The following is a 55,617-nucleotide window of genomic DNA, read 5'->3' on the forward strand; positions in this document are numbered from 1 at the left end:
GGGAATGAACCGCTACGCGGTGCCTCACACCGAGAAAAGCGCTCGGTGTTTGTGTTGTTCCCACCATTCTTTTTAACTCGTCGCTGCGCTACAAGGGCGTGACTCCGGTCGCTGCGCTCCCTCCGGCCCTACGGGCTCGAAAACAATGTCCACGCGGTCGCTGCGCTCCCTTATTTCGCGGACATTCTTTCCGCTCATCCCTTTCCGCTCCACTCCTCGCTAAAACGATGGCCGGTAACAACACAAAGCCGCCACATCAACAGTTTGGAAGGTATCGCCATGAATCAGCCCACCGACACCGCAACGAAAAGTCGGCGGCGTCCTCGCGCGCCGCCGCCAGCGCCACCACACCGACCACCGTCAGACAGAGCGGCACACAGGACCTGTGCCGACCAACGATGAAAGGCCAACCATCATGGCTATCAAGATCAGCACCGACACCGACATCGTCACCTCCGCAGCCGGAGTCATCGGCTTCGCACCGCGCGAATCCATCGTCACCATAATGCTCACGAACGACCAGCAGATGGCCTTCACCGCCCGCCATGACATTGCGGACAACAAGCTGCACAATGTCGGCGCAGTCGGCGAGAGTCTCGATGCCCAGTCCGCGATCGTCGTCATCGTCTCCGAAGAACTCGACGCGGCCGACGTTGAGCAGCTCGCCGCCCAGGCCACCACCGTCTACGCGGCCCACGGCATCGCAGTCGTCCGCCGACTGCACGCGCCCGTCATCCAGTACGGAGCCCGCTGGACCAACCTCGACACCAAGGACACCGGACTCGTCGACGATCCCGACGCGTCGACCGCCGGACTCTACAGCCGACTGACCGGAGGAGCGCCCACCGACAGCCGCGAGACGCTCGTCGCCGACATCGAGCGCACCGTCGCCGAATACACCGGCGACGACTACGCCCGCATCACCGCCAGCCGAGCACTCGACGAACTCAGCACCGTGATCACACATGGCACGCCGACCGAGGTCGCACCGGACGAACTCGCTAAGAGCCTTGCGACCTACTCGCGCATGGGAGGGTTCCGCGACGCAATCCTTCGTCTGGCCCTCAGCGAACGTGGCGCCGCCGCCGAGGCCCTCATCGAGCTGGCCCGGCACCTCCGAGGACAGGACCGCGCACACCTGCTCACCGCAGCAGCCGCTGCGATCTACCTCACCGGCAACGGAGGTAAAGCCCGAATGCTCCTTGACGCAGCCAGAACCGCCGCAGACGGTGACTTGCTCGGCATCGGCATGATCCTCACCCGCGTCCTTGAGAGCGGGATCCCGCCGGAGATCCTCGCCGAGGCCATCGCCGCCACCGACTAGGCAGCAGTGAGCCGGTGGTCAGACCAAAACGGCCTGACCACCGGCATCGCCGTCCACACCGCGCGACGCCCACGACACATCGACGCCCACCACACCCGACGCCGCCGAACCGAAGGCGCCAGCGAACACCGCTGGAACAGACGCGACCGCGACCTCTACCTCAGACATCATGAATCCACCCTACGTCCGCACCCCACAGCGACGCCGCCCCATCGAGGGGCAGGCGCCCGCACCGGACGCGCCGCACGCCAGCGGCAGCCGGTAATCCCTGCCGGACCCGCGCCACGTCTGCCCGTTCCTGACGCCTCCGGCGTCCGAGACGGCCCGTCCGATGCCGGCGACTAGCGTCACCTCACCCATCGGAACGAACCGGCTTCGCCGGTGCGGCCCCTTGCCAACCCCACGCGAGCGACGGGGTTTGTTGTGAGGCCAATTCTTTTCACTTCGCTCACTCCACGCAAGGGCCTGACTCCTCGCTACGCTCGTCGGCCCTACAGGCTCGAAACAATATCCACGCGCTCACATACGTTCGCTTATTTCGCGGACATTCTTTCGCTCACACCCTTGCGTTCCGATCACTCAGTAAACGATGGCCGGCAACAACAAATCCCCACCCACCAACAGTCAGGAATAACCCTCATGACCCAGCGAACCACCACCGCGCAAGAAACGATCGAAATCGACAACAATATGCCGCGCGGCCTGCGCCGATCGCTAACCGAAAAGGACACCACCATGTATGCCCCGGCCGTCATCCCCAACGACCTCGCCAGCACCTACACCGGAATCTTCTGGACCGCCGCCAACAACCTCACCGGCCACGACGACGACGTCATCACCGCCGCCACCCGCGCAGCCGCCGTCAACGAACACCATGCACGCATCATCGAACAGCTCGCCGTCAACCGCGCCCAGAAACTCCACCCCACCAGCATCGACCCCCACAACCCGCCGACCCGCTGGACCTGGTGGCAACACCACCTCTCCCGACTGCAATCCTGGACCGTCCTCGCCACCCTCGCCGACGAATACGCCAGCCACGACGACCACCTACAGGGCCTCCGCAGCGGCACCTGGCAACCCGCACCCACCACCAACGAATAGCCCCAAACACCCCAAGAAGAAGGCGAAGTACGACGTCGAAGAAAACAAAGTAACCGCCCGACGAATCGACATATAATCGTTGCCTAAAATACTCGAATAAGCCTAGCAATATCGCGCGTACTCGATTATGATGAAAGAAACGAACACGGCTCGACTCGCACTAGATCAGGATACGAAACAATGAGCACAGAGACCCCTACCATCACCGTCTACACAAAGCCCGCATGCGTGCAATGCAACGCCACCTACAAAGCTCTCGACAAGGCCGGAATAACCTACGTTGCCGTCGACATCTCCACCAACGACGACGCCCGCGACTACGTCCTTTCACTCGGCTACCTCCAAGCCCCCGTCGTCGTCGCCGGAGACGACCACTGGTCAGGGTTCCGCCCCGACCGCATCAAGCAGCTCGCCGCCGCATAACCCACCGCAAGGCCAGAAGGGACCACACCATGACCGGCACCGACCACGACGCGCACCAGCCCGCCGACACCGTGCCGGCCACCACCAACGAGGAAGACGACGACATGACCGCGACCCTGGAGCATCCCGCACTCGAGACCGTCCACGACGCCACCGACACCCTCGTCGGCCTCCCCACTGACCTCGACGACATCGACGCCCAGATCCACGCCGAACTCGACTTCCTTACCTCCCTCATCTGGTCGCCGGCCACCGCGGCCGCCATCCACGCCCTCGTCGGCGACCACCAGCACCGCGACAGCACCGGCGGCTACCCGGCCGACCGAATCCCGATGAATCATCCGTTGTTTCTCAGCCCGATCCACGGCCGGATCTTCCGGACTGTCGTCGAGCTCGTCGACGAAGGCGCGCCCGTCACCCCGCAGATCCTCATGACCCGCATCGGCACCACGGACCGCGCCGCCCGCCAAACCCTCATCACCATCGCTGCACCCACCGGCCACGGCCCACTCCCCGGCGGCAGCGACGTCCCGTACCTCAGCCGCGGCATCGTCGACGCCTACTACCGCCGCGGCTACACCGCACTCCTCGCCCGAATGCAGATCGCGCTCGAGGACGCCGACACCGACGACCTCGCCGGCCACTGGACCACCCTCACCAACCACCAGCAAGCAGCCGAACGCCGCCGGTTCGCCGTCACCGACGCCCTCGCCAAGCTCTGATCCAGCAGAAGGAGAAGACCGATGAACGCCCGCCACCTCGACCACATCACCGAACACCATCCACGGCAGCAGCTGCATGTCCCCTACCTCCTGCTGCACGGACCGATCACCGACCGCAGCCCCGCCGCCGACCTCCACACCGAGCCGTCCGGCCGGGTCACAGTCCGCCGGCACCCGGTCAACCGCGCCGACTTCATGGTCCGCATCACGTGCGCCGGCCACCCCGACCCCGTGTGGACCAACGCCGGCAACCTCGCACACCGCCGCTGCGACGACTGCCTCGACATCTGGACCGACCGGGCCGCCGAAGCACACGAGATCAGCGGAACCGCCGACGCCAGCCTCTACGCGCTCACCGACCTCACCACCACTGTCGCCGGCCGCCGAGAAGCCTTCCTCCTGCACGCCAACGAACTCCCCGACTCCTGGTACGAGGACGAAGGAGACCAGTAATGGCCACCCCAACGACCTCACAACAGATCCAGGACGAGGACGACGCCGCGCGCCTGCGCCACGAGGGACGGTCCTGGTCCCTCGTGGCGCAGGCCCTCGGCGTCACCACCGCGACCGCCAAACTCATGGCCGCAGCCAGCGACCAGCGCGCGACTGACCGAGCCCAAGAACATCAGATCGCACTGTTCTGACAAGACCGACGAGAAGAGGACCCGGCTATGGTTTCAAGCCCGACATATACTGGACACCCAAACGAAGGGGGAGCCATGACCACGAAGAAGCGTGTACTCAGCGTGCAGGAGTGCCGTGCTCGGGCAGCAGCACTGCCGGAGGAGTGGTACAGCGCCAGTGCTTCCGCAGCCTCAACGATGGCCGGCATGCCGCTGACCACTGAGGACTTCGACGCCCTGCGCAGGATGCGCAGCGGGGAAACGACCTTCGCAGAAGAGCGCGACCGCATCTTGTCGGAGACCCGACAGCGCACCGCTCAGACACGTCAGGCCAAAGCCGAGTGAGCACAGAAGACCCCAACGACATCGAGGTCCCGGCCAATAAGGTCGGGGCCTCGACTGTTGAAGAACTCGAGGCAGTCGAACGCCTCGCAGCAGCGAAGCGGATCATCGAACTCGACTCCTACGACTACCTCGACCGCGATGACTACGATCCCGGGCTGCGTCCAGAGGTTCTGACTGCACTCGAAGCCCGACGCTTCGACGTCAGCTACCTCCAGGCCATTCACGCCTACATCCTCCAGGATGTCTACGACTGGAGTGGACAACTGCGTGTGGCCGGGCAGCACACATTCGCAATGGGGATCAAGCATGCACCACCTGAAGTTATGCGTCAGCACCTTCCCCTGTTGGAATCCGATATTGCCTTGGATCGCCCGGACCTCGACACCCCAGCCCAGCAGGCGCTCGAAACAGCAGCACATCACTGGTCGCAGATGACCTACCTGCATCCTTTCGTCGACGGAAACTCCCGCTCCCAGCGCGTGTTCTTCAATGAGTACCTACGCGACGCCGGCTGGGACATCGACTGGAACAAGGTCGACGCCGGAGCGGTCCACGCTGCTCGCCACGTCAGTCTCGTGTTCAACGACCCGACCTACCTCGCGGCCCAACTTGATCGCGGTCTCGTCGGGTTCGGCGACCCCGCAGCGGTTGGATCACTCGGCGAACTAATGCAAGTCGAGTACGCGCGCGACAAGAAGTCAGTCGAAGACATCTACTTAGCGATGTTCGGGTACGCCGAGGAGGCAACGGCAGACAACGGTCGAAACGGATACACCTTCATCAAGGACTACGCAGCCGCTCAGCGGCCGCAAAGTGCTGCTGAACGCGCCGCCCGACTTGCGTCGCGTGGCACCAGCCGTACGTCTCCTACGACCCAATCATCGCGGAGCAACCCGATACCGAGCTCCCGGCCGACAGGAAGTTCCGAACGATCTGGCTGGCGGCACTCATCATCCCCTGAGCGCTAGTCCCCGCTCTCTAAGCCGCTCCTCTCTTCGCCATGATCGTTCAACAGCGCATGCACACGCTGGCGGCTTACCCCGAGCGTGGCCCCAATCTCCGGCAGCGATATTCCCTGGTTCCGCATGAACTGCGCCAGCGCCAATCTGGACCGCACCGACTCCCTATTCGCGGCCTTGAGTGCGGTGTCGGCGGCTTCGACGTCGCCGACCAGCCGAGCAAGGTCCGCAGGCCACCGAATCGACCTCCCCGATTCCTCAGCGAGCATCCGCACCTGACGTAGTGAAACACGCCCCACTCCGACGACGAACCAGCCGTCGCCGGCCCGCTCCACGATGATCTCGCCCATGACGTTCATCGAAGACCTCCCGCCCACATCTGTCAATAGCCTATTGACGGGCGAATTGGTGTCCGACTACGGTACGTGGTACCCAGCTCTGCCTCCGGGAGGTGAGAAGGTGGTTCCCGCAACGATTTGGACGGTCGAAGTAGAAGGGGACCACCCCGATGGATGAAACACGCCCGGACCTGGCAGCCAGGGACGAACTAGGAGGTAGGCACGATGTTGAACGCACTCGAGACACTGCGGGGACAGCTGATCGAGCAGGAGATGCCGACGGACAAGATCGAGCAGGAGCTCGAGGCCGCCGAAGTGCAGATCGCGACTCTGATCACCGAGCACACGCACCTGCTGAACGCACAGTGGAGGCGGGACCACCCCGGCAGGCAGCCGACGTTCCCGGAGTTGCAGAAGCTGCACAAGCGGGCTCGGATGATGGGCGAGGAAGTGTTTCTGGCCCAGTTGACCGAGATGCCAACGGATCGGGAGGAGCCGGAGCCGGAGCTGCAACAGTCGCGCACGACGAATTGGTGGCTCGACGAGACCCTCGAACCGAGCGAGCAGATGCAGGAGTTGGCCGATCTACTGTGGCCGGACCGGACGGTTCGGTTCCGGGTGTGGGCGGCGGATCTGCTCGAAGCGCGGAGGCTCGACCACCTGCCGGTGCCCAGCAGTCCGCAGGACGCTCTCGCGGGCGACGTCGCGGACGAGGTCGATCGCGTACTGATGACAATCAGCTCTCAATCTTCGACCTAGACGACTACCGCGCCCCGAGTAATCCGGCGCTGGCCGACCCTGGCGGCACCGTTTTGCCACCGGCCGACGGGAGGACACTGCCTACAGTCGATCAGGACGAGCCTGGCGTGCCGATGTCCCAGTGGTCGACGCGGAAGGTCGAGATGGCCCGGCGGCCCGACGGAAGCATGGTCGCTGTTGACGCCGACACGACTGTGGCCGGGTTAGAACCGGATCCTGCTCCACTCGACGAGGCCCGCGCCGATCACGACCAGGACACTCGCTCATCGACAGCCTCACCGGTCACGACGGAGCACTCGTCTCGACCCGCTGCGGCAAGGTTCGTGCATCCAGGTCACCAACTCGTACCCACCGGAGCGAAAGCTCGCGCGCGTGCCAACATCGCCGCGGTGCAGATCGTCCGCACCTGCCGTGAGGAACAGCGACCAGCGACGCCTGCTGAGCAGGACGTCCTCGCTCAATGGTCAGGATGGGGCGCGATTCCGGAGATCTTCGACGAATCAAGAGGCGAATGGGCCGCGGACCGAGCCCGGCTACGCGAGCTGCTTGGACCCGACGAGTGGGCAGATGCCCGTGCTTCCACGCTCAACGCTCACTACACCGACCCTGCAATCGCCCAAGTCATGTGGGATGCGCTGCAGAGGGCTGGATTCGAGTCTGGCCGAGTCCTCGAACCCGGCGCCGGATCGGGTACGTTCATCGCGCTCGCACCCGAAGACGCGGTCATGGTCGGCGTCGAGAAAGACCCAGTGACCGCTGAGGTAGCGCACTTGCTCAATCCCCATGCGCAGATCCGTCTTGAAGGTTTCGAGGTCACCAACGTCCCTGAGCGGAGCTTCGATGCGGTGATCGGCAACGTGCCGTTCGGGAAGTTCTCGGTCCCCGACCCAGTGTGGAACCCGCACAACCACTCGATCCATAACGCATTCCTGATCAAGAGCTTGCACCTGACAGAGCCTGGCGGGTGGGTCATGGCCATCACTACTGCCGGAACGCTTGACGCGCAGAATCGGCGTTCCCGTGAGGCGCTCGCTGAGCTGGCCGACCTCGTAGGCGCGGTCAGGCTGCCGACTGACGCCTTCAAAGACGTCGCCGGCACCTCGGTAGTCACTGACATCCTGATGTTCCGCCGGCTGGACAGTCCTCGACCGAAGTGGGACAAGCCTGCATGGATCGACACCACCGAGGTGGACGTTCCTGCGGCCGACGGAGGCCTGGAATCGGTGCGGATCAACGCCTACTTCACTGAGCCCGAGCATCGCGAGCACGTGCTTGGCACGCTCTCGGTCGGCCGCGGCCTCTACCGTGACGGGTCGCTGACTGTCAGCGGCCGCGACGCCGACCGACCGCTGGCCGATCAGGTCCGAGAGGCGCTCACAGACGTCGTCGATCGCGCGCTACGGCAGGGCGCCGGACACAGCCCGCGGCCACGAACGGAAGATCAGATTCACAAGTTCGCTACTGGTCTCGGGACGCCGGCGACTCTGTATGCCGATCAGGTCACTCCCGGTCATATCCGCTATGACGTCGAGCGCAACGTATTCGAGTCGGCGGATTTCAGTGGCCAGTGGCAAGAACTCACCATGCCCAAGTCCCGGATGAAGGAAGCGCGGCACCTGCTACGTCTCCGGGATCTTGGAACCGAACTGATCGCTGAACAGACTTCGGAGGCGAGCAACCCGGATCGTAAGGCGCAGCTTCGCAACGAACTAAATGCAGTCTACGACGCGTACCACTCCGCGTACGGTCCGATCAACCGCTTCGCAGTTCACGGCGGCCGAGCGCGGACACCAGAGGAAGCCGCCGAACGGCTCGCAACGCGAGTGCAGAAGTGGCGGGTGGCCAACCCTGAGACTAACGGCCGGCCGTGGCAGGGCGAGCTGCCCGAGGACACGCTCGCTGCGCTCACAGAAGAAGCATGGGCCCCGACCTCGGTAAGCGTGCGACAACCACATCTGGAAAAGCTGCGACGCGACCCAGGTCTATCGGTAGTGCTGTCTCTGGAAAACTTCAACGAGGATGACCAAAGCGCGCGCAAGGCGGACATCTTCGTACGCGATGTCGTTGTCGCACCCGAACGCGCCGAACATGCCGAGTCCTCCGCAGACGCCGTCGCGATCACGATGGCGGAGAAGGGGCGGGTCGACCTTGAACGGATTGGCGAGCTCCTGGGTCTGCAGGACCACGACGAGATTCGTACCGCCCTCGGCGACACGGTATTCATCTCGCCTGACGGCACAGGGGATCTCATTCCGGCCGAGCATCTGCTCACCGGCAACGTACGCCAGCGTCATACACGATTGACAGAACTAGCCTCGGCGGCCGAAGACACAGTGCTTGCCGGCGAATACACTCGCGCCGCCGCCGCGGTCGCCGAAGTCATCCCGAATGACCTCGCTGCTACCGACATCGGCCAAGTGCAGCCAGGAGTGACGTGGGTATCCCTCGAGGACTACAGGCAGTTCATCGTCGAGGCTCTCGGAGGCCCGAGCGACACCACCGTTGAGCGTGCGGCAGGTAGCTGGGTAGTTACCGGGAGCCCGTATCGATCAGACCGCGCCCGCTACGAGAGCGAGTTCGGTGCGGAAAGCCGGGACTCGCGCAAGTCGCTCAACGCAGGCCAGCTGTTCCAGAAGCTCCTGAACCAGGAGCCGATCAAAGTCAGCAACCCGCAATCGGAGATCGAGGCCGGCGCGCCACTGGTGGATCAGGAAGCAACGATCCGAGCACAGGTGCAAGCAGAGAAGATCGCGGCTGAGTTCGGTCGCTGGGTCTGGTCAGACCCAGAGCGCAGCACGAGGCTGTTGCGCGAGTTCAACGACCGCTTCAATTCCTTCGTCCCGCCCGCGTACGACGGTTCGCACCTGACGCTGCCGGGACTGTCCCCCGACTTCGAGCCCCACCCCTACCAACGGGCGGCAGTCGCACGCATGATCGCCGAGCCGACGGTGCTCCTCGATCACGTTGTCGGCGCCGGCAAAACGGGATCGATGCTCATGGGGGCGATGGAGCTCAAACGTCGTGGTCTCGTCTCACAGCCGTGGCTCGTGGTCCCGACCCATCTGATCGAGCAAATGACGCGCGAGTCCAAGCAGTGGTACCCGGCAGCGCAGATACTCGCAGGCCGCCGCGGAATGACTGACGAAGATCGCCGGCAGTTCGTTGCGCAGACCGCGGTCAAGGAATGGGATCTGGTCATCATCCCCGCGAGTGTGTTCGAGAGGATCAATGTTCATCCGGACCGCAGACGTAACCACCTCGAACGCCAACTCGTCGAACTCGGCATCGAACTGGACCAGAAGCTCGGCAGCGGATCGACCGCGACGATCAAACGGATCGAGCAGGCGAAGAAGACTCTCGAGAAGCGCATAGCGAAGTTGCAGACCCTCAAACTCGACGATGGTGTTCGGTTCGAGCAGTCGGGATGCGACTACCTGATCGTTGATGAGGCACACGGGTACAAGAACCGCCAGCGGGTCGCGTCGATTGACTCACTGGCGCACGTAGGATCGGCAAAGGCCGAAGACCTAGCGATGAAGCTCGACCTGCTACGGGAGCGAGCGCGACACAAAGCCCTCGCTGAGGGACGATGGCTCGTCCCCGGTCAAGAGAAGGTGGCGACCTTCGCTACCGGTACACCGATCGCCAACAGCCTCGCTGAGGCGTGGGTGATGCAGTCCTATATGCGACCGGACATTCTCGCATCAGCCGGCGTCGCATCAGTCAACGACTGGTCTGCGATGTTCACCAAGACCACCTCGCAGACTGTCACCAACGCAACTGGAACACAGCTCCGCGTGGTCTCCAGCGTCAACTCGTTCAGCAACGTCCAGTCGATGTATGCACTCTCCGCAGTATTCTCCGATGTCGTCGTGCGCGACCAGGTGCCGGCAAACCTTCCTAAGTTCGGCGCCCGCAAGATGATCCTCACCGAACCCGGCCAGGAAGTCCGCGACTTCATCACCGACCTCGAGTACCGCAGCGATCACATGCCCGATGATCCGCGGCTCGACAACCCGCTCAAGGTGCTCAACGACGGACGCAATGTCGCTCTCGACCCCAGACTGGTCGGACTCACCCCATCCGAAGATGGCCGAACTCGCGCGGAAGCAGTCGCTGAGACTGTTGCGGCGATCCACCATCGAGACAACGAGCGCGTCTACAACGACGGAGCGGGTCAGCCCTCACCGATCCCGGGATCACTGCAAGTCGTCTTCTGCGACCGCGGTACTCCGAAGCCCGGTGGACAGTGGTCGGTGTATGACGCGGTCCGCGGCGAGCTGGAGCAGCGCGGTGTGCCGGCCGAGCAGATCCGCTTCATCCACGACGCCGTCACACCGGCCCAGCGGAACCAGCTTTTCGACGACTGCCTTGCTGGCCGTGTGCGCGTTCTCATCGGGTCCACCGAGCGCATGGGAACCGGAATGAACGTTCAGCGCCGCCTCGTTGCCCTCCACCACATGGACGTGCCGTGGCGCCCAGCGGACCTGGAACAGCGCGAGGGGCGCATCATCCGCCAGGGAAACCAGAACGATGAGGTCGAGATCTACAGCTACGCCACAGCTGGAACCACCGACACAATCATGTGGGGCAAGGTGGAGGCGAAGGCAGCGTTCATCAGCCAGTACAAGCAAGGGCTGATCGACAACACCGCGGACGTCGCCGACATCGAGGAGCAATCCCTGACCGAGGCCGCCGCGGCCACGAAGGCCGCGGCCACCGGTGACGAGCGGTTCATGCGAATGGTCGAGTTGCAGAACGACGTCGACCGCCTCACTGCACTCGAGAACACTTTCCGGGACGCTCAGAACCAAGCGCGCTTCGACCTTCGCACCCTCGAGAAGAAGATCCCCGCGCTGTCGGCGAGCATCAAGGTCGTCACACCCCTAGCGGAGTCGATACCGGACTGGGACGCAGCAGGGCGACCCCTCACCGTCCTTGGGGCTGGCGAACCCGCGGCGCATCCAGAACGCCCTGAACGAGGTGAGGCGTTACTCGAAGCGATCCGCTTCCGCTGGATGGGTCTGAAAGGAATGGGCGCCGGCCACTACAAATCGATCGCTGAGTTCCCCAGCGGTGTGCAGCTACAAATGTCGCGGCCGGCCGATGGCGAAGATATCCACTTGCGGCTGTTCGGCGGTGCACTCGACGAGCCGATCTGGATGCGGAACCTCGACGCCGACAGCACACTCAAGTCGACCTCCCTGTCAGCTACCGCGAGCGGAATCTTGACTCGAGTGGAGAATGCTTACGCCGTCATCGCGACCCGGCCTCAACGACTCCAGCACGACTTGGAGCGGGCGATTAGCGACAAGGATCTGGCCGCGGTACGCGCCGACGGAGTCTTCCCCGATGCGGATCGGCTGACCGGACTTCGTGTCGAGCTGCAACAGATCAAGATGGCGATCGAAGCGGCACAGAACTCGCCAGAGGAACGAGCGCGCCGCGAGGCTGCCCAGCTTCGCCTGGCCAGCAGCGGGCGAGAACCCGGATGGAGTCTGCAATGGAACCCCACCAAGCAGATGCTCGAGGAGTCGCCATGCGACTCGGTCGATAGGTACCGAGCAGCAGTGCAGATTGGCGAAGCTCGCCGATCAGCGGAATGGCACCGCACCCACGCTCCTGACGGCAGAGAACTCACCCCGTCCGAGATCGCCGCGAATGTCGCCCGCCGCGGTCTCAAACCGATCGGCCCGGTGAACTCCAGACCCCAACCACCAACGCAGAGCACACGCGACGCTAGTCCCAACCGTTCAACCCAACCGCGCGAACCGGGACTGGAACTGTAGAGCTACCCACCAGATGGAGGCGGTCACCCTGCACAGGGTGACCGCCTCCATCGTCTTCACTCCCCGACTACGTGCCGGCCGACGATCTTCAACGCTGAATCTGTCGCCGGTACTCGGCGTCGTACGCTGCCTGCCGCCGGCCGTGCCACTCGGCCTGCTGCATGGCCATCACCCACTGTTGATGTTGCTGGGCCTGCGCTCGCCGCCAGACAGCAAGCCGTCGCCGGTTGATGATGAACCGCGCGACGAAAGCAATCGTCACGAGCCACGACAACGTGATGACGACGACGAGCATCTGTGTACCTGACAGCTCGTGCTGGACCATGAGTCCAGCCGTCAGCCCGATGAACAAATAGAACACGATGCCGAGACCGAGTGCCTTCAGCAGCCACACGGCCACACTGGGCCGCCGCCTCGTCGGCTGATGCGGCGGCGGGAACGGTGCGCTCATGATCGACTCCTGTCTCTTCGGCTGTCACCGTATCGGCACGCGATGACATCTGTTCCTCTCGACCTCGACTTCGTCTGGCTGAGCCCGGGCAGTCAGCCCAGGACCCACATCTTCTCCCCAGCCCGTCCCAGGCCTGGAAGCAGCGAATCGTGCGGTCCACGCGCGCCGAACGGGCCTCCCTGCGGTCGGGCTCTGCTTTCCACTCCGCTGCGCTCCGTTCGCAATCTACCACGCGGAGCGCGGAGCAAGCTATTGTTTAGGCATGCCTAAACGTTGCGTACCTTTGCTTTCGCCGGTACGCTGAGACCGAATCGTTGATGTCGGCGGGGTTCCCCGGAGGGGATCGCTGCGCTGGGCTCGGTGGCCGGAGGCCAGGGAGGCGGGGCTCATGAATGAGCAGGACCCGAACGCTTCGCGCGCGTTCCTCCGCCGGCGTCGGCGCAACGTGGTCGGTGGTCGCACCAACAAGATCGAAGTGAAAGTCACTGCCGTAGAGCAGCAGCGACTACGTGCTGCCGCCGACGACGCCGGCGTCAGTGTTCAACGACTGATGGTTGCGCGAACCTTGTCACCTGTTGCGGCCGTGCCAGTAGGACGGGAAGAGAAGGTTGCGGCCTGGCAGCAGGCTGTGGACATGCGCAACTTGATCGCTGGCATCGGCGTCAATCTCAATCAGATCGCTCGACAGGCGAACTCCGAGGCTGAGATTCCGGCAGAGTTCGCCGCGGCGTGTGCAGGTGTCGATCGCGCGCTCTCCCGGATCACCGCCGCATTCAACGAGGTCTTCAACGATCCCTCGACGAGGATCGGCGAGTGATCCCGGCGATCTCATCCGGCGCACGGATGTACGGTCTGGTCTCGTATCTCGCCGGCCCGGGTAAAGCGAACGAACATGAGAACCAGCACGTGCTCGCCGCCAGTTCCTCCGAAGTGTTCTATGCCGGAGGCGCTGGAGCTGTGCTCGATGCCGAGCACGTTCACAATCTCGCGGCGACCCTCGATGAGGCTCGAGTGGTGTTCGGCGCCGAAGTTGTGCGGCGCGACAACAGGAAGCTCGCGGCCGCCCGTGAACGTGGCCTGGGCGGGCGTGCAGCGCTGGCTGAGGCCAGCATCGATGAGAATGTGTGGCACTGTTCGCTGTCGCTACCTCCGGAAGCCGGGGCACTCGACGATGCCCAGTGGTCGAGCATCGTCCACGAGTTCATGGAAGAAATGGGCTTCGACGACCCGGATCACGCACAGGCTCGCTGGGTGGCGATCCGTCACGGGGTAACGAAGAACGGTGGCGATCACGTGCACATCGCAGCATCACGTGTGCGTGATGACGGGTCGGTCGTGCAACTGTTCCGTCCACACCCGGAACGTAGCGACCGCAAGGAAGGCGACTGGCCGCGCGCACAGCGTGTGTGCCGCGCACTCGAAGCCAAGCACGGTCTGGAAGTTCTGTCCGGTGGCCGAGACATGCCTACCCGCGGCACCGCCCATGCGCAGTCCGCGCACGCGGACAAGGCCGGCCGACCGGAGGCTCCCTCGGCCGAACTGGCTCGGCGCGTGCGGGCGGCCGCGGTCGCGTCGGAGAGCGAAGCGGAGTTTGTGCGACTGGTGCGGGCCGACGGATTGATTATCCGGCCTGCACACTATGACAAGACCGACCCGAAGGCCGTCACCGGATTCAGCGTCGGCCTGCCGGCGAGTGAGTACGCCAACCGGCACGGAAAGCCGATCATGCACGGCGGCAAGAAGCTCGGTGAAGATCTGTCATTGCCACGACTTCGTGAACGATGGATCGACGACAAGAACGCACGCGCTGATGCCAGGTCGGCGTGGGAACATGCGTCACGCAATGCTGCACCGTCTCCTCCCCCACCGCCGCGCGGTGAGCAGCCTGTCATCGCTCAGCTCGCGGCTGTCGATGACAGGCTGCGCTCGATCCTCCGACCGCTGGCTCAGTCGTCGGCGACCGAGGCCGATTATGTGCGCGCGGTCCGTGCTCACCGCGACGTGTTGATTCGTCCACGGTTCGCCCGCGGCTCCACCACCGAAGTCACCGGCTACAGTGTCGCGCTCCGGCCCAGTCTGGCCGCAGACAGCGACGGTAAGCCGGCATGGAGGTCGGCCGGATACCTCGCTGACGAACTGAAGCTCTCCTCGCTTCGGCAGAGGTGGCCCGGCGGCACCGACCATCAGAAGCTGGCCGCGGCGGCGTGGCGTCGCGCGGACGTGACGCCCGTACACGCCGCCGACTCGCGGCCGGCCGGTCCTCGCGCGGCGGCCGCGGCCGAGGCGGCCAACCGTTGGGAGAGACGCGTTAACTCGGTCTCAGATAGGACGTCGAAGTCGTGGCACACTGCCGCCGGTGACACTGCCGCCGCGGTCGGTGCGGCGGCCCGCCACATGGGCGGTGCGGACGCGCGTGATCTGAACCGGTTGGCCGATGCACTCTCCGGCGCCGCCAGCGAACGTCGCAGCACCGGAGCGGCCGGAAGCCGCGCGCAAACGCGTAGTGCTGTCGCTCGTGTCGCGGCGACGATGATCGCCGGTGCGAGCAACGGAGACGACACCACATTGCTATGGATGGCCGTGACTCGGCAGATGATCGCCGCCAGTCGCGCGATCGCAGAAGCGATGGCAGCGCAAGGACATCTGCGGCAAGCGCGGCGGATCCGTGCAGCCAGTGCGGCCGTCGATCGCCGGTTCGCTGACCGCGCGCCGTCCCCGGCGGCGAACCGGACGAGGCCGGCCGCTCGGCGGCAGGTGTCGGCAGGCCCGCCGATCGAGCGGCCTCGTCCGACACCACGGTCGAACGAGGGACGTCGAGGGTTCGAGCGATAGAGACGACCGCAACATACGAACACGACCCTGTGATCACGTGGCGATCACAGGGTCGTGTTCGGGTGATAAGGCCGGCAGTTACACCGCTACCGGGCGAGATGGCGTCTCGCCGACCGGTGGTGCCGCAGACTGCGCGCCACTCTCGAGTTTGGGCTCGGTGCGCTTGGTTCTGCGCGGGGCGCGCTTACGGCCGGCCAATGGTTCCACCATGAGTTCGTCGAGTCGCGCCTTGGGCGCTCCGCTCTTACGTGCGGCCTTGACCAATGCTGTCAACTGGTCGACCCGCTCCCTATCCGCGGATAGGAACTCCTCGCGGGCGGCGAGGATCTCGCGCGAGAGAGCCATCGCTGGCACCAGCGCCTCGCGCCGACGACGTTGGCGCTCCGCTAGCTCGGCGGCTTCCTTCGCGTCCTCGGCTTCCAGCTCGGCCACGACGTCTGCTGCTATGTCTGTCATGTTGTCCTACCTTCTATGAGATTGCTCGGGTGGCTGACCGTCCAAGGAACCACCGCATGTATCAATCTACGGATTCGTGGGTGTCAACGGCCGGAATGTCCGCGTTCGCGATCGGCACCGCGCCCGGCGGGAGGCTTGGCCTTCGGCGCCTGCTTGGCCGCGGTGACCGCGGCCCGGCGAGGGTTGGTCGGATGGTCCTTGGCGGCCAACGTCGCCGCAGTGGCCGCGCCTGTGCCAGTCGTACCCGCGGCGACCTGACCGCTGCGGGACACGTTGTCGGCCGCTGCATAGCCGTCATCGGCGTGTGCGCTCAGAGTCTCGGCTTCACGATCGGCGGCCTGGGCGCGCCCCATCAGAGAGGTCACCTCGGCGGCATCGCGGTCGATGGCGGGATCGTTCTCGCCGAGAAAGGACTCTCGGTTCTCGCGCAAAGCTTCACCTGCGGCCTCGGGCGACTCGGACAGCAGCGCGTCTGCGTCGATCCCGTACTCGCGAATGCGTTCCATCAGGTTGTCGCGCAGCCGGGCGGCAGTCGCCGAACCGTCGCCGTCGCGGTCTGCCGCACGCAGCAGATCGAGCACATCGGCCGGTGCCGCCCGATCAGCCCACTGCCGATCATGTTCGCGGTCGCCAATTCTCGAAACATCCAGCCCGTATCGGGCCTTCACCTGTGCGTCGAGTTCGGAATCACTGAGGCCACCGATCGGGCTGGGTGCCGAACCAAGCTCCGGCTCAGTGTGCCGAGCGACGCTGGACAGTGCTGGATCGTCCTGCGCTGCCTCTTGCCGCATCTGCTCTTCGGCGCTTTGGCGCAGGCGCCGCATAAGGGCTTCGATCAGTGAGGCACCGTGGCCGAGTAACTTAGCTGCGGTCCGCTCCAGAACCTGCTCGAGTTCGTCGTGGTCTTGCACTGCATGCTCCTTCTCTAGTGGGTCTAGCCGGTCGCTTACGCTCCGTCGACGCCCATCACGGCTCGGACGAAGTCGTCGTCCATACGGTCACAGGGCATAGCTGCCGTCCGGGGGTTGTGAGCGTCGGGACTGCATCCCTCGAACGGACCTTCCGGATTCGTCAACGCGTTCATGTGGGGATCGAGATGGTCGCGCCACCACACGCTCATCCCGAGGGTCGGATCAAGGCGCAGCGATTCATAGGCCCGCCACACTGCTTCGAGTCGTGACACTGCTTCGGCGTGTTCGAACCACCTCCGACACCACAGGCGACTCTTGCCGGCGAACTCCCATTTGCGGGCGTACAACAGCGACAGGTGGTCTTCCACGAACTCATAGACCGAAGAAAATTCGGGCTCCGGCTCAGCTTCGGCGGCAGCTGCGCCGCTCGGCTCGTCGTCCTCGAGTTCTTCATCGCCAAACAGGTCGTCGTCCATCTCACTGTCCCTTCGGGGCGTATTCGTTGAGCGATTGCCGAATGATCCGCGAGGTCGATTTGCCTTGACGGGGCCCCCAGATGTCGAGGTGCATGTCCTCCCACGACCCCAGCAGTCGTCCCTTGCCAACCAGTTCCTTGCCGATCGGAACACCTTCGACGGTGGTTAACGGTGCAGGTGCAACTGACGAATCGATACCGAGACTCCGCGCCTTCTTCGCTAGGTCGTCGTCCATTTCACTGTCCCTTCGGGGCGTATTCGTTGAGCGATTGCCGAATCAGGTCGGCGTATGGCTTGGCCATCCACGGCACAGTCTCAGCGACCGTGGGACGGTTACCGGCAGACAGAACGAGCGCGCGGCCGCGCGGCCATGCCTGTAGATCAGCAACGGTGAAGATCTTCTTCTCGTCGGTGCTTCGCGACGATGACTTCCCAGTGCGAGCATCAGACACGCTCAATCGCACGCGTGTGAAATCGCCGCACAGTTCGGAGAGGCTGGCCAGGTATTCCTTCTCGCGCACGTTGCCGCCGTAGACGTACACGTTCGATGAGGATTCGAGCAGCTTCATGTTGCGTTCGCCGAACACTCCGACGCCCTGCGACCAGGACTGCAGGATCGTCATGATGATGATTCCGCGGGAACCGAAGTGACTGTAGAGCTTGGGCAGATCCGGCCACCGCACGACGTTGGCGGCTTCATCGAGCGGGCACAGCATCGGGACCGGAAGCCGCCCACCCGGCGATGCGGTCGCGATCTTTTCGGCCGTGCGGGTGGCCGCCACAGTCAACGCCGCGACCAGCGGCCCCGTCGACCCGACGCCTTCCTTCGACAGGCAGTACAGTGTCTCGCCGTTGCGGATGTACGCTTCCAGGTCCAGGTGCGGGCGCTCAGTGTCACCTCGAGTGATCCATTCCTGCACGGACCGGTTGCGCAGGCACTTGGCCATCTTCACGCTGGTTCCGAAAATGCCGGCCTTCTGTTTCTCCGGCAGGCCCAAACGGGCGTTGAGCGCACGCGCGATCATCGGGTAGCCGTGCTCACGGAGAATTTCGACAGCATGATGGCAGGAATTCTCGTCGACGAGGCGTTCGTAGACCGTGGTGATCGGCTCGCCGGCCAACGCCGAAGCGAGGATCAGATTAGCCAGCAGATCTTCTCCCTCGGGGTCGAAGTAGGGATCCTTTTTGGCTTCTAGCCCGTCGTCACCGACTGAGAACAGCTGGGCCAACTCCTCGGCCTGCGTTTCGTCCTCAACGTAGGACAACGGGTTCCACCACCACCACGCTGGCTCATTGGCGACCTGCTGCGGGTCGAAGACCCACACCTGCCGGGTTGGGTTGCCGTCCTCGTCGCGGAACTCGCGGACAAGCCGAGTGTGGTCGAGATTGCCCCGCTTGTTTTCGGTGGTCAGCACAGCTCCGGGCGCCTCACAGATCGCTGGAATGATCCGCGAGGTCGATTTGCCTTGACGGGGCCCCCAGATGTCGAGGTGCATGTCCTCCCACGACCCCAGCAGTCGTCCCTTGCCAACCAGTTCCTTGCCGATCGGAACACCTTCGACGGTGGTGAACGGTGCAGGTGCAACTGACGAATCGATACCGAGACTCCGCGCCTTCTCCGCTACAGCCCGCTCGCGGATGGACGCGATCTCCTTGCCTGAACCGAGGTGCTGCTGCGCCGAGTCCACGCGAGTCCGGTGTGGCTTACGGCCGCTCCATACGTACAGACCGGTCCCTACCACCGCCCCGATGACGGCCACGATCACCACGGCCCACACCGTCGCGGCCGTCGGCCACGCGAGTTTGCCGCTCGCTACCATGATCACCGCGGCGAACGGGTTGCCGGGGATCTGCTGACCGCCGGCGAGCGTCAACGAGCCCCAGACGATCAACGCCGCCGCGACGATCACGCCAAGCCCAACGAGCATGAGCACGGTCTCACTGTTCCGCGACGGATTCTTCGTCTGTCCAGGATTAGCTACGGGCATTGCATTCCCCCATCGTTACGGAGTCCGGACAACTACTGCGCCGCACCGTCGCTGTCCTCGATCAGGTCGCCCAGCGAGACTTCTCGCCAGCCCCGGAAACCGGGAGCGCGGCACAGTTCCAAAGCCGGATTGCCGTTCGGGTCGTCGACGATATCGACAGTCACCCACACCTTGTGTTTGAGCATGTCTCGCATCAGCGCGGTGCGTGTCACGACATGGTTGGTGACCGACAACCGCAGATGCACGATGTCGAGTCCGGCGAACTCACGGGCTTTGCCCGCCAGATACACGGCCTTCCTCGCAGCGGACTCGTCTGCATGATCCTGATCTGCGACCTGATCGTTCTCGTGGAAGGTTCCGTACCAGGGGTCTTCTTCCTCTGCCCGGCACACCGCGTACGAATCGACCTCGACGTCACCGGCGCAGAAGAGGGTGATCGTCGGAGCCGTCTCGCCGGCAGCTTCCAGTTCGACCAACCGGGCTGCGAGGGTGTCCTTCCTGATCTGGTCGTAATCGATGCGCAGCTGCTTGCGGAGTTCGGTCTTGAACTTCGGAAACAGGAGCTTGGTCGCCAGGTTCTTCTCCTTGGCGAAGCTGTACAGCTCGGAGTGGCTGCCCATCGAGGCGAGGGCGTCTGCATGGTCACGTACCACGGCTGCCGCGGTATCCCAGTCCTGCGCTGTCGTGCTTGTCATGATTGTTCCTTCCATCGAGGGTTTGGTGAGGTGAAGCGAGTTCTCAGGGCCGCAGGGTGGGACGTACCGACGGCGCGAGACTGATGATCGCCAGGCCCGGTGCTCCAATGGTCAACGCGCTCACGAGCCACGTCGACCACGAGTGTTCGGAGGCGACAGCCACGACCCACACCGCCGTCAGCAGAAGCGCCGTAAGACGGAAGAACCGCAGTCCGTCGGCAACGAAAACGCTCAGCGCCAGCGCGCATGCGGCGGCGGCCGCGGCCGCCGCACCGGCGAGAACCGCCGCCGTTGCAGGGTCGGGAATGCGCGGTGCCCCTGCCCGTGCCCAGGTTTCTGCGGGCAGGTTCGTGCGCAGCGCCATCAGCAGCCAGCAAACGACCGCTGCAGTCAGCGCTCCGACGATCACAGTCGCCACGCCGCCGAAGATCATCCGACTCACCTGCACCTCCGACTCACCGCCACCATCGGTGCTGATCCTTGCTGGCCCCGGCACCCTGGCCGGTTCGGCGTTGTCGTCCATGAACGGGACCTCAACGCCGTACAGATTGCGGCCGCTGCGGTCGATGCCGTGCCGGTCGAACCCGTCCACGTCGTAGCCGTTACGGTCCCACCCGGCAGCATCGAAGCCGCGGCGGTCATAGCCGTTCGCGTCGTAGCCGTTCCGGTCATACCCGGCGGAATCCAAGCCGTGCCGGTCGTACCCGGCAGCGTCGTAGCCGTTACGGTCATAGCCGTTTCGGTCGTAGCCCCGCGCATCGAAACCCGAGGCGTCGTAGCTGTATGGGTCGTAGCCGTTTCGGTCGTAGCCGGCCGCGCTGAAGCCGCGAGTGTCGTAGTCAGTCACTGGAACACCCCATCTGTCAGTGGTTGGGAGTCGACGATCTGGATTCGCCAGACTCGCCAGCAGTTGTCCTCATCGAGAGCGAGATCGACGTCGTAGGTCATCAGCGAGTACGAGTCGACGGATCCGTCTGCGCGCTGGATCTGTTGCAGAACAGCCGCCTGACGCTTCGTCGTTCGGCTCCCCGGCTCGTCCACTGCCGGGACAACCTTCACCGTGGCGGTCACGATCGCTTTTTCCGCTCGCCACTGTGCCCACTGACGCATCGGCCGCATCTGGTCGGTCCCGGTACTACTGCGAGTAGCGGCCTGAGCCATTTCGCCGCTGAGCCACGGCAGCGCAGTTCTCATCGCGACGCCGGAATCGGCCTGCCTCGCCGGCTCCCAGCTGTAGATCCTCGACAATGCCTCCTGTACTGAATCGTCCGGAGGGGCACCCGCGACGGGGCCTTGCCCGTCCGGATGCTGATGGCCCGCATCCCCCGGTCCGTCAACGGCGTCGTCCCCGCCGCCGCATGCCGCCACCACGATGGCCAGCATCACGGCCAGGAGCAGTGCCGAGGCCCGCCTCGCTGTGGCCGTCATCGGTCCCGTCCTCCCCAGCCAGCTGCCGCGACGGCCCGCATGACCGCAATCGCCAGCACCTCGAAGGCGAGCGTGGTCGCGACAGAGATCCCGATGACCAGGCCGCCCGAGACACCGAGAACCGACAGAAGCAGAGACACCGAGTAGAACGCCATCGCACCCCAGACCAGGAGAACGCCCACGATCATCACGCCGCCCAACACCTTCTCGCGCCTGTTCATCGTGTCTCCATGCACTTGGTGCGGTCGATCACGATTCGCACGTGGTCGACCGCGTTGAGAGTGGCGTTACCTCGGTCCTCGATCGTCGTGCCGCGCTTGCTGCCCGCCGGCCAGTACGTGCGATTCCACATGACATACTCGCTGCGATCGTCGGCGCGCCCCCGACGGGCGATCTGGTCGCCTACCCCGCCCGGTGTCGCGCCGTCAGCAGGCACCAGCGCAGCGACCGAGCGTCCCTGCTCTACTCCACCTTCGGCTCCGTCGGTGACCGCGGTTGTCACCGAGAACCGCGTGTGAAGCGCCGCCGCGAGCTGCTCGGCCGCGGGACACCGCGCTGCTGCCGATTCCGTCGCCGGCGCTGAGCATGCAGTCACTGCGAGCAGCGTTCCCGCGAGCACCACCGCGGTCGTTGTCTTCTTCACGGATTCTCCTTTGACTAGACGACCGCAGCGTCCTCGACGCCCCGGTATTTCGGCTCGTTGCGGATGATGATTTCGGCGTATGGCCGGGTCTCGCTGAAGTGGCGCGGATACAACGACGGGAATCCGTGGCTCTCCTGCACCGCGCCGGGGCCAGCGTTGTAGGCACCGAGGTACAGGTCGCGAACGTCGTGGTTCGGACCCGATTTGGGGTCAACCTGCCCGCCCGCGATCCATCCGTCGATGTCCTTTGCCAGGTCGCACATGTAATGGCCCTGGGCCATGATCGCGTCGCCCAGGCTGTAGACATCGACCCGACCGTCGCCGTCGTAGTCCTTGCCGTAAGTCGCCCAGGTGTCAGGGATGAACTGTCCAGGCCCCTGAGCCTGATCGGGGCTCTGCACATGCTGCTGGAACCCGCCGGTCTCCTGGTGACCCTGACTGGCCAGGAGGGAGGCGCTGATCTGCGGGCAGATCCGGCCAGCCTTGTTGTACCAGCGCGCCCAATCCGCGGGCACTGAGCCGGCCTTGACATTCACCATTCGTCCGTTGCCACTCACATCGGACGGACATTCCTCGCTGTCCGACCCAGCACCGCCGGCACCCCTGTCTTTGATCGTTCCCAGGTCCTCGCCGTTGTAGAGCGGCGACGGCAGCAGAGTTACGTGCACGTGGTCGAAGTGATTCTGGGTCCAGTCGCCGCGGTCCTCCATGACGTTCCCGGGCCCCTGCGCGGGCTGGTAATACTGCCGCCAAATCGTGTAGTCGACGTGGAAGACGGCCTTGTTGTCCATCACGTACTTCTGGATGCGATTGCCGAGCTCAACGCCCTTCTGATCGCGGCCAGAGTTCGGGATCATGATGTCGGCGGCGCGTCCGTCAGGGTGGTCGGAGAATCCACCACCATCGGCCCGCCAGCCGCCGATCGTCTGCAGCTCAGGGAATCGCTTGGCCACCGCCCGCGCCAGGCGGACGGTGTTGGTCTGCCAGTGGGCCTCGGACCCGAATCGGGCGGCCATCGGCTTGGACACGTCCAGTTCGCCCTCGTTATCGGTCACTCCCGAGAGCGTCTGCACGTCCGATGGACCTCCCGGCGCAGCCGGCGCCGGGGACGTTGGCTTGGGCGGGGATCCAGTTGCGCCAGCGAAGGTTCCCGGCGGCGCAGGCTTCTTGTCGCGGACACCGGCCTGATGCGAGGTCACCGGCCAGGCATCCCAACCCTGACCACTCAGCGTGCTGTTCGCGACCTCCATCTGTTCCTGTGGGGTCGCTTTGTCTGCAGTCGGTGCGAACTTGTCTCCGCCGAACGCCTTCCACGTCGACGCTGAGAACTGCAGCCCGCCGTAGTAGCCGTTGCCGGTGTTGATCGCCCAGTTCCCGCCCGACTCGTGTTGGGCGACCTTGTTCCAGTCCTCGGCCGAGACGATTTGTGAGTCCTGCCCCGCCGGCGGTGCATTGGGCGCGGAAGGCCGGGCCTGGCCTGGCTCGACAGCGTCAGCCAGCCAGGGTTTCGGGTCGATGGCCTTCTGTCCCCAGCCTCCTTCCCACACCTCGAAGTGCAGATGTGCACCGCCGGGTCCCGGGGGTGAGACCTCGCCGTTGTATCCGACCTTGGCGATCTGCTGGCCGGCGGTCACCTTCTGCCCCGGCTTGACCATGAGGTCCTGCGGAAACATGTGGCCATAGACGGTGTCGACACGCTTGCCGCCGATGTTGTGGCGCAGCACTATCCACTGGCCGAAGCCGGTCGCCTCTCCCGCCTTGTCCACAACGCCGTCGTAGGCGGCATACATGGGAGTGCCGGCCTGCGAGCCCATGTCCAGACCCTGGTGCATCACGCCGTCGCGAGGTCCGAACCCGCTGGTGTACTGAAAGGTTCCCTTCTTCATCGGGATCACCTTCTGCCCGGGCGACAGTGACGAGCTGCTGCTCGACGACGAGTCCGCCGGCGCACAGTCATCCGTGTCATCGCTGCCGACGAAGGCGATCAGTGCAAGGAGCGGGATCGCCACGGCGGCGACCAGAAATAGGGACAAGGACTTCGCAGCGTCGGTCATGATCGCCTCTGCTGCTCTTTCAGCGCGGCGAGTAGACCACTGTTGGCGGTCTTCATCGCTTCGATGTCGGCGTAGAGCTTCGCGACAACCTCACTGTCCGCGCTCGTGCGGAGTTCGTCGAGCTTCCCGGACGCCCGCGCCCAGTTCTTCACCGTGTTCGTGTGGACTTCCAAGCTCATCGCGACCTTTGTGCACGCAGCGGTCAGCGACAGTCCCCGCTCGATTGCCGTCAGCACGGCCTGCACCGCTGTGTCGCGAATGTCGTCGGTGATCCAGCCGTAGTCTCGCCTGTTCATCGATGTCATGACGCCTTCTTCAGCACGCCGTCGAAGCGGGCGTTCGTGTTGTGGACACCGCCCTCGGCTTCGGCAGGGGTGAAGATCATGCGGAACGGGATTCCTGCGCGATCGTCGGTGCCGAGTTTGGCGACGAATACGCCCTGGCCGTGCGGTCTCGGACGTTCCACAGAGGTCGACCCGGACTTGCTCGCGGCAGTGAGCTGTCGCCTCATCTCAGCCAGCGCATCCTCGGATGGAGGCGGCGTCGATGCCGCCGAGGTGATCAGCGCACGCTCCTGTGCGTTGAACGCGGTCACCTGCGAGAGTCGTTCGATCTCCTCCGGGCCGACCGGCCCGATGAACTTGATCTGTGCCTTCTCCAAGAACCCGATGGCCTTCGCGGCATCGGCCTGAGATTCGAAGGCAGACAGGTCATTGACCGAGTGCGTGACCATGATCAGCGATACCGCATCGGAACGGTTCAACCGGACCAGCGCGTCGACTCGATCGACGATGCCTGCGCCCGAGCCGATCACCTGCCATAGCTCGTCGATGATCACCTGAAAGGTACGCCGCGGACCCCGCCCCGCGTCTGCTCGTACGTGCGCGGCTTCGACCGCACCGAATCCGTCTGCCCAGCAGACCAGCAGCAGTGCCGCTTTGAGCTTGCGGTCGCCCTTCGGCACGCGCGAGACGTCGATACACACGGCCGGCGACGATGGGTCGATTGGTGTCGTGGTGTGGCCGTTGAGCACCTTGCCCAGACGGCCCGAGGTCAGGGCTCGCAGCGATCGGCACAGCTCTGCCGCCGAAGCTCGGTATTCCTCGGCTGTGCGGGCAGCGGTGTCCTCCCAGAGTTCGGCGTTACCGTCACGGATCAACCGGTACAAGTCCTCCAGGATCGGCGGCCGCTGGCCGGTGAATCCCTGACCGCCGTCGTGAATGGGGCGGTAGAGCTGTTCCAGCGCAGACCCGAGCAGTGTTTCCTCGAAGTCTCGGATCGCAGTGCCTCGGTTAATCTCAACCAGGCCCGCCACAGTGGAGACTTGTCGTGAGCGCAGATCTTCCTCAACCCGGCGGGTCATGTCGGCGATGGACTGCGGCGACCACGGCGTCGAATCCCTGATTTCTGCGAGCACGGTGCCGAGAGCGCCAACATCGAGCGGGTTGATCGTCTGGTCGCCGTATCCGCCAGTGATGATCTGACCGTCAACCATCTTGGTCAGCTCTGCGAAGTCAGGCTTCACGTCACCGAGGAATAGTGAGGTGTGGCCTTGGGCGATGTTTCCCAGTGCCATGCGGCGAACCAGAGACGACTTACCGAAACCGTTCAACGCGAGCACGAACGCGATCGGGGCAGTGATCAGACCAGAGAGGAACCACGTCAGCGGGTCACAGCCGAAGTCCTGCCCTGTATACAGGTGACTGCCCAAAGGTGTGCCGAGCATCGGGCTCGTCGCCCCGACCGAGAACGGCCAGAATCCTCCGGCGACCTGGCTGGTCGTGGCGCGCCACTCAGGAAGTCGAGGGACGACGTTCGTGCGACCACCGCCCGGCCCGGAGCTTCCGCGCGGTCCGGGCTCCCCGGCGTCGATGTCCCAGCCGCCCATCTCGCAGATCCTGCTGATCGCGCGTTTGCGGCATCGTTCCTCGGTAGCCAGGCGGCGGCGTGCCAGCCGGCCTCGCCACCCCGTGGCAGCTGCCTCGGCGCGCAGCTGCTCGTAGGCGCGCGCTGTGCGCAGTCGCACGCCCGCGACCCTGACTGTTGCGGGAACGTCGGTCTCGGCGATCTCGACCTGTGTGGGTGTGTCACTCTGAGGTGCCGCGTGCCGCGGAATTGTCATCGTCATGCCGTCACCCGCCTGTTCACGCTGGCGTACTCCGGCAACAGAACCCCGAGTCCGAGCGCCCCGGCGAAGGTCGCGTCCTGTCCGCCCCAGCAGCGCTGCACAGTGAGTCGGGACGCCGATGCCAGGCCTTCCAGTTCCGCAGCCAATGTCGGCATCTCCGCTGACGCCTCGGCGGTGAGCGTGATCAGAACACCGAAGCGGGTCACGCCAGCACCGCGCGCCTGTTCCTGCCGAGCGGCCATCGTGTTGTCCACTCGCAGGGACGCCGCTGCCGACCCGACGCCCTTCTTCGACTGTTCGGCGGCCAGCGCGTTCTTGAAGTCGTCGTCGACCATCTTCACCGCATCGGCAACACCGTGGATGCGGTAGATGATCGCCACCCTCTTGCGCCCGAGGTCGGCTCGGGGCGCCAGCAGTGGGAGCAGCGTGTCATGTGCGACAGTGCCTGCCGGCGCGGCTTCCATCTCCCACGTCACCGACTGAAATCCGTTGTGCACGAACCGGCCCCACTCAGCCTTGCAGCCGGCCGGTCCGATCTGGTCCCACTGCAACTGGTCGAGGGAGCCCGAACCGGCCATCGTTTCCAACTCCGCCGCGAGCTCCGGCCGGTAGGCGCGAGCGGCGACCATGCTCAGGTCTCCAGCGGTCAGCGGTCGTGCCGAGAGCCCGGCGGCCACGGCCTGATTGATGATTGTCGACAGGAGTCGGCCGATGGCCGCTCCCTGGTCGGCGACCTCGGCCGAGTCCGCAGTTCGTTGCTGCGTGAACGTCAGCTGAATGCGGACCTCGTTGCGGACCTTCGCTGAGGCCCGGTGCGTCACGGTTTCGACCATCACGCGCTGTGCGAACGCCGGCGCGTCGCGGTCGACAAGGCGCCGTACCTCGGCGTCGACACGGTGCCCGTTGTCAGGGACGGTCTCGACAATCACTGCCGCTCCGGCCATTCCCTTGATGGTGCCCAGATGCGACAGAAACCGGTCCCAGCCGCGGACCCAGTCGTTGATCTGATGCTGTTCCACGCGTTCTTGGCCCTGCGGCTGACCGGAGAGCACCACGGTGAAGTGGTTCTTCGCTCGCGAGTGAATCAGCCCGAATCGGCCCCCGCGACCGAGTTCGTATTCGTACAGCCGGGTATCGCCCTGTATCCCGGGCATGCGCGCAGATCCAGGGACTACGCCGAATACGCCGCCTCGGTACACGTTCTCGCCGCGGCGAGCGCCTTTCCAGAATTGAAGTCGCATGGCAATCAGTTCCAATCCCGACCGTCCGTGCCGCCGGTACGCCAGCGGCACAAACACGGCCGTGCCAATGAGGAAGAAGATGAGGATGAGAATCAGCGAGTGCGTGAACATGTAGAACAGCACTGTCACGACGATCCACGCGCCGGCGAATATCGTTTCGCCCCAGGTCCGGCCGAACAGACCGCTCGTGCGTGGTTGTTCCCATCGGCCGTAGAGAATCACTTGGTTGGTAGAGGTCATCGGAGGTTGTCTCCCATTCCTGCGTCCTGGCCAGGTTCGGATTCGAAGAAGGATTCGGAAGCCAGCGCGAGTGCACTGCCGGCCATCGCGAGCTGTTTGCCGGTGCCACCACTGAGACCTGAGCCGTCGCCGCCGCTGCTGCTGCTGTCTGGCGCCGGAGGCACGAGAGCTGATCCGCCGCCGGTCCCGCCGCCCGGCTGGGAGCCTCTTCCTCCTCCCCCGCTGTCGCCGGAGGGACCACCACCGCCCGACGGACCCATCCCGGTCCCGCCAGAGAGTCCCCCTCCGCCCGACGGGCCGCCGCCTCCGCCGGCGCCGGCGATCGATGCGGTCGAGGTGGCACCTCCTCCCGCAGCCGCGCCGGCTGACGAGCCACCACTGGCGAGCATCGTGCTGCCCGCGACCGCCGCACCCATCAAAGCCCCGACGGCGGCCGCGCCTGAGCCCCCAGACATCGCGGCTCCGCCGGAGACGAGCTTCATCAGGATCGGGAGGACTGCTGCGGACAGCGACAGCAAAATCATCCCCATGATGATCTGCTGGGAGTCTTTCGAATCGCTGCCGGCCATCCAGAAGGCGACCCAGTACACCGCCGCCGCGACGGGCTTCCACAGAAGGAGCGCGACGGTCCACATCATGACTTTCGAGAACGCCTGTTTGCCGGTGTTCGTCCCGCCGAACGCGCCGATTACCGGCACCAGCGACACGACAACGGCGAGCATCGCCTGCCGAGCCACCAGGAGTATGCCCTGCAGCAGAGCACCGAGGATCCCGATCACGGCCAGAACGAAGACCAACCCTGCTGACTGCATCGTTACCAACGAGGTTTTCATCAGGTTCGTCACCATCGACCCGGCGTTCTGACCGTTCGTGGCCTGGTTCAGCATCCACTTAGACAGCTCGTCGCTCGCTACCGTGAGTGAAAGCAGCACTGCACCGAATGTCCACGCGCCGAATACCGCCTTGGCCATCGACTTCACGGATTCTTCGGCCTCGGTGACCGCGGCCTGTCGTCTGGCGAGAACCAGCCGGAACCCGATCACGACCAGCGACAACACCAGACCGAAGAACTGCAGTCCGATGGTTGCGGATTGGATCTTCTGGACTATCGAGTAGTCCTGATACTTCGGGGTGGGGATCTTGATGAACCAGGTCATCGACATTTGCAGCATCCGGCCGAAGCCCTGCCACATCGACTCGGCCGCACCTTTGAACGCTCCCTTGGCGGCGTCCTTGGTGGCTTTCTTGGCCTTGCAGATGAAGTTGATCGCTCCGCAGCTGTCATCAGTGGCGCTAACAGCACCAGCTGTGTACTTAGTCATCAGCACTGCTAGTTGAGCGGTCAGCTCCTTCTTCTTCTCCTCATCCTTCTCCGTCGCGATCTGGGCCTTGAGGTCTTCGATCTGGTTCTGGAGGTCTGCCCGGGAGGGGGTCTCGTCATCTGCGCGCGCCTGGGCGCTGACCGCGTCCATGCCCAGCGCCTCTGACGAGACTGCGGGGCCAGCGGTTGTCAGGAACACCGCAGCGATGAGCGCCAGCACCACCGTCACCACGGTGCGGCGGCGTGACCGCGTCAGCGCACCCATGTGGCCCACTCCCCTCCGTCGAGGGAACCCATCGAGCCCTCCTTCTCGTCACGGGTGAGAAGAGACGGTTTGTATTTCAGGTGCCACTCACCGTCGACCCACACCGTGGAGAGGGACTGCCAGTAATAGACCGACTGCACGTCGCTCTCGTCGTCGGGGTTGACCTGCTCGTGAGGCCCGTATGCGATGTCGATCGTCGCTGCATCATTTGTCCAGTTCCCTGCTCGAATCCGGAAGGCGGCTGGCACGAGCGCTCTGTTCGCGGCGATGTCGCCGATCTCGGGATCATCGACCGTGATCGACAGAATGTCGCCGTCACGCCGCAGCGCCTGCTTATCCGACTCGGTGGCACCCTCAAGACGCTGATCGATGACCGCGTAGCGGTCGGCTTTGGTGCCGAATCGAATCCGAGAGACGATCTGCAACGCAGCGATAGTCGCTCCCTGCGGGGTGCGGCTCATTCCTCGAGGAACTCCGTCGGCGCTGATGGCGGCCGGACCGTCTGACCGGCTGAAGGGTGCAGGACTGCCGTACACGCGTTGCCACTCCAAACCCTTCGGCCGAGCGAGAGGGTTCGAATCAGATGTTGACGAGGGCTGCTCGGACTGAGGCAGTGCGACGCCGCGGCGCTCCGCCGGCACGACAACCGGACGCCCGAGGTCGTCAACGTCGCCTGACTCCGACTGTGAACTCTCCGAAGGCAGCGGCAGCCGCTCGGCTTCGGACGGCGTGGAGCTGGCGGGCCGATCGCCGGCGTCATCATTAGGAATGAACGCCAATGTCAGAATCACTACGGTCACCACCGTCGTCGCGGCAGCGATCCACACCCACGGCCGTTTCAGAAGCGGCTGGCGCTCCTCCTTGAGGTCCATCACTGGGGCTCCTCGAACAGGAGCGCCGTCGAAGGCACCGCCGAGACCGCCCGGACGACCGGCTTATCGCCCGACGCCAGCGCCAACCGCCAATCACCGGCCACCCACTGCGTAGCCGCGGTGTTCTCGGTGTAGGACCCGTCGCTGAGACGACTGTAGATCTTCACTGTCACCCGGTCCGGACTGCTGTCCGTGATCGAATATGCCTCCACCTTCGGTGCCTGGCCGGCTTTGACGGGAGCGGTGATCGACACCTGAGCTCGATCGACCGCCCACGCATCACGTTCGGTTCCGGGAGCAATGAGCTTCTGCCCGACCGTCGGCCACTGTGTGTCGTCGGCGACCGACATACGGATCGTCGCCGAAACCGCGGCCAGGACCGCCCCGGCCGGCGACCGGTCATAGCCTGTCGGCGCGACGGGGTCCGCATGCTGCGGCCCCTGCTCGCCGGTCGGGATCTGCATACCCTGAAACGATGTCCAGCCCAGGTCTGAGACAACCGTGGCAGGTGCCGCCGTGCTGGTGTCACCTCCACATGCCGTGACCAGAGCGGACACCGCAGACAGGGTTAAGACAACTGCAGCAGCGCTGCGCCGATACCGGAGGCTGAACTGGCGACGATCAGACCGACGAACACCCACGTCGGAGTATCCGGCGGCTGTGTGTCGCCCGGCTGGTGCCGGTGATAGCTCATTTCGCCGCCGATCCACATCAGACGACCAACCGCGGCAGCCATCACCATCCACAGGGCGTAACCGAGAACCTTTTCGAGCGGGTCTGTCACCTCCGGCGGCATGCCGCCCCATGCTGACAACATCGTGTGCTTCTCCCATCGTCGCCCGCTTTCAGACCAGTGCGCCGACGAGGCCACCAGCGATACCGATGACCACACAGCCGATCAGAGCTTTGGTGGCTCGCTCGGCCGACTCCGAGTCGGCAGTGCCCTGGCGCTTCTCGAAGCCGAACTTGCCGCCGATGATCACCAGCGCCGCGACAGCGCCGATCATCGCCAGCCAGCCGACCCACGACAGCAGCAGCAGGAACTTCGACGATCCGGGCGGGGCCTGCGGGTTGACGTTGATGGTGTCTGCCAGGTTGAGGACGGTTGCGGTAATCATGCGTTTTCCTTCTGTGTCAGCGCCGACCGAACGTCGGCGAAGTAGGTGACGATGTCGAGGCCCGTCTGAGCGATGGCGCCGGGAACGGTTGCCAGGTCCGTGCCTGACCTGCGGGTGATCTGAACCGGATCGCCGGGAGTCCACATCGGCAGGTCGGCCGGCAGTGCGGAGATGAGTTCGTCGACCCAGCCGACCTGCCACCACGCGGGGACCAGCTCGGCGACGGTCGCGGCGTAGCGCCGTACGTCCTTCGGCGTCTTGCCGGGTCGTGCGGCCACCGTCACCAGACCGTGCACCTGCACCCCCGCCGGGGCCTGACCGGCATCGGCTTGCCTCAGCACCTCTGCCGCGGCGGCGATACCGGCCATGTGTTCGCGGGCCACGACGATCACATGTTGAGTGGTCGATGGGTCGCCCGGCCACTGGCCATCTGAATCCGCCGCCGGTGCCCACATCGCGGCCAGCGTTCCCGCGCCACTGCCACCGTGCGCGCCCATCAGTGCGAAGAGAGGTGGGAACTGGCGGGACACCGGCAGCGGCGTACGCCGTACGTCCCGGACGATCATTGCGCCACCGCCAGACGCCGTGGGGTCGCGTGTAGTGCGATCTGTTCGACCGCCGCTGCGGTGGCCGGCGCGAGCTGATCCCGATCCTCCGAGGACAGGGACAGTCCCGTGCCGAGGGTCGGGTCATAGTCCACCCCGACGCAGTCACGCGCAGCGACATGGAGAACATCGAGCAGCTGCTCCCGCACCACGTTCTCCCGAATCCCAGGTACTGCGGCGTTCAGGACGACCACTGCTGAGGCGAGAACGCCCCGGTCCTCCCACACCGAGAGAACCCCTCGGGCCCGGTTGATCAGATCGGGACGGATACCGATCACCAAGACAGGAACAACGCCTTCTGCGATAAGCGCCTGAACGCCCCGGATCTGCCCGACCGCAGTCGTTCCCGCATCGATCATGGGGACCAGCCCCTCGTTCTGCGCCTCTGCCAAGACCTGTGCCAGGTCCCCTATCCGGCTCGGTCGCCACAAGAACACGCCGTCGGGACGCTGCACGGTCGAGGTCGACACACCACCGAGGCGGCCCAGCATGTCACCGTCAGCGGGGGCCGCGTCAACCCATCCCGCAGGTACCGTCCGATCGGCCCAATACCCGGCTACCAGCGCCGACACCGTGGAAGCGCCTGCGCCACCAGCAGCATTGAAGAACGCCATCGGCATCGCCTCTCGGTGTCCTTCTTCGGGCTGGGGTTCAGAAATCTCGCGCATCCATTCGCTACCGGTCATGGCTGTCCACCTCCCCTTCTCTCGTCGAAGTCACCCGATCAGCGCGCATGCCGAGCGGTCTGCTTGCTCTTTGCGACCGTGGGCTCCTGCGGCCACTGCACGTTGAGGCCAGGCACGGCCTTGGACAGCTCCTCAGATGCGGCCCGCACCCCGTCATTGATCGCCCGCGACGCACCCGGCGCGACCGACTCGATGGCCCGGGTCGGAATCTGCGCCTGCTCGGCGCTCCACCCGGTCCGCGTCGCGCCCACCGTGAGATTCACATCGCCGCGGTTGTTCACGACGTAGTCCACGGCAGGCAGGCCGGCCTTCTGCGCCACGGGCGCAGGCACGTGAACCTCATACTGATTCGCATTCGGGTCAACGATCCGGACAGCCTCGGGCTCACGGTGCTTTCCCGGTCCCTGCTGCTCCCACGGCAGCTTCGGCTTCTTCGGGTCCGCACCCGGATCGCCGGCTCCGAGCCAATAGCCCAGAGCACCACCGGCCACAGCCGAGGCCGCCGCTGCGGCAGTGCCCACCACAACACCTGCACCGACGGCTACGCCGGCACCGCCCAGCGCACCCAGACCTGCGCCACCGGCGATGCTCACGGGGTTTCCACCGCCGACGACTGCGCCCGCGCCTGCACCGATCAGCGCACCGATCGGGACAGTCACCAGACCAACGGTGACTGTTGTGGCCAGGAACGCGGCAGTGCCGCCTGCCGCTCCTGCGGCAGCGCCACCCAGCACCGCGGCCGCGGCCTTACGGCTGGCCTCGTCCTTGGGTACGCCCATAGAAATCAGACCTCGGGCGATTTCGGCCTCAGCGTATGCCGACCAGTCATTCGTGGAGACGACCGCCCGGTCGCGATCCCGCTTGGACATGCCCGGCGGGAACGGCACGTCTTTGACCGGCATGACCATGTTCCCGATGCGGACGTGATCGGGGGGAGCGACCTTGCGGGGAACCGGTGGCACCCAGCGAGGTTCGTGCAGCGGCGCCGACGGGACGGGGTTGTAGTCGTCGTTGTATGACGGCGCAGTAGGCACCGTCTCGACCGGCCCGGGAGGCGGACCCGGGACCAGTCCAGGCGTAGACGGCGCGGGCTCCACCGGTACCGGTGCTGAGGGTGTCGTGCCGCCCTGCTCCGGCGGTGCTGAGGGTGTCGTGCCGCCCTGCTCCGGCGGTGCTGAGGGTGTCGTGCCGCCCTGCTCCGGCGGTGCTGACGGTGTCGTGCCGCCCTGCTCCGGTGCAGCGTGCGCGGTCGCTCCAAGCAGCAGCGACATACTCACCGCGACTGCCACCGCCGAGCCAGCCCGGTGCCGAGTAGTGGTGTTGAGATTCATCAGGGGTCCCTTCGGGGGTTGGTTGAGATAGAGGAAGAACGAGGCAGTCCAAGAACGGGCAGGTCAGGTCACGGCAGCCCCTCGTCCTTCTTGATCGACTCGATCCACCACCGGCCATTCGCCGGGGCAGTCTGTACGAGCTGCTTGATCGGATACGGCTGCTCTCCGGGAGGAGTCACCATCAGTCGCACCGCGTACAGTCCCTGGCCGCGGTCGATCATCGTCAGGCAGTGCGTGGTGCCCGCTGGCACCTGGTCGATAGCGGTCTGCAACTTCGGTTCGTCGGCCACAGCCCCGGCTGCGGTCACGGACTTGGCCTCACGGGCAGACCTGGTGACGTAGTAAGCGTGGTTCCACGCCTGGATCGCTCCAGCGCCGGATCGCTGGTCGCCGACACCGTCTCCGTAGGTGGTGTTTCCCTCCACCCGCTCCGGGCACGGATCGGGCGCGGCCGCCGCGGCGCTCTCCTGCGCGGACGAAACGCCATCACCGGGCTCCGCCGCCGGACTGTCGTCGCCACCGATGCTGGCCAGGGACATACTGACACCTACGACGATCACCGCCAGCACTGTGAAGAACGCGCTCAGGATCACCACCTGCCGGCGCGGGCGCCGGGGCTCGCGCCGTGGCGTCGGGACCACCACCGACGACGCGTTACGGTCCATATCGGGGATCTCGGGCTGCTCATGCTCATTGGAGATCAGCTCCACGGTCTCCGCGACCTCGGGGTTCAGCAACGTCAGCCATGACCACTGCGAGACTTCCGCGCTGTCGATCTCAGCTACCCCCCACACAGCACGGACGTCGGCCGCCAGGGCGCACGCTGGCAGCTCATCGTCGGCCGGCAGCGCCGGAAGTGTCGGCAATTTGTTGTCGGACAACAAAAATCGCTCCTTAAAAAGGGGGCTGGCTGCGCGTTTACCGGGCAGCCAGCCCCGTTGCCAGTTACTGCGAGGGAGTCGGTGCGGCAGGGGTCGAGCTCGTCGATGAGGACGGTGCGGAACTCGTCGCACTTGACGACACCGGTGTGTCGGAGATGGTGACCGTGCCTGTAGCCCACGGCGGCACCTCTTCGCTTGGTGCAGCCGGTGTGCTGCTGCTGATGGAGCTGACCGCCGTGGTTGAGGACGGAAGCGTCGGCACCGGAAAGTTCTTCACGTCGGGGTCCGCTGTCGGCACGCCGTTCTCGTCGGTCGGGCGGAAGTCGTGCTTACCCGCAAGATCAGCGGCTAGCGATGCGAACCATGCCGCCGTCCACGCAGCTGCACTGATCCCTCCGGTCACCGTCGGCTGCGCGTACGAACCGTGCTGCTGCGCTGCCTGCCAGTACCGAGTCAGGTTCGCGACGTCCAGAAGTTCCGAGTTATCAGAGACGTTCTCCTTCACTGCTGTGAACGCCTCTTGGGTCCACCGTGAAACCGTCGTTGGCGGTACCAGCTTCACCGTCGCAGCGAGTGTCTTTGACCCCAGAACGCCCAATGCTGCGACCGGGTTCGCAAGCCCCACGGTCCCCAACTCCACGAGGGTCTGCGGTTGCAGAACTTCCTTGGCGACCGACACGACGGCGTTAAGCCCGATCGTGCCGACCTTCATCAGCGCCTTGATTCCGTCCTCGACCGTCGGCATGGCCGTTCTCGGATCCGAGGCGGTCTCGATGCGCTTCGACACACTGACCTGAGGCTGATACGACAGATCCTCCAAGGTCTCGCCAGTGAAATCCTCATTGATCACCGGGATTGCGGACTTCACAGTTGTCGCAGCCAGGGCCTCGGCGATCGACGACAGGCTCTGCACCGGATCGGACTGATCCAATGTCGACGAGCCCGCAATGTTCGCCACGATGTGCGTGATCGGCGCATCAGACGGCGCATCACATGCCAGGTCGCCGCCTTCACAGCTTGAGGCGACTCGGCCGTCGAGGTCCCCGAACGTCGTTGTCGATTCCTTCGTCGGTCCGATACCACCACCGGTCGCCGTCGGCACCTCACGAGGTGCCAGTGCCTCCACCGCCGCACCGTCTGTACCCGGTGCCGGGTCCGGTGTCGTTGCACCGTCCTTGCCTGGGAACAACCCCGATCCCGCCGGACGGGTCGGATCACCGAAGAGGCTCGCGCCGGCCACCTTCTCCGCAGGAATTGGCCCGCGACCGAAGCCAATGTCTTTCAACAGGATCGACGCCGCGTACGCACCCTGGCTGTACCCGGTGTACGCGAACGCCGTATCAGGGCAGCGGCCGGCGATCTGCTTAGTCATTGCCGTCGCACGATCGACCGCCTTCTGCGCGGACACCTCGAACGGAACCTTGGCGCCCGGCACTGCCCCACCGAAGCCAGCCGGGTAGGGAACGTATGCGCGCTGAACCATTGACCCAGCCATCGACAGCAGTGGTCGCATCACCTGCGCCAACATTCCGCTGTCGGTCGTCGGCGACGCGTCCTCCGACGACTCACCCGTTCCCTGTATCGCCAGGACGAACAACGACGGGCAGTCGCTGGACGCCTCGGCGTGAGCGATCGGCGACGCTGCCACCGCAACCGGCGAGACCACCGCAGGAACGACCAAAGCGGCCACGAACCGCGACCGCCAACGGAAAGACTTCGCTTTCACAGAACCTCCCAAGCGGGACGATCCGCAAGCAGCGTCCTCCCGCACCGAATCGACTGAACGCCGCCCCACACGCAGAAAGCCAGCAGCACGACCACTCGGATCGTGCTGCTGGCTTCGGTATGAATCGACAGACACAGGACCTACCTCAGAAGTCACGAGGTAGGCACCCAAGCCCGTACACTAGGCACGGGCCTGCGATGTCTTTGGTGCCTACCTTCTACATCGCTGGTTCCAACCAGCTCGCGGCTCCTGAGTGCAGGTTTTGACCGTCCAAATCATCAACCTGCACTCGGGACCGCGAGCGTCTTCTTTCGCTGCTTCCCTCCCGATCCAGCTTTCGAGGATCTTGCTCTCCCGATCGCTGGAGGCATCCAGTTCTTCAGCAGGGATCACATTACAGGCATCTATGTATGCTGTCTAGAGGTGTCTATATATTGCCCATGTGGCATATATGTATGTCACAATCCAGTATATGTCATCCGTCACTGGCACATGTTTTCGGGCGACCCTGGTGTCCTTGACATGACTGTTCAGATCGCCCTTTAGGGTTGGTGCTGTGAATGACGACTCTGGCTCCGACTTCGGCCGACGCATCCGCGCCCGGCGGGAGCAGTTGGGCCTCAGCCGCCCTCAAGTGAGCGAACGAAACGGCCCGCCAGCGATCACCCTGTCCAAGATCGAGAAGGGCGAGACGAGAGCACCGTCGGCCGCCACCCTCAGCGCACTGGACACTGCACTCAACTGGGCTCCTGGTTCGGCAGCACGACTTCTTGCCGACGGTGCAGAGCCCGTGGTTCTTCCCGCGGACGCACATCGACTACAGCGCAAGTTCATTACCGCCGACCCAGGCGCCCCGCTCACCGCGTCGCGGGTCGTCGAACTCACGAGAGCCGCGCACCAGCTCGAGGAAGTCACAGCTCGGCATCCCGGGATGCTAGACCTCGTCGAGGCGAACAAGGCGATTCAGCTAGTGACCGATCGCTACCTCCGCACTTGGCTTATCTCGTTGATCGAGTCATCGACCGACGAACCCGGACGTATGCCCGCTGATCCCATCGTGGACGTCATGCTCGCGGAGTACCTGCGTAAACCCCCAGCAGACGGACTCGGCGATGAGGACCTAGCAGATGTACTCTACGTCCGGTGGCTGATCGGGCAGCTCGATGAAGAATCGGTCGAACCTGCTCAGCTTGCTGTCCTGCAAATGAGGTGGGCCGCCGCCCGCGACAAAGACTGATTAGGGGGTCTCGATGCGTCCTGACCTGTATGCCCAGCGACTCGCAGTGCTTCTCGAAGCCCACCATCGCCGCGAGCAGCCGGCCATGACATCCGAGGAACTCGCCCACCAGGTGTCGCTTGTCACGCGAAGTGTTGTACCGGCGGTGATCGTCGACGAAGCCCTGGCCGGCACGGCACTGCCTCCTGATGAAGTCACTCAGGCGATCGTTCAGGTGCTTGATAGCGAGGATGTGCTGTTTACGGACTCCCCGGAGGGGGCTGATCTTGAACATCGTCTGCGTGTATGCGCCATCGTCCGCGACCGGTACAGGGACGGCGGCACGAACATCATCGCGCGCGGCACCTCACTTAGCCCCCGACAAACTCGGGAGCTTCTCGCGTTCCTCGAGGACGAACCGACTTCGCCGGCTCTCTGATTACGCTCTCGGTGCGAAGTCCAACCAGAGACCTCTCGGTCGGATCGTCAAGGTCTCATCGAACTCAAGCGCTCCCTCAGGCTCCACAACCGACCAATCGAGGCCCCGCACCATCTCGGCAATCACTACGGTGATCTCGAGTTGCGCGAACTGCCGACCGATGCAGCTCCTAATCCCCGTGCCGAACGGCTTATATGCTGCTGCGGGGTAGGAAGCTCCACCTGGCATGAACCGATCAGGAGCGAACTCGGCCGCGCTCGCTCCCCATACTTCAGGGTCCCGGTGCACAGCGAGTAACAGCACGAAGACCCACTCACCTGGACTGAACTGGTAATCGCCGAGCGCGGTGGCCTCTTTTGCTACTCGGAAGATCCCGGGAGCAGACGGATACAGCCGCAGGCTTTCGGAGATTGCTGCCCGCACCAGCCGCATCCGGGGGGCGTTCTCGAACGTGATCGGACCCTCGTCCGTCGTGGCTGCCACTTCCTCGCGCATACGCGCGACAAGCTCCGGACGTCGCCCCAGCTCGTACGCGAGGAACGCAAGCGTCGAGGCCGTGGTCTCCTGCCCTGCAATCAGGAACGTCAAGAGCTGGTTCTCGATCAGTTGTTGAGGCAGTCCCGCTTCGAGCATCGTGTCCAGGAGATCGTTCCCCGAAGCGGAGCCTGCCGACCTCCCTTCAACGACCTCGCGCACAGTCCCCAGGAGGAGATCGCGGTCTCGTTCGTACTGTGCCTTCTCCCCTGGTCTCTTCCCCACCAGCGGGATCGCAGCTTTCTGAACGTGCTGGAGCGCGCGTGCCATTGCGGCCGGAAACGCATGGGAGTTGTCCAGCATGTCCGGACCGAAACTGTACGAAAACCCCGCCCGCCCGATCACCTCGTGAGCTACTCGCGCGAACAGTGGTTGCGCTTCACGGTTTCCGGGTGCGGCCTTAAGCGATTCCACCAGAGACTGTGCGGTCTCCAACATGACCCCGAAGTACCGGCTCATCGCATCCTTGGAGAACGCCGGCATCAGAGCTTCATGCGACTTCTGCCACGAGTCGGACTCCGTCACCGCGGTGAACAAGCCGTCGCCGACCAACGATTCCAGCTGCTGAATCGGACGGCCTTCGTATCTCTTCCAAGACGCCTCGTCGAAGGCCTGCTCCGCAAGACTGGCCGAGCCGACGAAGGTCAAATCGGTCCCCATGATCGAGCGTCGGTAAATCGGCCCGAGGCGCTCCATCATCGCGAGTGTCGCCGTGTTCGGGTTGACCCGATCAATCCCGATGATGTCTCCAAGGAGTGGAACACGGTACGGAGGATGAGGGATGGTTGCCATGCGTATCACCGTAACGGTGCGCGCTCACGGAGCGTAGTAGGCCTCCCACCCCATATCGGCGCGACGGGCAAGCTCGAATACCGCGGCCTCATCCCTGCTCCACGGCAAGACTACTGCTCGCCGGAGCACTGGTCCTTCACACCGCGCTAACGCTCCGCGGACAGCCTCGTACCACTCATCGACCTCGGCGGCACGCAGCTCGTCATCTGTCATCCACTGAGAGAGCAGCAGGAGTGCGTCCTCGATTTCGATGAGAGTGCGGTGAAGATCTTCCTCCGGCTCGGTCAGTTCTGCCGGCCGACTCAACCTGACCTGAGGAAACGTACTCATCAATGTCAGCCACAGCTCTCTGAGCTGCCGGACCTTGCCTTCTGCTGGTGACGAAGCCAATCGATTCGCCACCGACACCACCACGACAGGCATCAAAGACACCAGCAGGATCCCCACGGGGATCACCAGCAGCCAATCAGTCGCGGCCGCCCGATCCTCCAGAGCTTGCTGCAGATCCCCTGGAGCCGTGTGCGATGTCCTCAGCGCCGTGAGGATACGGAACGAGTGATCGAGCACCGACAGCGCCGCCACGAACACGCACATCGCGCCGATGACACCGTTCATCCGATGCCCTCCGCTTCCGAACCCTGCTCGTGCGGCAACCCCGCCGGCGAACAGAGCCCCGATAATCGGCATGGCCGCGTACACGATCCCATAGAGACCGATCCGATTAGGGAACTCCTCGATAGCCCGGTTCTGAGCCAGAGCAGGGTACGAGACAACGGCCATCACTGCGATGCATACGAACGACGGGAGATACACCAGTGCGACGGTTCTCCACCAGCGCTTCTTCGGCATCCGAAAACCGGTGCTCCAAGCCACGCCGAGCGCGATGAGAACCGAGCCGCCCAACACTGCACAGCTATGGGCCATGAACCGGACCCACGCCAAGTTGACGCCGGCAGCGTGAAAGCCCGCTTGCACCCAAGGCTCCCGAAACGCGATCACGCCCAGCCACAGGGTGATCGCCAGCCATGCACACCACTCGAAGCGGCTCTGCTTGACAATCACTGCGCGGGCCACGATCGCGATGAACATAACGAACAGCAAGCTCATCGAGAATGCCGGATTCCACGGTGATGTGGCGACAGTTTTCAGCGGCGCAGACGGATCACTGATCATGCGCGCCCTCCGCTCCACAGCGAGAGAACCCGCGCATAGTTTCGTTTGGACCGCGCCGAGCTGTCCGACACCGATAGAACTGCGAGCTTCGTTCCAATCAGCTCCGCTTCCGCCTCGCTGCGATCCCGGCCCTGTCTAGGCGGGTCGGCGGGCCCGAAAACGGCCTCGATCATCGCTGGCGACATCCCCGCTACGAGGGGATGCTCCCCGGACTTCAGCGTCTCTTCCAACGGTCGCGCTTCATGGTGGCCGCAGAGTAGATGAGCGAACTCGTGAAACACCTGCTGCCGCTGATGGCGTGGACTCCTCGACGCGTCGTACCAGATCACTGCCTTGCTCCCCTTGACTGCGACTAGGCCGCACTCCCCCGTCAGCAGGTGGTCGCTGTCAGGGTCAGATCGACGTAGCTCGATCGACATGCCCAGATGCTCCGACAGCCACCTCCGAAACTCATCCACTGTCCAGGGCGGTTGAAGATGGACTCGTTCGAAGACAGCATCCACCAGTTCCTGCCTCGGAGAACGTAGAGCACCACTCCCCCTGCGACGCCGGACCTCCATGCACCGGAGCATACGACCCACACCGCCTCCCATCCGTGGTCGGACAGGACGAGTATATGACTAGATGACATACTGGAAGTCATCTACCAACCGGGTAAGGAGGTATCCCCGAGGACCTTTAGGAAGATCCCGCCGACACGCCGACGCAGATGCACGACGATCAGCTAGTTGTAACGCATGCTCGAAGCTGTAACGCACGTAGAGGAGGTGGGCCGAGATGGCCGATCCGCGATACAAGCGAACCGTCACAGCGAACTTTCGCCTTGACCCTGAGGTGAAGAACGCCGTTGCCCAGGCCGCCCGGGAAGAGGGCGTGTCGATGACGCAGTGGCTCACAGCGGCTATCGCTGACCGCGCGTGCAGACCCGACCTCATGCCGTCGCACACACGGCAGGAGGTGATCAGCCTCCGCGACTCCGCATAACGACAAACGCCCCCGGTAGTAACCGGAGGCGTTCGCCAAATCTGAATATGTGCGATGCGAGTTGCCGCTCGAATCGCTAGCTACCCCGAAGGGACTGAGTTTGCCGCTCACGTCTCAGAGTAGCGCGCACCCTGAAACTGTCAAGCCAACTGGCTTCGTGTCGTCGATGGCGCGTGCGACCCTATCGGTCGACGTCGACGTCCACCGTCCTGCCTGCTCGGGCACCGGCCCGCGAGCGGCAGGACTCTACGCCCGAGCATGCGGAATCCGCCTGTACCCGGGATCGTCCCGCACCCGTCGTCGGCGCGGGCAGATCCGTACCGGCCCAGCGCTGCTTCGCGCGATCGGAATCCACCAGCCGACTACCCTCGCTCTGCCGGCCACAGCACACCTCGGCATCGCCTGCTGGACTACCGACATCGACTGGTGCATGAAAGCCGACCTCGCCTACCAGCTCTACTACCTCACCGTCCGACCGCTCGTCTGCGACGAGCAGGGCCGCGGCGGTGTCAGCCGGACCTCCTTCCGCAAGGTCTGCGCCAGCATGGCAACCTTCGCTGAATGGTCGACCGGGCGGCGCTGCCGGCCGGCAGTGGGCACCCTCGTTCGTCTGACCGGACTGTCCAAAGCCGTCGTCCAGCGTGCCCGCCGCCTCATGCGCGCTCTCGGCCTAGCCACCGAGGTACTGCGAGGCAGGCAACGTACGTACAGGGAAAGGATGGCTTCGTGGCGGGTAGGAGACCGCGGCCGCGGCTGGGCCTCAGTATGGGCACTGCACCCCCCGCGTAATCCACAGGTCAGCCGCCTCAAAGAACGACTGGACCCTCGTAACCCTCACTCGGTGACACCCCATCCCCTACGGGGTCCCTTTAGGGATCCCTCTCACGTAAGAAGAACTCAACTAGACAGCGACACAGGCTCCGCCTGTGGAAAAAACCGCCGCGCTTCGCGCGTCAGCTACGACGGGAGGACCCGAAGCCGTCGGAACTACCCCCCAGCGGACCCACAAGGGGTCAAACTGGCCTCTCGTTGGCTCTCTGACCCACAAACACCGGCATGGGCACGACGACACTCTGCCGCAGGCTGGGCACGTATCCTCGCGGCACCAGCCGCTCACGATTGGCAAGCTGCCGACATTAACCAGCTCATCGTCGACTACCGCGGAATCACCGGACACTGGATCGCCAACACCCCCCGCCACCCGATCAAGCTCCTTGCCGGCATTCTCCGCTGGCACGGTGCCGACAACCTCGACGACCGACCAGCCGCCGCGATTCTCGCCCAGGAGGCCGAAGCCCTCGCCCGTCGCACCGCTCGTGAAGCGTGCCCTTTGTGCAGCGAATACGGGTGGCTCCTCGACGCAGACGGTCTTGAGAAGGAGCCGGCCGTGCGGTGCCAGCACTGACCCGGACCAACTCCAACGCCTATCAGCCGCAGCACACCGCACCGGGCTGCACTGAACTGCACCGCACTGGGATGTAGCGCACTGGGATGTAGCGCACTGCAACGCACTGCGGCACACCACAGTGCAACGCCCTGCACTGCACCGCATTACACCGCCTTGTAATGCAGGCGAGTGCACTGTACTGTTATGCGCACCGCTGCAACGCGCTGCTATCGGTTGTATGCGAACGCACTGCACTGTCACGCACTACAGTGCAGATTGAAGCCCTGCACTGCAATCTAGTGAGAGGTAATTAAGTATGCCCAGTTCAGCGCCCGTCTACGCCATTGCAAACCAGAAGGGCGGAGTCGGCAAATCTGCCACTGTCCTTGGTCTAGCCGCTGCGGTCTCCCATAGTGGTGGTCGCGCACTGCTGGTCGACCTCGACCCACAGGCGAACATTACGACGGGCCTCGGCGTCGAGATCGACGACGACACTCCCACCATGAGCGACCTCCTTGCAGACCTGACGGAAGGCGCCGCCCTCGACGTCCGAATCAGCACCTCATGGCCGGGCATCGACCTCCTGCCTGCTGAACTCGCTCTCGCCACCAGAGATACTGATGGAGCTGCCGATATGCCATACCGGCTCCGCGCCGCGTTCGAGGGCGTCGACCTGAGCGAGTACGACGTGGTCCTCATCGACTGCCCTCCAAGCCTGGGACGCCTCCTGCTCAACGGGTTGTACTTTGCCGACGGCATGATTCTGGCGACGGAGGCGATGGTCGACAGCGTCCGGGGCATCGAGAACATTGTCGAGACCTCGAAGTTCGTTCAGAAACAGGTCAATCCGAAGTTGAACATCAAGGCGATCGTCATCACTCGGCGGGAGAAGACCGGCGAACAGGACTTCCGTGAGGAAGAACTGCGCGACGCATACGGCAACTTGAGCGACGGGGGACTGGTCGCACGAACGGTTACGCCCAAGCGAGCGGCGTGGGGCGATGCACACGGCACAGGCCAGTCAGTGTTCACCCTTCGCGGCGATGGCGCGCTAGCGCTCCAAGTGGCATTCACCGATCTTGCGCGTGAGCTGGATCTAGTGGCGGCAAAGTAGGGGAGAGGGGAACTGATTATGGTTGAACGTCAACGCGTCACCAAACGGCACGAGCCGCATCCCGCCGACGCACAGGCGACCGCCAAGCCTGCCGAAGGGGTCTTACCGCCGGCCCCGGCGGTTGCCGATGCCCCGCCGCCTGTGAAGGAGCGCCCCGCAGCCAAGCGGCGAGTGCCGGCAGCCTCGGCGTCGAGCCCAAGTGAGTCAGCCGCCGAGGACGAGGGCCCTAAGGTCCCGACTTCGTTTCGATTGCCACGGCCCCTGCTGAACAGGCTCGACAAGGGATCCCGTGTGATTCCGGCCGAACTCGACAAGAACGTCTCGAAGAACCAGATCGTAGAGATGGCGATCGACCACTACCTCGCACAGTTCAATATCTAGCAGTGCAATGCAGTGCAGTGCATTGCACTACACAGCGCATTAAGGTAGAACGTTAGTTCGATATGCTGATGTGATGAACACCGAACTAGGCGGCCCAGCCTGCGACCTCGTGTCGCGGACAGGTCCGCCTGTTCGCATTCAGTGGGAGCCTGGCCGCAATGAGATGGTGCGGATCTGCGACCCTCCGATTCCCGTCCTCGTGTCGATGAAGGACGTGGATCCGTCCGCCGGAGCGCTGGACTTCAAGTCCAACAAGAACCATCCGAGTCTTCGGGTACGTGCGGCAGGACTTCGGTTCGAACCCGTAGAACCTGCTTCCTTACTGGCGTGGGTAAAGCTCTGTGACGGTCAATGGCGGGCGATCGTGTTGGTGGAGCTGCACAGTTCAAACGGTCGAACAGGGCTCACGATCCCCTTGTACGTCAGCCACACGGTAGTAAGAAGGAGGAACGCTCGTGAATGAAGGGGCCAACGAACCGGCTGGGGGAGTGGTGGACCGTCGCCGGCCCAAACGGCAGCGCCACTCCCTCTCGGAGCTGGTCGCGATTGTGCGGCCGCCGGGCAACCCGCACGGTGTGCGGGCATTCGCCGCAGACGAACTCGAGGAGGCCGCCCAGTACGCGGCAGAGTCAGGCGGCGAGGTCGAACACCTTGCCGAGTAGCTCGACAGACCAAGTCTTATTGAACGAGAAAGCCCGGTTCCCGTCTCGATGGGGGTTATCGAGACAGGAACCGGGCTTTCGCTTGCGATCGTAGCGATCAGGGAATGGCGATGTAGTACGAAACACCTTTGCTCGCAGGGGTATTCGAGGTGATCGACACCAGATCAACGCCCGATCCGATCCAGTATTGCTTGCGAGCCAGGACAGTCCCAGCCTTCCGCGTCCCACGAACACTGATGAACCGTTCGTGGTTGAACGGCGCCACCGTGTTGTGGAACACGAACTTGATCACGGCGCGGCAATTGTCGGAAGTGAATCCCCTCGACCGCAACGTCACCTGAGCAATGCCTGGGCGGCGGGGGTCGTTCTGAAGGCCGGCATGGATGCTGCCCCGGCATGCACCGTTGTTGCCGACTGTCCAAACTTCTTCGCCCATGACACCGATGCGCGGAGTCTCGCGCATCTTCGCCTCGGCAGTGCCGGCACCAAAGAGCCCGGCCGCGGCGATCATGCCGCAGAGAGCAACCAGCACTGTCTTCATTATTCTCGTCATGTTTCAGATCCTCCCGATTCGGTTGTGGGTCACACCGTACGGGGCGGCATGGGGATCCGGCCGGCCAGTACGAACTCAGTGGCTGCGTTCGCGGCGAGGAGGCGGTGGGCGTCTTCGGTGAGGGCGCGGGCCAGGGGAGGGGAGTCGGTGCTGGCTGCGGCGTGGATGAGGCTGTTGGCGGTGAATCGGATTTCCATGGGTGCGACGGCGACCCATCCGGGTGGGGTGGTCTCGAGGTCGACGCGGGCGGCGAAGGAGCCGAACATTGATAGATGGCGGTACACGCTTTCGCTGGCCAGCAGGGCGAGTTCGGGATCGCGGTGGTGCCGGTCGATCGCGCTCTCGGCGATGGCACTGATGGTCCGGCCGAACAGGTCGATACTGATGAGTGTGGTCCACGGGCCGGCATCGGGGTCGGGAGGGTTGCCGGCCGCCAGGGCCTCCGCAGTGACGGCCGAGGCCGTGGCGATCTCTCGGGCGATGAGCGCGAGCTCAGCCGCGCCGATGTTCTTGGAATCGTTGGTGGCCGCGCGCAGTGCCAGCCGATCGTCGACAATCAGCTCACACGTGTGAGCGGTCAGAAACAGCCCGTGCGCCGCCGCGGCGTGACGCCGCAACTTCTCTGCCATTTTCACCGTCTGGCTCCTCTCACACGAACTGTCCCACAAGCAACGACCCCCGCATAGTCTCAAATCCTGTCTCGCCGTCGGTTCTCCGATGCTGACCGCCTGCACCGTCGTGCGAGATTCGATCAGGGGAGCGTGTCAGACCCTCGTGGCATGTTCGAGCGAAGGAACCGATCGACGGCGATGAGGGAGCTTGGCATGGGTGAGAGTTTCTGGAATCGGGATCAGCTTGCTGTGTGGTCCCGGCCGCAGTGGGGATTCCTCGAGAACGAGCCCTTCGTGGCTCTGCTCGACGCGGGATACGGGTGGCGGGTGACCGCGGTGGATCCGCCGAAGGTCCGCCGGCGGGGGAGTGCGCCGATCCGGGTGGTGCACATGGCCGATCGCTTCGGTCGCGCCCTGACCTTCGACGTTGCAATGGACACGAACCGGATGAGCAAGCACGCGACGTTCTGCCGGCCCCTGGATGAGCACGTCCTGATCGCGGACACTCTCAGCGCCGCCGCGCACCTGGGCACCAGTGACCCTGCGGGCAGCTTCACTGACCTGGAGAACCTGCCTGGCGTTTACCGCGTCGCCGACTTCCTCCGCCACCGATAACCCGGCCTTCCCAGGTAGCGGTCACGGTGGTGTCGGCGCCATGCGGGCGTACGTCGCCTGGACGTCAGCGACGCTGGCGCGGTGTCCGCCGTTGGAGCGTTCCGCGAGCACGGCGGTGATTGACAGGCCGACGCGCTCGGCCGCGGAGACGACCTGCCCGTCTAGATCTGTGATCAGGGTGTCGAGGTCGTCGACGAGCTGCTGCCGGGTAGCGGCGGCTTCCTTCCACCGGGAGTTTGCTCCCGGGGCGCTCATGCCGGCCGCGTAGCCGATCTGCTCCCAGGTGCGGCCCGCCCGCCGGGCGCGGGCGATCGCGACATCGATCGCCACTGCGGCCGCCCGATGCGCCGCGAGGGCGATGGAGATCTCTTCGTCGACGTCGACGAGTCGAAGGTGCTCGTGTCGCCAGATGGCCTTGGCTGCCTCGATGAGGTCCTCACGCCAATCCAAGTCCGCGGTCGCGTCGTCGTCGGCGTACACGCGCCCGGCGGCAACATCTTCCAGACTCGGTGACGGCACGCGAATCCATCGGTCCCTTGAGGCCCATCGGCGTCGGTGCGATCGTAGTTCGCCGGTGTTGCGCTCGCAGTCGCACACGATCTGCCACGCGATGACCTCGCCGGCCGGCCGCCACGCGTCCTCACCCGGACGGCCGATGCCGATCATGGTGACGCCATCGCGCATCGTCGATGCGCTGGTGCCGGGCTCGTCCACGAAGAGTGGCTGGATCCACATGTCGTGGGTCTCGTCGTCGGTGCTGTGTATCCATCCCATGAGTGCTAGGGTAGCGCCATGATGTTAAGTAATCCAGATAATCTAGATCTGGACGTATTAACTACTACTGGATACCTTGCGTATCACTCTGATGCGTATTGCTGTCCTTCGACGGGCATCAACTTGAGAGAATAGGGCGATGCTGGTTGAGATTCTGTACTTCGAAGCGTGCCCGAATTGGGAGGAGACCCTATCGCGGGTACGGGAGGCTGCGGCAATCGTAGGGTGTGAGATCGACATACGCTGTCGGCCGATCTCGTCGGATGCGGAGGCGTCCGCGTCGTTGTTCGCTGGCTCGCCGACGGTTCTGGTTGACGGAAGCGACGCTTTTGACGACGCGGTTCAGGTTGACGAACTTGCGTGTCGTGTTTATCGCACCGATTCAGGCTTCGCGGGGTCACCGACGGTCGAGCATCTGGTGTCGGTGTTGCGGGCCCGCAGAGGTCCTGACTAGAACCCTTGGGGCACTTCGCGCCTGGGTCGGCATGTCCGATCACCGTGATCGGAACTCAGGAGCGTGTCGAACGTCGGTTGGCTCGAGGGTTCTCTGCGAAGTATACGGCTAGGTGTTGCTGCGGCGTTCGATGAGGACGACGTCTCGCCAGTGGCCGTTGTGTTGGCCGATGCGTTCCCGTGTTCCGACGGTGCGGAATCCGTGGGCGTGGTGCAGAGCGAGGCTGGCGTGGTTCTCGGGGAAGATTCCTGTTTCGATGGTCCACACTCCTGCGGTTTCGGTGGAGTCGATGAGCGCTTGTAGGAGTGCGGTGCCGACGCCCTTGCCGGAGTGGTTGGGGTCGACGTACACACTGTGTTCGATGACGCCGGTGTAGACGCACAGGCTCGATGCCAGGCGATGCGGCGATCCATCCGGTGACGTTGCCGTTGGGGTCGAGGGCAACGAATCGGTGGTCGGGTAGGTGATCGCGGTCGAACTCGGACCAGGTTGGGGCGGCGGTCGCGAAGGTTGAACCGTCCTGGTCCGGTCGGAGACCTGGATTAGGCCACCTCGGGTGTCGAGGGGACGGTCTGACGGTAGCGCGCCTCATGCTCGGTCGGCGAGATGTAGCCGATTGACGAGTGCAGACGCTCAGTGTTGTACCAGTGCACCCAGGCCGCGGTCTCACGCTCCGCTGATGCCTCACCTCTTGCAGTGCGGCTGCGAATGCTGCCGCTCGATAGCAGGAGCCGTTGTCAGTGACGATGCGTTCGATATGCGTGATCCCATGGGCTGCGAACCAGGCTCGGGCGCGACCAAGGAACTCGACCGCGGTCACCGCTTGCTCGTTGGGTAGCGCCTCTGTGTAAGCCAAGCGCGAGAAACCGTCGATCGCGGAGTGCAGGTAGACGTAGCCGGTTCTGGTTCCGCGGGTCTTGGTCCGGGCAACCGCTCGGGCTTGAGCGCTGTTCTTGCCGTGCACGCGCCACCCGCCGCCGTCGGGTATGCGACCTACCTTCTTGACGTCGAGGTGGACCATGTGGCCGGGTCTCCGAGCCAGGATCTGCTGCGGCTCGCGATTCGTTTCGCCGCATGGGTCGATAAACTTGCGCCGGTTGAGCTGCAACTGCGCGAGGATCCGGCTGACGGTTCGCCGGCTCACGCCGACCCCTTGCTGTTCGAGCTCGAACACGATGCGTGCAGCCGACCATTTGTGATTTCTGCGCATCAACTCGATTCGAGCCACGACGTCGCCCGGAGTCGCGGTGGGTTGCCGGCGCGGGGCGGACGGCCGGTCGAGCAGACCGATGTCGCCGTACTCCCGGTAGCGGTTGACCCACTTTGAGGCCGTTGCCCGCGAGATCCCCATCTCGGCGGCGACGTGCGCGATCGGCCGCGTACGGCATCGCTCAACGAGCCGGCGGCGGCCCTCTACGGTCAAGGGCGCATTGCGATGAGTCGCAGGGCGCAAGGTCACGCCCCAACTGCTGTGGCACCGGCATCCAGCAAGCCGGTCAGGTGGTCGACCGCGACATGGCAGTGAATCCTCACGCTGTCAACGAGCGTCTCCTCGTCGGCGTAGAACCCCGGATGATGGTTCGCGAACATGCCCCGCCCGCCGGGTGCAGCCTCGAGTCTCGGGGATGGATCCATCGCCATCTGGGTGTCTTGGACGCCGAAGAGCAGGTAGATGCCGCCGAATTCTCTCACGAACACCGAGACGTCGTCGTAGCCCATCGTTGGAGGCACTTCGAACACCAGGCCGCGCGGGGTGCTGCGCCTCAGGGTCGGAAGTGCGGCATCGATCCACGCGCGCTCGTTGACCAGCGCTGGGACGTCTTGCAGGAAGCGAACGTCGACGGTGCATCCCTGTGCCGTCGCGTGCCCCTCGGCTGCCACCGACAGCGCTGCCTTGAGGTTGGCCAGGGTTGCCTCGTCTTGGCAGCGCAGCGTCCCGTGCACCGTGACCTTTTCGCCGACCACGTTGTAGCGCCCGATGTCCTCGACGTGGCCAAGGGTCACGGTCGCAGGGCGTGTCTGCTCGATCGTTCGCGTCACTGAGGCGGCCGCGGTGATGAATCCAGCGGCAGCGAGGAGCGGGTCGCGCGCAAGCCACGGCATCGCTGCATGAGCCTGGGTTCCGGCGAAGGTGACTGCCACCCGCGAGGAGGCCGCGAACTGGACGCCGGCCCGATAGCCGACCACTCCCCGTGGGAGAGGGGAGACGTGCATGCCGAAGACCATGGTCGGCTCGATCCCCTGGAACGCGCCGGCATCGAGCATCGCTTGTGCGCCGCCTTCCTCGTCGAGTGGCGCACCTTCTTCTGTGGGTTGGAACACCACGAGCGCCTCTCCCGGGAGTACGTCGCGGATCGAGACGAGGACTCGTGCGGCCGCGAGGACCACCGCCATGTGGCAGTCGTGTCCGCAGGCGTGCGAGACCGGTACCCGCTCGCCTGTCTCACCACGGGCCTCGATTCGTGAGGCGTACGGCAGCCCGGTGGCTTCCTTGACCGGAAGCGCGTCCATGTCTGCCCGCAGAGCGATGCGACGATCGAATTGCGGAACGGCCCTGCCGCGGATGGTCGCGACGATCCCATGCCCGGCCAGTCCCGATCGGATGTCGTCGACCCCGATCTCGCGTAGCTGTTCGATGAGGTAGGCAGCAGTCTGCGCTTCTCGGTTTGAGAGCTCGGGGTGCTCGTGGAGGTGTCGTCGCCACCGGACCAGGTCGGCCGCGGCGTCGGTGACCGCTTCGTCGATGCGGGCGTAGATAACAGCATCCCCGACTCGGGCAGAAGCTTCGGACGTCGTCTTCACGCGATCGATCCCTTGAGCAGTTCGACGAGAGCATCGCTGTGGGTCAGTTGTGGATGGTGCCCGGCACCCGGCACCGAGATCAGCTCCACGTTCGGAAGAGACTCGAACTGCTCAACCGCGCCTGAGGTGAGTGGATCGTCGGCTCCGGTGATGATGCGGACCGGACCGCCGAAGCGCGTCAGCGCCTCCCGCAGTTCGGCACGCCACTGCTTCGAGCCCGCACGGGCAAGCTGCTCGGCGACTCTCTTGGCGCTGCTTCGCTTGAGGTCGCTGACGCTGGACTCGAGAGCGGCCGCGCTCGCTTCTGCTCCGGTCAGTTGGCGTGAGAGCCGTGCCGGGTCCGTGTGCCGCAGGTACGTGCATACGAGTGGCCGCAGTCGTGCCGTCGCACCCATCGGGGCTTGGAGGAAGAACGGTGCGATCAGCGTGAGAGATTTGACCTCGCCTGGGAACCGGTCAGCTGTCACCACTGCCGCGGCCGCACCGATGGAATGGCCGATCAGGTCGGCGGGCGCCCCGGCCAGCACCGCCGGCAGCCACTGTTCCCAGTCCTGAACACCAGTACCGCCGCTGAGACCGAGGCCGGGCAGGTCAAGGACGCGCGCGTCGATGCCCGACGCGACGTCAGCCCACGTGTCCGCGTTCACGGGCAAGCCCGGAAGTATCACCCGGCTCGATCCCGGTACGCCGAGCTCGAATGTCCGGAGGGAACTGGCGTCCACGAATCGACGGCCGTCAGCCATGGCGGCGCCAAATCGATGCGCCACTAGGTAATCGGCCCATCGCTCAAGGGACACCAGTGCGTCGGGCATCCGGATCCCGTGTCGGTCGGCGAACTCCTCGGCGGACTCGGTCGGGTAGCGGTCGGAGGACAGGAAGGTGAGCGTCTCCGGATCTGCTTTGGTGATCCGCTGCGGGAGCCGCTTGATGACACCGATCGGCATCCGCATGCGCGGGACCTTCACGCCGAGATGACGGCCGACGTGCGTGAGCAGGTCTGCCAGCGGCGGAGTGTCGTCGTCGAGAACCCAATAGGCTTGGCCCGCTGCACCCGGATCGACCGCTGCTGCTGCCATGAACGCCGCCAGGTAGTCGACTGTGACTACCGGGAGGAACGTCGATTCGTTTCCTGGCAACGCGGCTGCCGTGCCGTCCCAGATCTGCTCGATGGTGGTCGCCAGGCCGATGTGCTGGTCGGACTCTCCAGTCGCGCTGTCGCCGATCACGCTGGACGGGTTGACGATGGTCCAGGGAACTCCGCACTCCTGTGCTCGGGCCTGGAAGATCGCGTCAGATTCCACCTTTGACGCTTCGTAAGCGCCAAGCTCCTTGTAAACCTCTGTGCGGTGGTCATCGGACCACGGAATCGCTGACGGGTCTTGCCCGCCGACGCGGTAGCCCGAGACGTGCACGACTCGCTGCAGGTTGGGCAACTCGGCGGCGAAGTCGATCAGCTTCTCGACGATGCCGACGTTCGCGCTGCGTGCCTCGTGCGCGGTCATCCCAAATCGGTAGGACCCGGCACAGTTGTGGATCTCGGTCACCTCCGCGAATGCCGATGGGCCGCCGGCGACGATCTCAGCAGCGTCGAAGTCGACGATCGTCGTACTGATGCTCCGTGTCAGGCCGTGCTCCCTGAGCCACTGCTCCACACGCGCTCCGGACTCGGCGGTCCGAACCGCCGCGGTGACGTTCGCGCCAGCCGCGGCAAGGGCCAGGACGAGGTGTCGGCCGACCAGTCCCGAAGCCCCGAAGACCAAGGCGTAACGGGAGTCCCCACGCGGTGTCATCGCGTCCCTCCAACTGTCTGGCAGCGCTGGCTGATGAGTTCCGCCACGACGTCGGCGGCGGACACCAGCGGTTGGGTGCTCTGCATGGCGCGCGAAACGATGACCGCGCCCTCGATCGTCGAGACGACAACGGTCGCCAGAGACCGGGCCTCATCGGCGCCAACCCCGCTAGCCTCGAGGAACGCGGCCGTCGGGGAGATCCACGACTCGAAGGCGGTCGCGCACGCCTGGCGCAGTCGCTCGCTATCCGCGCCCATCTCCAGAGTGACAACGGAGACCGGGCACCCCAGCCGGAAGTTGCTCTCGCTGACGATGGTCGTCAGCGCCTCGATCGCGGCGCGGGCAGCCTCCGCGGGACCGCCCGCGGCAACCGCGGCCTCGACAATCAGCGTCTCGAACTGCTTCGCCGCAAGCTCGACCGCGGCCACGCCCAGGCCCTCCTTCCCGTCAGGGAAGTGGAAGTAGATGGACCCCTTTGGGGCTGCGGCGTGTTCGATCACGGCGTTCAGCCCCGTGCCGCTGTAACCGCTGGTCTGGATCAGCTCGAGCATGGACTCAGCGAGCCGAGCCTTTGTCAGGTCTCCTTTGGATGCCATGCCCACAGAATAGACTGGTCTACATATTTTGCAACCTAGTTGGAGGCGCCAACAACGTCATGGCCAGCAACATCTAGATGTTCCGTACGGTTTGTGTGGGAATGCCATACTTCAGGCGTGCTCCGAGACCTCGGCGCGACCTCCTGGGCCGTGGCCTACCACCTCCGCGCCGTAAGAACCGAGCGGGGAATCAGCCTGCGCGGGCTGTCCTCCCTGATGAAGGAGGTTGAGTATCCGATGAGCCACGCGACCCTCTCGGAGATCGAGAGAGGCGACCGCCGCGTCACGGTTGACGACCTGACGGCCCTGGCTGCTGCTCTTGGTATAGCGCCCATCGCGTTCCTGCTCCCGGTGCCTAGGGACGGAGACGCTGACCCAAACGAGACCGCGAGGCTGACGGGCACCCCGGAGGTGCCACTGCGCCAGCTCACCGATTGGGTACGCGGCGAGTCCCCGCTGAAGGACGAGGACGACTCCTACGCCGTCGAGACGTTCCGCCGCGCCTCCCTACCGCGCTGGCTCTGGAAGGGTTGAGATGGCAAGGCAGCAGCTCCCGCCCCAGATCAAGAAGAAGATCATCGGCCAGGACGCCAAGGGCCGCGACGTCATCCGCTACGAGGTCGTGGTGGACGTCGGAGACCGTGCGGACGGCAAGCGCAAGCAGACCCGTCGCCGATTCAAGACCGAGACCGAGGCGCGGGCGTTCCTGTCCCCAATCCTCGGCGACAAGACGCGGGGACTGCACGTCGCTCCCAACGATCTCACGGTCGAGAGAGCGGTAAGCAGTTGGTTGTCCTCGCAGCGAATCGAGCGCAAGACCTTCGAGGCGTACACCAACAATCTCCGTCCAGTGGTCGAGCAATTCGGCCCTCGCGCAATTCAATCCGTCACGAAGGACGACATCGAACGTCTGGTGAAGGCGCTCATCGACGGCAGCACACCACGTGGTGTCTGGGCCGCTACCAGCATCAACCCGATGCTTTCGCGGCTACGGTCGCTGATGGACGACCTGATCGGCCAAGGAGTGCTCTCCCGCAACCCGGCGCGGCTGGTGAAGAACGTCCGCCGCGAGGACACGTTGAAGCCCGACCCGCCGAAACGGACGACGCTCACATCTGAGCAGGTCCAGCAGCTCCTGGAGCACGTGAAGAACACCCAAGACGAGGTACTCATCTTGTTCTCGCTACTTGGGCTACGGCGTGCTGAAATCTGTGGTCTCCGTTGGTCGAACGTCGATCTCGACGCGAAGACGCTGACCGTCGAATGGCAGGTCGTTCCCACCAGCATCGGCACCGAAGTGAAGAAGCGGACGAAGACGACCGCAAGTACCCGTACACTCCCCCTACCTGAGCACGCGGTGAACACCTTGACCCGCGCCCGCCGTCGATACCTCCGGGAACGCATGGCGTCCGGCTCAGCTTGGGCAGGTGACGAGGATGGCCATGTCTACTGGCAGCCCTCGGGCGCTGGTTACGCCCCTGGTACCGCCGATCAGCGCTGGAACAAGGCTATTGCCGACACTGGTCTCCCACGCCTGACCCTGCACGAGGGCCGACACACCGCCGCCACCCTCCTCCTGCTGGAAGGTGCTCCCCTCGCTGTGGTCGCCGCCTGGCTCGGCCACGCCAGCGCCGACGTGACACTGCGGGTCTACGCTCACGCACAGAAACAGGCGGTTGAGGCTGCTGCCTCGGCGTTCGACGCCATGTACACCACCAAGAACCCCGCTAAGTAGCCGCCCGACGGCGGGGCAGGGGTGGCATCATGCTCGCGCGCAATCGCCTATGTCACGTCCCTCGCTCTAGGGCTTCGTAGCTTCAAGGAACTTCCCGAGCGCGTCGAGATTGTGAGCCCAGAGGATCGTGAGTCCATCGTCCTGTGCGGCCTTCAGATTGTGGACCTTGAAGACGCCTGCGATCACGGCTGTAGGCACCGCGCCCAACGTGCCGAACTCAGCAATCCACGCTTTCGCCTTCACCGCCGCGTCGTTGTTCAGGCGCTTGACG

Annotated in this window: 61 protein-coding genes and 1 pseudogene (1 of these 62 only partly in view); 22 read left to right on the plus strand and 40 right to left on the minus strand. The window is 64.5% G+C overall.

Features of this window, described 5'->3' with window-relative positions; genetic code table 11:
* Positions 1–415 precede the first annotated feature (415 nt).
* Entirely contained in the window at positions 416–1,324 is a 909-nt protein-coding gene (locus GSI01S_RS16340) for a DUF4192 family protein (RefSeq protein WP_039867934.1), read from the plus strand.
* Positions 1,325–1,342: 18 nt separating this feature from the next.
* On the opposite strand, the gene GSI01S_RS20205 is transcribed toward GSI01S_RS16340, so the two are convergent.
* Positions 1,343–1,495, minus strand: a complete 153-nt coding sequence (locus GSI01S_RS20205) for a hypothetical protein (protein WP_156150526.1) — start codon at positions 1,493–1,495, stop codon at positions 1,343–1,345.
* A gap of 468 nt (positions 1,496–1,963) precedes the next feature.
* Between GSI01S_RS20205 and GSI01S_RS16345 the strand changes: the two genes are divergently transcribed.
* The 7 genes from GSI01S_RS16345 to GSI01S_RS19600 all read left to right on the plus strand — a co-directional run bounded on the left by GSI01S_RS16345 (position 1,964) and on the right by GSI01S_RS19600 (position 5,509).
* Positions 1,964–2,428 carry a hypothetical protein gene (locus GSI01S_RS16345; RefSeq protein WP_006897723.1) on the plus strand — a complete coding sequence of 155 codons (465 nt, stop codon included), beginning with the start codon at positions 1,964–1,966 and terminating at the stop codon, positions 2,426–2,428.
* A gap of 180 nt (positions 2,429–2,608) precedes the next feature.
* Positions 2,609–2,851, plus strand: coding sequence for a glutaredoxin-like protein NrdH (gene nrdH / locus GSI01S_RS16350; RefSeq protein ID WP_006897724.1), 243 nt, complete (start codon positions 2,609–2,611; stop codon positions 2,849–2,851).
* A 29-nt stretch (positions 2,852–2,880) separates the two neighbouring features.
* Complete coding sequence (locus GSI01S_RS16355) at positions 2,881–3,573, plus strand: hypothetical protein (protein WP_006897725.1); 693 nt, start codon at positions 2,881–2,883, stop codon at positions 3,571–3,573.
* Positions 3,574–3,594: 21 nt separating this feature from the next.
* Positions 3,595–4,026, plus strand: a complete 432-nt coding sequence (locus tag GSI01S_RS16360; RefSeq protein WP_006897726.1) for a hypothetical protein — start codon at positions 3,595–3,597, stop codon at positions 4,024–4,026.
* Complete coding sequence (locus tag GSI01S_RS16365) at positions 4,026–4,217, plus strand: hypothetical protein (RefSeq protein ID WP_006897727.1); 192 nt, start codon at positions 4,026–4,028, stop codon at positions 4,215–4,217. The genes GSI01S_RS16360 and GSI01S_RS16365 overlap by 1 nt, the downstream gene beginning before the upstream one ends.
* A 75-nt stretch (positions 4,218–4,292) precedes the next feature.
* Positions 4,293–4,541 carry a hypothetical protein gene (locus tag GSI01S_RS16370; protein ID WP_006897728.1) on the plus strand — a complete coding sequence of 83 codons (249 nt, stop codon included), beginning with the start codon at positions 4,293–4,295 and terminating at the stop codon, positions 4,539–4,541.
* Complete coding sequence (locus GSI01S_RS19600; protein ID WP_006897729.1) at positions 4,538–5,509, plus strand: Fic/DOC family protein; 972 nt, start codon at positions 4,538–4,540, stop codon at positions 5,507–5,509. Before GSI01S_RS16370 ends, GSI01S_RS19600 begins: the two co-directional genes overlap by 4 nt.
* Here the strand turns inward: GSI01S_RS19600 and GSI01S_RS16380 are convergent.
* Positions 5,506–5,859 (minus strand): hypothetical protein, encoded by a 354-nt coding sequence (locus GSI01S_RS16380; RefSeq protein ID WP_006897730.1) that lies wholly within the window; start codon positions 5,857–5,859, stop codon positions 5,506–5,508. The genes GSI01S_RS19600 and GSI01S_RS16380 overlap by 4 nt on opposite strands.
* A gap of 204 nt (positions 5,860–6,063) precedes the next feature.
* Here GSI01S_RS16380 and GSI01S_RS19605 point away from each other — a divergent pair, with 204 nt between their 5' ends.
* On the plus strand, positions 6,064–6,597 hold the full coding sequence (locus GSI01S_RS19605) for a hypothetical protein (protein ID WP_006897731.1): 534 nt from the start codon (positions 6,064–6,066) through the stop codon (positions 6,595–6,597).
* Positions 6,598–6,986: 389 nt separating this feature from the next.
* Positions 6,987–12,386, plus strand: coding sequence for a helicase-like domain-containing protein (locus tag GSI01S_RS16390; RefSeq protein ID WP_157225332.1), 5,400 nt, complete (start codon positions 6,987–6,989; stop codon positions 12,384–12,386).
* Between the two features lie 88 nt (positions 12,387–12,474).
* Here GSI01S_RS16390 and GSI01S_RS16395 read toward each other — a convergent pair whose 3' ends face one another.
* Positions 12,475–12,837 (minus strand): hypothetical protein, encoded by a 363-nt coding sequence (locus GSI01S_RS16395; RefSeq protein WP_006897733.1) that lies wholly within the window; start codon positions 12,835–12,837, stop codon positions 12,475–12,477.
* Between the two features lie 388 nt (positions 12,838–13,225).
* Between GSI01S_RS16395 and mobC the strand changes: the two genes are divergently transcribed.
* The gene (gene mobC / locus GSI01S_RS16400; RefSeq protein WP_006897734.1) at positions 13,226–13,654 is read left to right on the plus strand and encodes a plasmid mobilization relaxosome protein MobC; all 429 of its coding nucleotides are present in this window, start codon (positions 13,226–13,228) and stop codon (positions 13,652–13,654) included.
* Positions 13,651–15,669, plus strand: a complete 2,019-nt coding sequence (locus GSI01S_RS16405) for a relaxase/mobilization nuclease domain-containing protein (RefSeq protein WP_006897735.1) — start codon at positions 13,651–13,653, stop codon at positions 15,667–15,669. The genes mobC and GSI01S_RS16405 overlap by 4 nt, the downstream gene beginning before the upstream one ends.
* Before the next feature lie 78 nt (positions 15,670–15,747).
* Here GSI01S_RS16405 and GSI01S_RS16410 read toward each other — a convergent pair whose 3' ends face one another.
* The 24 genes from GSI01S_RS16410 to GSI01S_RS16530 all read right to left on the minus strand — a co-directional run bounded on the left by GSI01S_RS16410 (position 15,748) and on the right by GSI01S_RS16530 (position 36,698).
* On the minus strand, positions 15,748–16,125 hold the full coding sequence (locus GSI01S_RS16410) for a hypothetical protein (protein WP_006897736.1): 378 nt from the start codon (positions 16,123–16,125) through the stop codon (positions 15,748–15,750).
* A gap of 83 nt (positions 16,126–16,208) precedes the next feature.
* A complete protein-coding gene (locus GSI01S_RS20210; RefSeq protein ID WP_006897737.1) occupies positions 16,209–17,036 on the minus strand; it encodes a hypothetical protein in 828 nt (275 codons plus the stop codon).
* Between the two features lie 35 nt (positions 17,037–17,071).
* Positions 17,072–17,512, minus strand: a complete 441-nt coding sequence (locus GSI01S_RS16425) for a DUF4913 domain-containing protein (RefSeq protein ID WP_006897738.1) — start codon at positions 17,510–17,512, stop codon at positions 17,072–17,074.
* A gap of 1 nt (position 17,513) precedes the next feature.
* Entirely contained in the window at positions 17,514–17,747 is a 234-nt protein-coding gene (locus tag GSI01S_RS16430; protein WP_006897739.1) for a hypothetical protein, read from the minus strand.
* 1 nt (position 17,748) lies between these two features.
* Positions 17,749–19,440 (minus strand): type IV secretory system conjugative DNA transfer family protein, encoded by a 1,692-nt coding sequence (locus GSI01S_RS16435; RefSeq protein WP_233500223.1) that lies wholly within the window; start codon positions 19,438–19,440, stop codon positions 17,749–17,751.
* A 92-nt stretch (positions 19,441–19,532) separates the two neighbouring features.
* On the minus strand, positions 19,533–20,195 hold the full coding sequence (locus tag GSI01S_RS16440; RefSeq protein ID WP_006897741.1) for a hypothetical protein: 663 nt from the start codon (positions 20,193–20,195) through the stop codon (positions 19,533–19,535).
* A gap of 43 nt (positions 20,196–20,238) precedes the next feature.
* The gene (locus GSI01S_RS19610) at positions 20,239–21,042 is read right to left on the minus strand and encodes a hypothetical protein (RefSeq protein WP_006897742.1); all 804 of its coding nucleotides are present in this window, start codon (positions 21,040–21,042) and stop codon (positions 20,239–20,241) included.
* Entirely contained in the window at positions 21,039–21,623 is a 585-nt protein-coding gene (locus GSI01S_RS16450; RefSeq protein WP_006897743.1) for a hypothetical protein, read from the minus strand. The genes GSI01S_RS19610 and GSI01S_RS16450 overlap by 4 nt, the downstream gene beginning before the upstream one ends.
* Positions 21,620–21,844, minus strand: a complete 225-nt coding sequence (locus tag GSI01S_RS16455; protein ID WP_006897744.1) for a hypothetical protein — start codon at positions 21,842–21,844, stop codon at positions 21,620–21,622. The genes GSI01S_RS16450 and GSI01S_RS16455 overlap by 4 nt, the downstream gene beginning before the upstream one ends.
* Positions 21,841–22,266: a hypothetical protein gene (locus GSI01S_RS16460; RefSeq protein ID WP_006897745.1), complete on the minus strand. Its 426-nt coding sequence runs from the start codon at positions 22,264–22,266 to the stop codon at positions 21,841–21,843. The genes GSI01S_RS16455 and GSI01S_RS16460 overlap by 4 nt, the downstream gene beginning before the upstream one ends.
* Positions 22,267–22,280: 14 nt before the next feature.
* A complete protein-coding gene (locus GSI01S_RS20645; RefSeq protein WP_006897746.1) occupies positions 22,281–24,320 on the minus strand; it encodes a transglycosylase family protein in 2,040 nt (679 codons plus the stop codon).
* A complete protein-coding gene (locus tag GSI01S_RS16470) occupies positions 24,317–24,616 on the minus strand; it encodes a hypothetical protein (RefSeq protein WP_157225333.1) in 300 nt (99 codons plus the stop codon). Before GSI01S_RS16470 ends, GSI01S_RS20645 begins: the two co-directional genes overlap by 4 nt.
* Positions 24,617–24,621: 5 nt before the next feature.
* Positions 24,622–26,448, minus strand: coding sequence for a putative type IV secretion/conjugal transfer ATPase (locus GSI01S_RS16475; protein WP_006897748.1), 1,827 nt, complete (start codon positions 26,446–26,448; stop codon positions 24,622–24,624).
* Positions 26,445–27,929, minus strand: a complete 1,485-nt coding sequence (locus GSI01S_RS16480) for an SCO6880 family protein (protein WP_006897749.1) — start codon at positions 27,927–27,929, stop codon at positions 26,445–26,447. Before GSI01S_RS16480 ends, GSI01S_RS16475 begins: the two co-directional genes overlap by 4 nt.
* Positions 27,926–29,515 (minus strand): hypothetical protein, encoded by a 1,590-nt coding sequence (locus GSI01S_RS16485; protein ID WP_006897750.1) that lies wholly within the window; start codon positions 29,513–29,515, stop codon positions 27,926–27,928. The genes GSI01S_RS16480 and GSI01S_RS16485 overlap by 4 nt, the downstream gene beginning before the upstream one ends.
* Positions 29,503–30,387, minus strand: a complete 885-nt coding sequence (locus GSI01S_RS16490) for a DUF8175 domain-containg protein (RefSeq protein ID WP_006897751.1) — start codon at positions 30,385–30,387, stop codon at positions 29,503–29,505. Before GSI01S_RS16490 ends, GSI01S_RS16485 begins: the two co-directional genes overlap by 13 nt.
* The gene (locus GSI01S_RS16495; protein WP_479724241.1) at positions 30,387–31,028 is read right to left on the minus strand and encodes a DUF8175 domain-containg protein; all 642 of its coding nucleotides are present in this window, start codon (positions 31,026–31,028) and stop codon (positions 30,387–30,389) included. The genes GSI01S_RS16490 and GSI01S_RS16495 overlap by 1 nt, the downstream gene beginning before the upstream one ends.
* Positions 30,956–31,183 (minus strand): hypothetical protein, encoded by a 228-nt coding sequence (locus GSI01S_RS16500; protein ID WP_233500211.1) that lies wholly within the window; start codon positions 31,181–31,183, stop codon positions 30,956–30,958. The genes GSI01S_RS16495 and GSI01S_RS16500 overlap by 73 nt, the downstream gene beginning before the upstream one ends.
* Before the next feature lie 49 nt (positions 31,184–31,232).
* A complete protein-coding gene (locus tag GSI01S_RS16505; protein WP_006897754.1) occupies positions 31,233–31,505 on the minus strand; it encodes a hypothetical protein in 273 nt (90 codons plus the stop codon).
* Positions 31,502–32,071, minus strand: coding sequence for a DUF6668 family protein (locus GSI01S_RS16510; RefSeq protein WP_006897755.1), 570 nt, complete (start codon positions 32,069–32,071; stop codon positions 31,502–31,504). Before GSI01S_RS16510 ends, GSI01S_RS16505 begins: the two co-directional genes overlap by 4 nt.
* Positions 32,068–32,796, minus strand: a complete 729-nt coding sequence (locus GSI01S_RS16515; RefSeq protein ID WP_006897756.1) for a hypothetical protein — start codon at positions 32,794–32,796, stop codon at positions 32,068–32,070. The genes GSI01S_RS16510 and GSI01S_RS16515 overlap by 4 nt, the downstream gene beginning before the upstream one ends.
* Before the next feature lie 38 nt (positions 32,797–32,834).
* Positions 32,835–33,698, minus strand: coding sequence for a hypothetical protein (locus tag GSI01S_RS16520; protein WP_233500210.1), 864 nt, complete (start codon positions 33,696–33,698; stop codon positions 32,835–32,837).
* 497 nt (positions 33,699–34,195) lie between these two features.
* A complete protein-coding gene (locus tag GSI01S_RS16525; protein ID WP_006897758.1) occupies positions 34,196–35,008 on the minus strand; it encodes a DUF8176 domain-containing protein in 813 nt (270 codons plus the stop codon).
* Positions 35,009–35,072: 64 nt separating this feature from the next.
* Positions 35,073–36,698, minus strand: coding sequence for a cutinase family protein (locus tag GSI01S_RS16530; RefSeq protein WP_244874926.1), 1,626 nt, complete (start codon positions 36,696–36,698; stop codon positions 35,073–35,075).
* A gap of 592 nt (positions 36,699–37,290) precedes the next feature.
* On the opposite strand from GSI01S_RS16530, the gene GSI01S_RS19880 reads away from it, so the two are divergent.
* On the plus strand, positions 37,291–37,971 hold the full coding sequence (locus GSI01S_RS19880; protein WP_006897760.1) for a helix-turn-helix domain-containing protein: 681 nt from the start codon (positions 37,291–37,293) through the stop codon (positions 37,969–37,971).
* Positions 37,972–37,984: 13 nt separating this feature from the next.
* Positions 37,985–38,389, plus strand: coding sequence for a hypothetical protein (locus tag GSI01S_RS16540; RefSeq protein ID WP_006897761.1), 405 nt, complete (start codon positions 37,985–37,987; stop codon positions 38,387–38,389).
* Here GSI01S_RS16540 and GSI01S_RS16545 read toward each other — a convergent pair whose 3' ends face one another.
* Genes GSI01S_RS16545 through GSI01S_RS20705 form a run of 3 tightly spaced genes read right to left on the minus strand, consistent with a single transcriptional unit; the run spans position 38,390 to position 41,481 of the window.
* Entirely contained in the window at positions 38,390–39,715 is a 1,326-nt protein-coding gene (locus tag GSI01S_RS16545) for a cytochrome P450 (protein WP_006897762.1), read from the minus strand. It abuts the gene before it with no gap.
* 24 nt (positions 39,716–39,739) lie between these two features.
* The gene (locus tag GSI01S_RS16550) at positions 39,740–40,888 is read right to left on the minus strand and encodes a DUF6545 domain-containing protein (protein ID WP_006897763.1); all 1,149 of its coding nucleotides are present in this window, start codon (positions 40,886–40,888) and stop codon (positions 39,740–39,742) included.
* Positions 40,885–41,481, minus strand: a complete 597-nt coding sequence (locus GSI01S_RS20705) for an ImmA/IrrE family metallo-endopeptidase (RefSeq protein ID WP_369403327.1) — start codon at positions 41,479–41,481, stop codon at positions 40,885–40,887. The genes GSI01S_RS16550 and GSI01S_RS20705 overlap by 4 nt, the downstream gene beginning before the upstream one ends.
* Before the next feature lie 184 nt (positions 41,482–41,665).
* On the opposite strand from GSI01S_RS20705, the gene GSI01S_RS20795 reads away from it, so the two are divergent.
* The 4 genes from GSI01S_RS20795 to GSI01S_RS19625 all read left to right on the plus strand — a co-directional run bounded on the left by GSI01S_RS20795 (position 41,666) and on the right by GSI01S_RS19625 (position 45,416).
* The gene (locus tag GSI01S_RS20795) at positions 41,666–41,872 is read left to right on the plus strand and encodes a hypothetical protein (RefSeq protein ID WP_006897765.1); all 207 of its coding nucleotides are present in this window, start codon (positions 41,666–41,668) and stop codon (positions 41,870–41,872) included.
* A 1,703-nt stretch (positions 41,873–43,575) separates the two neighbouring features.
* On the plus strand, positions 43,576–44,373 hold the full coding sequence (locus GSI01S_RS16565) for a ParA family protein (RefSeq protein WP_006897767.1): 798 nt from the start codon (positions 43,576–43,578) through the stop codon (positions 44,371–44,373).
* Between the two features lie 18 nt (positions 44,374–44,391).
* Positions 44,392–44,754, plus strand: a complete 363-nt coding sequence (locus tag GSI01S_RS19885; RefSeq protein WP_006897768.1) for a hypothetical protein — start codon at positions 44,392–44,394, stop codon at positions 44,752–44,754.
* 455 nt (positions 44,755–45,209) lie between these two features.
* Positions 45,210–45,416 carry a hypothetical protein gene (locus GSI01S_RS19625; RefSeq protein WP_006897770.1) on the plus strand — a complete coding sequence of 69 codons (207 nt, stop codon included), beginning with the start codon at positions 45,210–45,212 and terminating at the stop codon, positions 45,414–45,416.
* Between the two features lie 97 nt (positions 45,417–45,513).
* Here the strand turns inward: GSI01S_RS19625 and GSI01S_RS16570 are convergent, their stop codons facing one another.
* Positions 45,514–45,957 carry a hypothetical protein gene (locus tag GSI01S_RS16570; RefSeq protein WP_006897771.1) on the minus strand — a complete coding sequence of 148 codons (444 nt, stop codon included), beginning with the start codon at positions 45,955–45,957 and terminating at the stop codon, positions 45,514–45,516.
* Between the two features lie 41 nt (positions 45,958–45,998).
* Entirely contained in the window at positions 45,999–46,598 is a 600-nt protein-coding gene (locus GSI01S_RS16575) for a hypothetical protein (protein WP_039867947.1), read from the minus strand.
* 195 nt (positions 46,599–46,793) lie between these two features.
* On the opposite strand from GSI01S_RS16575, the gene GSI01S_RS16580 reads away from it, so the two are divergent.
* Positions 46,794–47,195: a hypothetical protein gene (locus GSI01S_RS16580; RefSeq protein WP_157225335.1), complete on the plus strand. Its 402-nt coding sequence runs from the start codon at positions 46,794–46,796 to the stop codon at positions 47,193–47,195.
* A 21-nt stretch (positions 47,196–47,216) separates the two neighbouring features.
* On the opposite strand, the gene GSI01S_RS20380 is transcribed toward GSI01S_RS16580, so the two are convergent.
* On the minus strand, positions 47,217–47,969 hold the full coding sequence (locus GSI01S_RS20380; protein WP_006897774.1) for a hypothetical protein: 753 nt from the start codon (positions 47,967–47,969) through the stop codon (positions 47,217–47,219).
* Positions 47,970–48,108: 139 nt separating this feature from the next.
* On the opposite strand from GSI01S_RS20380, the gene GSI01S_RS20800 reads away from it, so the two are divergent.
* The gene (locus tag GSI01S_RS20800) at positions 48,109–48,423 is read left to right on the plus strand and encodes a DF family (seleno)protein (protein ID WP_006897775.1); all 315 of its coding nucleotides are present in this window, start codon (positions 48,109–48,111) and stop codon (positions 48,421–48,423) included.
* A 108-nt stretch (positions 48,424–48,531) separates the two neighbouring features.
* Here the strand turns inward: GSI01S_RS20800 and GSI01S_RS20570 are convergent, their stop codons facing one another.
* From GSI01S_RS20570 to GSI01S_RS16620, 6 genes and pseudogenes are all read right to left on the minus strand, one after another.
* Positions 48,532–48,774: a GNAT family N-acetyltransferase gene (locus GSI01S_RS20570; protein WP_006897776.1), complete on the minus strand. Its 243-nt coding sequence runs from the start codon at positions 48,772–48,774 to the stop codon at positions 48,532–48,534.
* 191 nt (positions 48,775–48,965) lie between these two features.
* Positions 48,966–49,151: an integrase core domain-containing protein gene (locus tag GSI01S_RS20810; RefSeq protein ID WP_081598143.1), complete on the minus strand. Its 186-nt coding sequence runs from the start codon at positions 49,149–49,151 to the stop codon at positions 48,966–48,968.
* Positions 49,097–49,876, minus strand: a pseudogene (locus GSI01S_RS19900) (helix-turn-helix domain-containing protein); the annotation flags it as partial. The gene GSI01S_RS20810 and the pseudogene GSI01S_RS19900, both read right to left, overlap by 55 nt.
* Before the next feature lie 2 nt (positions 49,877–49,878).
* Positions 49,879–51,225 carry a M20 metallopeptidase family protein gene (locus GSI01S_RS16610; RefSeq protein WP_006897778.1) on the minus strand — a complete coding sequence of 449 codons (1,347 nt, stop codon included), beginning with the start codon at positions 51,223–51,225 and terminating at the stop codon, positions 49,879–49,881.
* Entirely contained in the window at positions 51,222–53,015 is a 1,794-nt protein-coding gene (locus GSI01S_RS16615) for an alpha/beta fold hydrolase (protein WP_006897779.1), read from the minus strand. Before GSI01S_RS16615 ends, GSI01S_RS16610 begins: the two co-directional genes overlap by 4 nt.
* On the minus strand, positions 53,012–53,611 hold the full coding sequence (locus GSI01S_RS16620; protein ID WP_039867949.1) for a TetR/AcrR family transcriptional regulator: 600 nt from the start codon (positions 53,609–53,611) through the stop codon (positions 53,012–53,014). Before GSI01S_RS16620 ends, GSI01S_RS16615 begins: the two co-directional genes overlap by 4 nt.
* 117 nt (positions 53,612–53,728) lie before the next feature.
* Here GSI01S_RS16620 and GSI01S_RS19630 point away from each other — a divergent pair, with 117 nt between their 5' ends.
* Entirely contained in the window at positions 53,729–54,145 is a 417-nt protein-coding gene (locus GSI01S_RS19630) for a helix-turn-helix domain-containing protein (RefSeq protein ID WP_006897781.1), read from the plus strand.
* A 1-nt stretch (position 54,146) separates the two neighbouring features.
* Positions 54,147–55,346 carry a tyrosine-type recombinase/integrase gene (locus GSI01S_RS16630; protein ID WP_006897782.1) on the plus strand — a complete coding sequence of 400 codons (1,200 nt, stop codon included), beginning with the start codon at positions 54,147–54,149 and terminating at the stop codon, positions 55,344–55,346.
* Between the two features lie 66 nt (positions 55,347–55,412).
* Here GSI01S_RS16630 and GSI01S_RS16635 read toward each other — a convergent pair whose 3' ends face one another.
* Positions 55,413–55,617 carry the 3' portion of a XamI family restriction endonuclease gene (locus tag GSI01S_RS16635; RefSeq protein ID WP_006897783.1) on the minus strand. The gene runs 716 nt beyond the window's last position, so only the last 205 of its 921 coding nucleotides appear in the window; its start codon lies beyond the right edge, outside the window; the stop codon is at positions 55,413–55,415.

The sequence above is a fragment of the Gordonia sihwensis NBRC 108236 genome, from assembly GCF_000333035.1.
Taxonomy (GTDB): Bacteria; Actinomycetota; Actinomycetes; order Mycobacteriales; family Mycobacteriaceae; genus Gordonia; species Gordonia sihwensis.

Excerpts from the sequence above, each read along its gene's own strand:
- GSI01S_RS16480 (WP_006897749.1), bottom strand. The coding sequence starts at position 27,929 with ATGACCTCTACCAACCAAGTGATTCTCTACGGCCGATGGGAACAACCA.
- GSI01S_RS16545 (WP_006897762.1), bottom strand. The coding sequence starts at position 39,715 with ATGGCAACCATCCCTCATCCTCCGTACCGTGTTCCACTCCTTGGAGAC.
- GSI01S_RS16470 (WP_157225333.1), bottom strand. The coding sequence starts at position 24,616 with ATGAACAGGCGAGACTACGGCTGGATCACCGACGACATTCGCGACACA.
- GSI01S_RS16475 (WP_006897748.1), bottom strand. The coding sequence starts at position 26,448 with ATGACGATGACAATTCCGCGGCACGCGGCACCTCAGAGTGACACACCC.
- GSI01S_RS16430 (WP_006897739.1), bottom strand. The coding sequence starts at position 17,747 with ATGGACGACGACCTAGCGAAGAAGGCGCGGAGTCTCGGTATCGATTCG.
- GSI01S_RS19885 (WP_006897768.1), top strand. The coding sequence starts at position 44,392 with ATGGTTGAACGTCAACGCGTCACCAAACGGCACGAGCCGCATCCCGCC.
- GSI01S_RS16455 (WP_006897744.1), bottom strand. The coding sequence starts at position 21,844 with ATGAACAGGCGCGAGAAGGTGTTGGGCGGCGTGATGATCGTGGGCGTT.
- GSI01S_RS16565 (WP_006897767.1), top strand. The coding sequence starts at position 43,576 with ATGCCCAGTTCAGCGCCCGTCTACGCCATTGCAAACCAGAAGGGCGGA.
- GSI01S_RS16485 (WP_006897750.1), bottom strand. The coding sequence starts at position 29,515 with ATGGGTGCGCTGACGCGGTCACGCCGCCGCACCGTGGTGACGGTGGTG.
- GSI01S_RS16345 (WP_006897723.1), top strand. The coding sequence starts at position 1,964 with ATGACCCAGCGAACCACCACCGCGCAAGAAACGATCGAAATCGACAAC.
- GSI01S_RS16435 (WP_233500223.1), bottom strand. The coding sequence starts at position 19,440 with ATGCTCGTTGGGCTTGGCGTGATCGTCGCGGCGGCGTTGATCGTCTGG.
- GSI01S_RS16355 (WP_006897725.1), top strand. The coding sequence starts at position 2,881 with ATGACCGGCACCGACCACGACGCGCACCAGCCCGCCGACACCGTGCCG.
- GSI01S_RS20800 (WP_006897775.1), top strand. The coding sequence starts at position 48,109 with ATGCTGGTTGAGATTCTGTACTTCGAAGCGTGCCCGAATTGGGAGGAG.
- GSI01S_RS16620 (WP_039867949.1), bottom strand. The coding sequence starts at position 53,611 with ATGGCATCCAAAGGAGACCTGACAAAGGCTCGGCTCGCTGAGTCCATG.
- GSI01S_RS16395 (WP_006897733.1), bottom strand. The coding sequence starts at position 12,837 with ATGAGCGCACCGTTCCCGCCGCCGCATCAGCCGACGAGGCGGCGGCCC.
- mobC (WP_006897734.1), top strand. The coding sequence starts at position 13,226 with ATGAATGAGCAGGACCCGAACGCTTCGCGCGCGTTCCTCCGCCGGCGT.
- GSI01S_RS16425 (WP_006897738.1), bottom strand. The coding sequence starts at position 17,512 with ATGGACGACGACCTGTTTGGCGATGAAGAACTCGAGGACGACGAGCCG.
- GSI01S_RS16440 (WP_006897741.1), bottom strand. The coding sequence starts at position 20,195 with ATGACAAGCACGACAGCGCAGGACTGGGATACCGCGGCAGCCGTGGTA.
- GSI01S_RS16410 (WP_006897736.1), bottom strand. The coding sequence starts at position 16,125 with ATGACAGACATAGCAGCAGACGTCGTGGCCGAGCTGGAAGCCGAGGAC.
- GSI01S_RS16490 (WP_006897751.1), bottom strand. The coding sequence starts at position 30,387 with ATGGACCTCAAGGAGGAGCGCCAGCCGCTTCTGAAACGGCCGTGGGTG.
- GSI01S_RS20380 (WP_006897774.1), bottom strand. The coding sequence starts at position 47,969 with ATGGGATGGATACACAGCACCGACGACGAGACCCACGACATGTGGATC.
- GSI01S_RS16360 (WP_006897726.1), top strand. The coding sequence starts at position 3,595 with ATGAACGCCCGCCACCTCGACCACATCACCGAACACCATCCACGGCAG.
- GSI01S_RS16540 (WP_006897761.1), top strand. The coding sequence starts at position 37,985 with ATGCGTCCTGACCTGTATGCCCAGCGACTCGCAGTGCTTCTCGAAGCC.
- GSI01S_RS20645 (WP_006897746.1), bottom strand. The coding sequence starts at position 24,320 with ATGACCGACGCTGCGAAGTCCTTGTCCCTATTTCTGGTCGCCGCCGTG.
- GSI01S_RS16580 (WP_157225335.1), top strand. The coding sequence starts at position 46,794 with ATGGGTGAGAGTTTCTGGAATCGGGATCAGCTTGCTGTGTGGTCCCGG.
- GSI01S_RS16510 (WP_006897755.1), bottom strand. The coding sequence starts at position 32,071 with ATGATCGTCCGGGACGTACGGCGTACGCCGCTGCCGGTGTCCCGCCAG.
- GSI01S_RS16370 (WP_006897728.1), top strand. The coding sequence starts at position 4,293 with ATGACCACGAAGAAGCGTGTACTCAGCGTGCAGGAGTGCCGTGCTCGG.
- GSI01S_RS16365 (WP_006897727.1), top strand. The coding sequence starts at position 4,026 with ATGGCCACCCCAACGACCTCACAACAGATCCAGGACGAGGACGACGCC.
- GSI01S_RS16450 (WP_006897743.1), bottom strand. The coding sequence starts at position 21,623 with ATGACGGCCACAGCGAGGCGGGCCTCGGCACTGCTCCTGGCCGTGATG.
- GSI01S_RS16515 (WP_006897756.1), bottom strand. The coding sequence starts at position 32,796 with ATGACCGGTAGCGAATGGATGCGCGAGATTTCTGAACCCCAGCCCGAA.
- GSI01S_RS16380 (WP_006897730.1), bottom strand. The coding sequence starts at position 5,859 with ATGAACGTCATGGGCGAGATCATCGTGGAGCGGGCCGGCGACGGCTGG.
- GSI01S_RS20205 (WP_156150526.1), bottom strand. The coding sequence starts at position 1,495 with ATGATGTCTGAGGTAGAGGTCGCGGTCGCGTCTGTTCCAGCGGTGTTC.
- nrdH (WP_006897724.1), top strand. The coding sequence starts at position 2,609 with ATGAGCACAGAGACCCCTACCATCACCGTCTACACAAAGCCCGCATGC.
- GSI01S_RS16550 (WP_006897763.1), bottom strand. The coding sequence starts at position 40,888 with ATGATCAGTGATCCGTCTGCGCCGCTGAAAACTGTCGCCACATCACCG.
- GSI01S_RS16500 (WP_233500211.1), bottom strand. The coding sequence starts at position 31,183 with ATGCCGCCGGAGGTGACAGACCCGCTCGAAAAGGTTCTCGGTTACGCC.
- GSI01S_RS16630 (WP_006897782.1), top strand. The coding sequence starts at position 54,147 with ATGGCAAGGCAGCAGCTCCCGCCCCAGATCAAGAAGAAGATCATCGGC.
- GSI01S_RS16505 (WP_006897754.1), bottom strand. The coding sequence starts at position 31,505 with ATGATTACCGCAACCGTCCTCAACCTGGCAGACACCATCAACGTCAAC.
- GSI01S_RS16520 (WP_233500210.1), bottom strand. The coding sequence starts at position 33,698 with ATGCCGGTCAAAGACGTGCCGTTCCCGCCGGGCATGTCCAAGCGGGAT.
- GSI01S_RS16340 (WP_039867934.1), top strand. The coding sequence starts at position 416 with ATGGCTATCAAGATCAGCACCGACACCGACATCGTCACCTCCGCAGCC.
- GSI01S_RS19605 (WP_006897731.1), top strand. The coding sequence starts at position 6,064 with ATGTTGAACGCACTCGAGACACTGCGGGGACAGCTGATCGAGCAGGAG.
- GSI01S_RS20705 (WP_369403327.1), bottom strand. The coding sequence starts at position 41,481 with ATGGGAGGCGGTGTGGGTCGTATGCTCCGGTGCATGGAGGTCCGGCGT.
- GSI01S_RS16615 (WP_006897779.1), bottom strand. The coding sequence starts at position 53,015 with ATGACACCGCGTGGGGACTCCCGTTACGCCTTGGTCTTCGGGGCTTCG.
- GSI01S_RS20795 (WP_006897765.1), top strand. The coding sequence starts at position 41,666 with ATGGCCGATCCGCGATACAAGCGAACCGTCACAGCGAACTTTCGCCTT.
- GSI01S_RS16570 (WP_006897771.1), bottom strand. The coding sequence starts at position 45,957 with ATGAAGACAGTGCTGGTTGCTCTCTGCGGCATGATCGCCGCGGCCGGG.
- GSI01S_RS16575 (WP_039867947.1), bottom strand. The coding sequence starts at position 46,598 with ATGGCAGAGAAGTTGCGGCGTCACGCCGCGGCGGCGCACGGGCTGTTT.